This is a genomic window from Candidatus Krumholzibacteriota bacterium (assembly GCA_016931295.1).
In the GTDB taxonomy this organism is placed as follows: Bacteria; Krumholzibacteriota; Krumholzibacteriia; order Krumholzibacteriales; family Krumholzibacteriaceae; genus JAFGEZ01.
Genome location: JAFGEZ010000039.1, coordinates 1 through 43525 on the forward strand (window position 1 = coordinate 1; position 43525 = coordinate 43525).

Consider the following 43525-nt stretch of genomic DNA (forward strand, 5'->3'; position numbering starts at 1 on the left):
CGGGATGTAGGCGGCCGTCTGGCCCTGCTCCACGAGGTAGAGGCTGTCCTGCAGGATGTAGAGCGCCGGGGGCGACTCGACGACGTGCAGCACGACCGTGATCGTGGAGTAGTAGGGGTCGCCGCCGTAGAAGTTCGGATCCTCGCAGTCGCCGCAGTCCGCGGCGCAGAATCCCGCGGCGTCGCAGTAGCTCATGACCGCGGTCACCGTGTCGTAGTCGCACACCGAGACGTCGCACGGCACAGTGACACAGATGTCCTGCCACCAGAGGTAGCCCGGATCGAGCACATTGCAGGCGCGCAGCGGCGGATCTCCGGTGACGATCCAGTTCTGCGTCTCCTCGACGTCGACGCAGAAGGTGTCGGTGTCGGGGCAGGTGGCCGAGACGAAGCCGAAGTTGCAGGGACCGACGGTCCAGCAGACCGTCTCGCCGGCGATGACGTCGCGGGCGGTCTCGCCGAAGTCCACGTAGAAGGCCGGGTCGCCCTCCTTGAAGCATTCGCTTCCCTGGTCGATCGGACCGATCGTGGCACGGAGACCGATGTCGCCCATCGCGTAGCCGGTGCCGCCAAGATCGTTCCACGTGGCGTCGTCGTTCGAGATGTAGCACTTGCCGTTTTCCATCGGGCCCGAGTCGTCGTAGGGAACCGGATAGCCGTAGGCTCCCGTGTTGAGGTCGGCGTGGATGTAGATCTCGTCGCCCGTGCCGACGGGGATCGGCGTGGCGAGCTCGATCGTGTAGTACCCGGCGTCGGTGGCCGTGCCGGTGAAGGGCCCCGCGATGGGGTTCGACGGCCCGGCGGCCGGCGCGAAGTCGTCGTAGACGGTGATCGTGTAGATCGTCGGCGAGGCGGTCGCCCAGAAGTGCAGCTGGGTCAGGTAGTCGCTCGTCGCCGGGTCGATCTCGACGACGGCGTAGTCATTCCCATCGCCGTATCCGACCGCGCTCCACCAGCCCCACTCGTCGTAGTGATGGACCAGGGCGGCGGGATCGTAGTCGCGGTAGCCCGTGATGACGTTCGTGTTGCTGCCGATCCGCGCGCTTCCGTACTGGATGTAGAAGTAGCCGTTGTCGCCCCAGCCGGTGCCCCAGGAGTTCTTCACGATCCAGGCGCCGTTGCCGCTGCACATCGCGTCGTCCCAGCCGACGATCAGCACGGCGTGGTTGGGATCCTCCGTGCCGGCGTACGTGAGGCAGTACGAGCCGTCGTAGGAGCTGAAGCCGGGGAAGCTCGCGTAGAACGAGGTGTAGGCGGGGCCGTAGGTCATGACGGCCGTCTTGATCGCCTCGACGTCGTTCGGGACGAGACGCCACTCGGTGACCTGCTTGAGGTACGAGCAGGCCGGGTTGATGCACGAGGGCGTCGGGCAGCCGCCCGGATAGGTGTCGCACGACTCCTCGACCGAGCCGAGCAGGGAGAGGTAGTTCGTCGTCATCCAGGAGTTGCCGCCGGCGTTGCAGTCGTTCGACGTGGGATTGCACGAGACGATGTTGAGCTCCGAGTAGTCGGGCTCGTAGAACTCGCCCAGCAGGACCTGCGACTCGAGGTTGCCGAGAGCGGCGAAGGTCCAGCAGGTGCCGTAGGGGTTCTGGTTCTTGACCGAGCTGACCCCGCTCATCGCCCGCCAGTCCCACGAGGCGGGAGCGAGGGGCGCCGTCAGGAAGGGCGACGGCTGGATGTGGCTCAGGTCGATCGGCGGGGGCACGTAGCCGAACTGCGGATCGTTCGATGGCTGGACGATCCGTTTCGGCGCCGTGCGCGGCACCTGCGCCGACAGGTCGCCGGCGACGAACGCCAGCATGACCGCGGCGGCCATGAAGAAAAGCAGCGATTTCTTCGTCTTCATTCCGTACTCTCCTTGAAATGTCGACAGCGACTGGTACCAGCGGGCAATGGGCGCCCTCACGGGGACGCGGGCAGTGCTCTCATCCCCTCCCTCCCCCGGCGGATCGTCCGTCCGGTCGTTCGAGTCGGATCGTCTGAGCGGATCGCTTCCGGCGGCCCCGCGGGACGCGCCGGGATAGTTACACCGATTCTACCATATATCACACAGCGTTTCAACAGCTTATGCATCGCCCCGGCCGCCGGCCGGGGCGATTTTCGTTGCGCGGACGACAGGGGGCATAGTAGACTCGGCCTCTCATTCCACGGGAAAGGGGACAGGCGCATGAAGTTACGGTTCCCTGCCGTCGTCGTCGCGGCGGCCGTCGGCCTGGCGCTCGCCGGCGGCGCGTCGGCGCAGACCGGTGTCTCGGCGAGGCTCTTCTCGCTCGGAAACGGCTATCTCGAGGGGATCGTGCGCGACGAGGCGACCGACCTCGCCCGCAACCCCGCATGGCTCGCCGCCACGGACGGGCCGTTCGTCCTGTACCGCTACCGGTCGCAATCGTGGGAAAACATGTACCTCCCCCGCCTCGAGGGAAACCTCTTGATGTACGGGGACATGCGCATGACGATGGCGAGCGAGGCGGCCTCCTCCTCGGCCGGCCTCGGGTCGCACGAGCTGGCCGTCGTCGGCGCCCGGGCGGGAGGCTGGGTCGCCGGTTTCTCCGCCGACTGGTTCGTCGATGACGACGAGATCCTGACGACGTACGCCCGCTCGGACCTCCGCCGGGATTACATGTATTCATCGGGCGCGAGCCACGACGGGGATCTGCGCAACCGGGAATACTGGAATATCGCCTTCGCGGCCGCGCGCCGGCTGGGCGAAAGCGGCCTTCTCGGATGCCGCCTCGGCTTCTCGGGCATCTACCAGCGCTACGAACGGACGAACGAGTACGCGTACCAGGACTTCGACCTGAAAAACAACGAATACGTGCTCGATCAGGAATCCTACGGCAGCGAGACGCGTACCGGCGAGTTCAGGCGCCGCCGGACCGTGTACGGCACGGCGGGGCTCGTCGTCGACCGGGAGGCGGACGGCACCGCCGAGGTCCTCCTCGGCCTCGAGCGTTCGTCCCTCTACGCGCGGAGCGCCGTGTTCGACAGCGGGATCATCTGGCACTACGGCGACGACCCGGGCTATTACGAGTACGACTACGACTACCTCGCCGCGGAGGACATCCGCAGATCGGATCGGTGGACCGCGCGCCTCGCCCTCCGCCGCTCGTACGCGTCGGGAACCGTCCTCTACATCGACGGCGGCGCCCAGTGGGGCGCGATCGACGGCTGGTGGCAAAATTTGCTGAAGAACTACGACTACCGGAACTACATGAACGAGCGGCGGTGCGTCGACGCGGGATTCGCGTCGTCGAACGATGCGCTGCGCGAGTTCTGCACGGCCCGGCTCGGGAACACGCGGGAACTGCGCGACGACCTCGCGCTTTTCGGGGGGATCTCCGTCGCGTTCTCCCATTTCGCCTGGGAGGACGCCCCCCTCTTCTCATCGACCGTCACCTGGATGGACGACCTCGGCGCCGAGCGGCGCGACGGAGCGCAGCGGCTTTTCTTCGAGCGCCGGATCACGACGGTCGAGGGCGCCCTCCCCGTCGCGTGCGAATTCACGCCCCGTCCGTGGTTCGCTTTCCGCGCAGGCTTCGTCGTCGGCGCCTCGTGGGAACGCGACCGGAGCAGGACGAGCATCCCGGTCGTCGACCTCGATTCCGCGGCGGCGTCGCCCGCCGCCTGCGCCGCCCCGGAGGACGTCGACCGGCGCGTGACGATGATCCGGACCGCCTCGGTGGGTTTCTCGTTCCGCTGGGGCGAGCGACTCTCGGCCGATATCTTCACGGGATCCGACCTCACCCCCGACTCGCTGACGGGGATGACCATCGATCTCCGCTACTCCTTCTGAGTCGCGCCTACCTGATGCGTTCGCCGAGTCGGCGCTCGGCGCCGGGGAAGGTCTCCCACCGCCGGTCCTCGACGACGGCCCGGTGGAAGAGGCCGGCGGCGGCGTTCCCGAAAAGATCGCCGGCGAGCAGGCTCCTGAGGAGACCCGCGCGCTCGGGAAGATGCACGAGGACCGCCTCGCCGGCATCATCGATCCCCGCGAGTCGGCAGGCGGCGTCGACCGCGCGGTCGAGCCCCCCCAGTCCGTCGACGAGACCGTTCCTCGCCGCGTCCCGACCGGTCCAGACGCGCCCCTGCCCGAGCGAATCGACGCGCGCCGGCGTCATGCCCCGGCTGCGGGCGATCTCGCCGATCCACTCGAGGTAGAACGCGGTGTGCTCCCGGCGGACCGCCTCCCATTCTCGATCGGAAAAGTCGCGGTAGTCCGACCAGATGAGCGAGAGGGGCCCCGTGCCGATCTCGTCCTTCGCGATCCCGAGCCGTTCGTAGAGGCCGCGCAGGTTGAGCTTGCCCGTGATCGAGCCGATCGAGCCGGTCACGGTGACCGGCATCGCGAAGATGCTGTCCGCCCGGTAGGCGATCTCGTACCCGCCCGAGGCGGCCACGTCGGACATCGAGACGACGACCGGCTTGACTGCCGCGGCCATCTCCACCTCGCGGGAGATGAGGCCGCCGGCGATCCCGCTCCCGCCGGGTGAATCGACGCGCAGCACGATCGCACGCACGCGCGGATCGTCCCGCGCCCGCCGCAATTCCCGGATGATCGTCTCCGATCCCATCGTCATCCCCTCGACCGGGTCGAATCCGCTCTCCCCGAGGACGATCGCGCCCTGCGCGTGGACGACGGCGACTGCGGAACCGGCGATGGCCGACAGCCCGCCCGTGTGCCCGGCGCCGTACTCGCGCGAGCCGACGAGACGCAGTCCCGACTCCTCGAGCGCCGTCTCCACCTCGTCCCAGTGGCGGAGCCCGTCGATGAGCCCCGCGCCGGCGGCCCGACGCGGGCTGAAGAGACCGTCCTCCAGCCACGAGAGCACGGTGTCGACGGGAACGCCGCGTCCGGCGGCGACGGCGGCGGCGATCTCGGCGCCACCGACGGCGAGCAGGCGTTCGATCATCGACCGCGATTCGGGCGTGCGGCGCGTCTCGGTGAGCATCTCCGCCGCCGACTTGTATTCGCCGATGCGGTGGATGTTGGGAGAGACGCCGATCTTGTCGAAGAGCCCGCGGACGAAGAGGGCGCTCGATGACGGCCCGGCGAAGAAAAGAAAACCCGCCGGTGGCATGAAGACGCTGTCGGCCGCCGCGGCGAGCGCGTAGTGGCTGTTCTCGAGGACGGGCGAGAAGGCGATCGTCCGCTTCCCCGCCGCGCGGAGCCGCCCGAGGGCCCCGGCGATCTCGGCGCACTTGGCAGGACCCGCGCCCGAGGGACGTATCCGCAAAACGACCGCCTCGACGCGGTCGTCCCGCTCGGCGCGGGACAGTGCGCCGAGGATCGAGGTCATCGTCGGTTCGCGCGTGGCGAAGGCGAGCCCCCCGGCGAGGGAGGGATCGTACTCGAGCATCCGGCCCCGGATCTCGACGACGAGGGCCGTCCGCCCCCCGGCGGACCGCCGGTCGAGCCCGGTGTCGAGCCCCGTCAGGAAAAGAATCGGCAGGATGACGAGGAAGAACCCGAAGAAGAGCAGAAGCGCGATCCGCGCATTGCGACCGCTCACGGCGTCACCCCCTCGCCGGGCCCCGCGCCGGCCCGGTCACGTGGTCTGTTCGGCGGCGAGATCCCCCTGCTTCATCGCGACGAGGCAGGCGAGCGAGATCGAGGCGAGCTTCGAGCGCGCCGAGTCGCCGCGGGAAGTGAGGATGATCGGCACGCCCGCGCCGACGATCGCCCCGGCGAGAAAGGCGCCGGAGGACACGGTGAGGGACTTGTAGACGACGTTCCCCGCCTCGATGTCCGGCATGATGAGGATGTCGGCGTTCCCCTTGATCCGGCCCCGGTAGTGCTTCTCGTGCGCCGATGCGGGCGACATCGCCACGTCGAGCGAGAGAGGCCCCTCGACGATGCAGTCCTCCCGTCCGGCGTAATCGTCGGCGAGGTCGCCGGCGAGCATCGACGATTCGACGCTCGGGTTCCGCGTCTCGACGGCCGAGATGATCGCGATCTTCGGCATCCGGATGTTGAGGTACCCGGCGATGGTGATCGCGTTCTCGACGATCTTCTTCTTCAGCGCCTGGTCGGGATTCGGGATGAGCGCCGCGTCTGAGACGATGAGGAGCTTCGGATAGGTCGGGATCTGGAAGATCCCCACGTGGCTGTAGATCCGCCCCTTCCTGATCCTGCCGCTGTCCTTGAGGAACCGCAGCGTCCCGCCCATGATCTCGGCGGTCTTGACGCCGCCCTTCATGAGGAGATCCGCCTCGCCCGAGGCGAGGAGCTCGACCGACCGCTGCACGGGATCGTCGGAATCGACGATCGTGTAGTTGTCGCCGTCGACCTTGATGTCGTATTCCCACGCGAGCTTGTTGACCTGGTAGTAGTCGCCGACGAGGAGGAACTTCGCCACGGGGTACCGCCCGTCCTCGTTGGCCTGTTTCGCCGCCGCGATGGCGTCCTCGTTCTCCGCGCCGACGATCGCGACGCGCGGGGCGCGCCCCATCGCCACGAGCGAGCGGGCGTGGTGGATCAGTTCGTCGAGGCTCGTGACCGGCGCGTTCTCCTTCTTCCGCAGGGCGGGGTTGGCGAAGATCTCGGTCTCCATGAGCTCGCGCTCGGCCGCCCGGCGCCGGCGCAGCTCGTCGCGCTCGACGACGTAATCCTTCTTCTCCCCCGGCAGGAAGCGCGCCCGGAGGTGGCCGGCGACCATCGCCTCGTGCTCGATCGCGCCGGGAATGACGACGACCGGCGCGTAGGGAAGCACCTTGCGGCGGATACGCCCGGTGAACTCGCCGCTGCGGCTGAGCCCGCCGGTGAGGATGACGGCGTCGACCTTCCCCTCGAAGGCGGCGAGCTTGAGGACGGAGCCGGCGATGTTCCGCGCGAGGAAGTCGATGACGAGCTCGATCTTCTCGCGCTGCTGGTCCGTCGCCCCGGACTCGCGGAAATGCATGAGCGCGCGGAAGTCGTTCGTCCCGGTGAGATCGATGAGCCCCCCCTCGCGGAAGAGGTACTTCCGGAGCTCGGGCAGACTGATCTCCTGGCGGTCGATCGCGTCGAGCAGGGCGTCGAGCGGGATGTTGCCGCTCCGGTTGGCGCTCGGCACGCCGGCGAAGGCGTTGACGAGATCGCTCGCATGGCCGCCGACGTGCCGCACGATCGAGATCCCGCCGCCCATGTGGGCGCCGATCGTGGCGAGTTCGGCCGGATCGACCCCGAGCATCGAGCAGACGAAGCGGTGGATCGCCTCCTGGCTGAGGTAGTGGGCGCCGGAGCCGTCGATGAGTATCCGCCGTATGCCGGTGAGGCGCGAGACGGTATCGACGTCGTCGGAGGCGACCGGGTCGGACATCGTCACGAGGATCTCGCCGTCGCCGGCGAAGCGCTCCCTGATCTTCAGCCCGATGGGGATGGCCATGTTCGAGGCGTGCACGATGCGCGGCTCGAGGAGGTCCTCCACCATCGCGTCGGAAACCTCGTAGGTGCCCGGCGGCACCGGCTTCACGAAACCGCCGCGGCAGGCGATGCCGGTGAGCTCGCCCGGCGCGATCCCCTGCTTCTCCACCCAGGCGACGATCGCGTCGCACCGGTTTTCCACGCTGTCGTCGTAGTCGGGAGGCAGGTGCACCTCCGTCTCCCCCTGGAGGACGGTGCCCCGGTAGATCCCGATCTTGGTCGAGGTCGACCCCGGATTGACGCAGAGGATCAGCTGATCGGCCGCCGCCGGCGGCATGGGCTCGTTTCCGTAGAGGAGGGAGATGACCTTCCCCGCGCCGCCGTCGGAGTTGAGGAGAAACCTGACGGTCTGGGAGAAGAGGTTGCCCCAGGACTCGAGCCACCCCTGGTGGAGGGCGGCGGGGCGCGTCTGGCGCACGAGTTCGCGCATCCGGGCGAGGAGCGCGTCCTCCCCGTCGAGCCTGCCGAGCCTGAGATCCTCGATCGCCTGGTTGATGGAGCGCTCGAGCGACGCCGCGCCATGCTGTTCGCGAAGCGCATCGAGCAGCGCGTTCAGTTGCGATTCAAGTATGTCGGTGTCCTGCGAAGTCACTGCCTCTGCTCCTTGCGTCTCAATGAGTTCCGCCACGCGGCGGGATATCGATCGGTACCGTGTAACATATATAAACTATATTCGATTTACAAACGTTTTCCCTGAATTTCAATTCCGCTATAAAAAACAAATATTTCTATCTCTGTCCGGTCGTGGGGCGAAGCCGGCCAGCGGCGGATCGACGCGGCGAAGGGCCCCGGCGATCAGCGTTCCGGCTTCCTGGCGATCAGGGGCCGCCGCTGCGTCCGGTACTGCTCGATCGCCCGGTCGGCCATGCGGCCGAGCCGTTCCTTGACCGGACCGGTCGTGTAGAGCCGCATGTCCCGGAGATCCGATCCCTCGATCGACGGATCGCCGAGGAAGACCCCGCCGAGCGCACCGCCGTACCCCGCGTCGAGGACCTGGCCCGACAGCTCGACCCAGACGAGCGTCCATCCCCGGACGACGTCGTCCATCCGGTACCCGCCCCCGCCGAGGGCGAGGATGCGCGGGAAGCGCCGGTGGAGCCGCTCGATCGCCTCGATGTACCCGTTGTTCGTGAGCCGCAGGTGCGTGAGCGGATCGGTGGAGAGCATGTCGGTGCCGACCTGCGCGACGACGACCTCGGGATCGTACCGGTCGAGCGCGTCCATGACGATCCCGTCGAAGAGGCGGGCGAAGATCTCGTCGTCGGTCTCGGGCTCGAGCGCGACGTTGACGTTGAATCCGCGTCCCGCCCCCTCGCCCGTCTCCCGCTCGAACCCGCCCCAGGGAAAGAGGGTCTTGCCGGTCTCGTGGATCGAGACGGTGAGCACCTCCGGGTCGTCGTAGAAGGCGTCCTGGACGGCGTCGCCGTGGTGCGCGTCGATATCGACGTAGGCCGTGCGCAGCCCCGCCGCGCGGAGCTCGCCGATGGCGATCGCGATGTCGTTCGCGTAGCAGAAGCCCGCCGCCCGGTCGGGACGGGCGTGGTGGAATCCGCCGCAGGGATTGAAGGCGCTTTCGGCGCCCGCCGCGACCGCGCGCGCGGCGACGAGGCTCGCCGTGGCCGACAGGGCGGAGAACTCCCACACGCCGCGGAAGACGGGGTTCTCCATCGAACCGATCCCGTGGTGCAGCATGTCGAGATCGACCTCCGCCCCGCTGTCCGCCCGCCGGAGCGCGTCGATGTACTCGGGGGTGTGAAAGCGCTCGAGGACGCCCTCCTCGGGCTCCTCGACGTCGACCACCCGGAGCCCCGGCGCGGAGAAGAGCCCCCGCCGCTCGCACATCCGGTGCACGCGCGCCACCCGTGCCGGCTTGAACGGATGATCCTCGCTGAAGGAGAAGGATCCGAGCCTGCGGGAATTGACGAAGATCGCCCTGTCGACGCCGGCCGTCATGCCTTCCCCTTCTCGGAGAACTCGATGTGGATCGCGTAGGATCCCTCCTCGAGCCGGCTGTGGATCGGATAGCCGCACTTGTGGAAGACGTGCATCATCTTCTTGTTCGCGGCGAGGACCTCCGCCTTGAAGCCCTCGATCCCCATCTCCTGCGCGATGTCGATGAGTCGCGACATGAGATGCGTGCCGATCCCCCGGTTCTGCCAGTCGTCTCGGACGAGGAAGGCCACCTCTGCCCGGTTGTCCGACGGGTCGTTCCTGAACCGTCCGATCGCCACGATCTCCTCGTCACCCGGCTCGCCGAGCAGCCCCACGATCGCCATCTCCTCGCGGTAGTCGATGTTGACCATCGGCTGGATCCTCTCGTGCGGCAGTGCCTTGACGATATTGAAGAACCGGTAGTAGATCGACTCGTCGCTGAGGGAGTAGAAGAACTCCCGCTCGAGGGCCTCGTCGGTCGGTTTCACCGGGCGGAAGAAGACCTCGATATCGCCGAAGACGGCCGTGTGCTCGTACTGCTCGGGGTAGAAACGCCCCGCGCCCGCGAGGGGCATCTGGTCGAGGTGGACGATGTTGCGCTGCTTGGCGTAGGCGATCAGGTCGTCGCGGAAATCGGGATGGGCGATGCTGATCAGCTGCAGGGCCCGTTCGCGGAGATTGTGGCCGTGCAGGCTGGCGATCCCGTACTCGGTGACGACGTAGTGGACGTCGCCGCGCGAGGTCACCACCCCCGCTCCCTGGTCGAGGAAGGGGACGATCCTCGAGACCGTACCGTCCCGGGCGGTCGAGGGAAGCACGATGATCGGCTTCCCCCCGCGGGAACGGGCCGAACCGCGCACGAAGTCGACCTGCCCGCCGATCCCCGAGTAGAAGTACTCGCCGATCGAATCGGCGCAGACCTGGCCGGTCAGGTCGATCTGTATCGCCGCGTTGATCGACACCATGCGGTCGTTCTGCGAGATGACGAAGGGATCGTTCGTGTAGTCGCACGGATGGAACTCGAGGAGCGGGTTGTCGTCGACGAAATCGTAGAGGCGTCCGCTCCCCATGCAGAAGGTCGCCACGATCTTGCCGTTGTGCAGCGTCTTTCTCCGGTTGGTGATGACCCCCTTCTCCACGAGGTCGATGAGGCCGTCGGAGAACATCTCGGTGTGGACGCCGAGATCGTGCTTGTCCTCGAGGTGCCGGAGGATCGCGTTGGGGATCATCCCGATCCCCGCCTGGATCGTCGACCCGTCGTGGATGAGCCGGGCGACGTTCTGGCCGATCCGCATGGAGACCTCGTCCGGTTCCGGCGGCGTCCAGGTAAGCAACTCCTGGTCGCTCTCGATCACCGCGTCGATGTCGTTGAGATGGATGAAACAGTCGCCGAGGGTCCGCGGCATCCGCTTGTTGACCTCGGCGATCACGATCCTCGCCGCCTCGACCCCCGCCTTGACGACGTCCACCGAGACGCCGAGCGAGCAGAATCCGTAGTTGTCGGGGGGCGCGACCTGGACGAGGGCGACGTCGATCTTGAGCCGCCGCGACCTGAGGAGCTCGGGGAGCTCGGAGAGGAAGATCGGCGTGTACTCGGCGCGCCCCTCGTTCACCGCCCCCCGGACGTTCTGCCCGACGAAGAAGGCGTTGCGATGGAACGGCTTGCTGAGCACCGATTCGGCGTAGGGAGTGGTGCCGAGCTCGATCAGGTTGATCGTCTCGTGGTCCTCGATGTACTTGCCCTTCTCGATCAGCACCCGGATGAGGTTCTGCGGCTCCGCCGCCCCCGACCCGATGAAGATGCGGCTCCCCGGCTTGATCAGCCGGACGAGGTCGTCGGCCGATCGCTTCTTCTCCTCCAGCAGGCGCTGGACCTGCAGCCCCATGGTCACCCCTTTTCGTTCACGTCCCGCCGGCGTCCCGTCCGGCGCCGGCCACCCCGATAATGCGTCATTCCGGCGGATTCTTCAAGCGCCGTCGACCGCCTGGACGGATTGGAGTGGCGGAACGCCACGATTTTTCGTAGATTCGGTCTGCCGGCGCCCCCGCCGCCGGCGGGAAAGGATGCATACCGATGAGCAGGATCTTCGGCCCCGTTCCGTCGCGCCGCCTCGGCCGATCGCTCGGCATCGACATCGTTCCGTACAAGACCTGCACCTTCGACTGCGTCTACTGCGAGTGCGGCAAGACGACGGACCTCACCTGCGAGCGCCGGGAATTCTACCCGCTCGACGAGCTGCTCGACGCGGCCGCCGAGCGGATCGCCTCCCTCCGCGAGCCCCCCGACCACCTCACGCTCTCCGGGGCGGGCGAGCCGACCCTCTACTCCCGGATGGGCGAACTGATCGACGGTCTCGGAAAACGCTCGGAGGCGCCCGTCGCCGTCATCACGAACGGCTCGCTGCTCGGCGACCCGGCCGTCCGGGCCGAGCTGATGCGGGCCGACGTCGTTCTCCCGTCGCTCGACGCGGCCACCGACGAGGTATTCCAACGCATCAACCGTCCCCATCCGGACTGCCGGATCGCATCGGTCATCGACGGCCTCGAACGGTTCGTCGGCGAGTATCGCGGGCGCGTCCTGCTCGAGATCCTTGTCGTCGAGGGCCTCAACGACGGCGCGAACCATCTCGACGCCCTCGCCGCGATCGTGCGGCGGCTCCCGGTGGAGGCGGTGCAGATCAATACCGCCGTGCGGCCTGGCACGGAGCCCGGTATCGGCCCGATCGCGGCCGGCGAGCTCGAGCGGATCCGCCTCCTCTTCGGTTCGACGGCCGAGGTGGTTGCGTCGGCGGGCGTGCGGGCCGGTATCGAGGACGCGGCGGCCGCGGAGACGATCATCGATCTCATCGCGCGGCGGCCATGCACCGCCGCCGACATCCACCGCGCGCTCGGCACGCCGCTCCCCGGCGTCGTCAAGATCCTCGCCGCGCTCGAGACCGGCGGACGGGTCGTCTCCTCGGCGCACGGGGGCGAGACCTGGTACACGGCGACGAAACGCGCCGACCGCGACAATCAGGAATAATTATTGTCTATTTGCCGCCGGGCGGGTATATTTCCCGTGCAGCAGCACACCCGCGGAAGCGGGACCCCACATAGCCGACGCATCGCCGGCCGGGAGCGGCTGGGGTGACGCCGGCTATTCGCCTTCTCCCCCCCATCGTTGAACCGCCTGTCATTATGTAGTATACTCTCCTCATGGACGACACGTCCCGACTCATCGAGCGCATACGGTCCGGGGACGACGGCGCCTGGCGCAGCTTCGTGTCGGCGCACGCCCCGCTCATCCGGGCGACGATCGCACGCTTCGTCGACGGCGATGAGGCGCGCGCCGACCTCTTCGCCGAAACCCTCGCGAAGCTTCGCGGCGGGGGCCTGGCGAGCTGGCGGGGGCGCTCGACGCTCGGGACCTGGCTCTGGGCGGTGACCCGCAACATCTGCCGCGACTGGTACCGGAGCGAGCGCGGCACGCGGCACGTCCTCCAGGCCGTTCGCGACCTGGCACCGGTCGAAGCGCGCTTCTTCCGCCTCTTCTACCTGCAACGCCTGCAGATGCACGAGGTCATGGAAGCCCTGCGGCTCGAGTTCGGCACGGAATTCTCCTGGCTCGATCTTCTCGACGTGCGTGACCGTGTCGAGGCCGCGGCACGCGACAAGGGCCTGGGCAGACTCATCGAGCGGCTGCTCGTTCCCGCGGTGCTGCCGCCGCCGGAGACCCGGGCCGCCGCTCCGCCCGAACTGCTCGGCGACCGCGCGCTCCTCCGCCGCGCCTTCGACGACCTCGCGACTGCGATCGGCGCGCTGCCCGAGAGGGACCGGACGATCCTCACGATGCGGTTCGTCAACCGCTCGAGCGCCCGCGAGATCTGCGAGGTGCTCGACCTGGGGAACATCAAGCAGGTCTACCGCCGGATCGAACGGCTCCAGCGGGACCTGCGGCACGCGCTGCTCGACCGGGGCGTTCCCGAGGAAATCTACCGGGGGATCGTCGACAATATCGTCGACCTGGCCGCCTGGGAGAACGCGTGGCGGGATCCGGGCGGGAATATCCGTTCCGTTTTCGACCGGGAAATATCGGCCAACACGCCGTCTCATCTACTCGGGAACGGTCCGGCGACAGACGAACGGAGACGGGATGCGTAACGACTGCATGACGACCGAGGAGATGGCGGCGCTGCTGGACGGGCGCCTGACGGCGCATGAGCGGCGGCGCATCGACGCTCATCTCGAGAACTGCCCCTCCTGCCTCGCCGAGCTGATCGCCGCCCGCGCGGAGTACCGGGAGTTCCTCTCTCCGCCGGCCGGCCGGCCGCGACGGCGGGGATCGGTCGCCCTGGCCGCCGCGGCCGCCGCCGTCGCGATACTGGCGGTTGCGGTCCTTCTCCGCTCGCCCGCGGCCGACGGCGATCTCCGCGCGGGAGCGAAACTCGTCCGCGGCATCGTCGCGGAGAGCCGCCTCGGCGAGCTCCGCCTTCCCGGCGACCGGCGCCTCCCGGGCCTGCTCCCCGCGCACCGAGGCCCCGCCGTGGAGCCCGAGGCGGGACGCGAAGCCGAACGGCGCCTCGCGGCCGCCGCCGGCAGGCACCCGAAGAACGCATCGATCCGCCTTCTTCTCGGTTACCTCTACCTCGCCCGCGGCGACCTCGGGATGGCCGAGGTCTCCTGCCGCGAAGCAGACCGTCTCGAACCGGACGATCCCGCGATCCTGACGGCGCTCGCCGTCGTCCGCTACCGCCTCGGCAGGAACGACGAGGCCCTCGGCCTGCTCCGACGCGCATCGAGTTTTTCCGGCGCGCCGCCGGAGACCTTCTACAATCTCGCCGTCGTCGCGGCCCGCACGGGCGATGCCGCACTGTCGGCCTGGTCGCGGGACGCCTATCTCGCGCGGGACGCCGGTTCGCCGTGGGTCATGCAGCTCCGCGCGCTCGTCCCCTGATCCTCCCGTGCACCGTTGGCTTTCCGGAGCATCTCTGCTACCATGTCCGCGAGGTATCCCCATGCGGACTCTCGCAAGAACGGCAATCGCGATCTGCGCGGCGGCGATGGTCTCCCTGGTCGATGCCTCGTCGACCGGCGTCGGCGAGGCATCGTTCGGGGAACAGGCGCTCACCGGTAGTCCCATCCACATCCTCGCCGACTCGACGCTGCTCGAGACGTGGCGATCGGCCGGCAAACGGGCGGCCGCACGGTCCTTCAGCGCCGCGCAGCGTCCGCTCTTCGAGCACATCGAATCCCTGCCGCCGGAGAATTTCTCGTGGATGCGGCGGGAAGCGACACGGTTGGGGCGCCTGATCTGCGCGGTCGAGGAAAACGACGCGCGCCTGAGATTCCTTTGCAACGTCCTCTCGGACCAGGAGCGGGGCGTCGCCTTCGTCCGCGCGCGCCGCCTGTACCTGCAGTGCTACCGCGTACTGCACGAGAGCGGCGACCGTCCGCCCGGTCTCCTGCGCGACCTCCACCGGTGCGCGAACGAGATCGACCGTCTCGGCGCCGGGGGCTGGTCCGGCTGGCCGTGGGAGGCCATCGCCGATTACCACTTCTCCACGGGGAATCCCGACAGCGGTCTCCTCGCGCTCGAGACGGCGTTCGAGCATCATCTGCTCGACGACAACGTCGAACCGCTCGCGCACGTCTCGAGCCGGATCGGCTTCGAGTTCGCCCAGCGGCGCCGATTCGCCGACGCCGATTCCCTCTATGCCCTCTCCCTCGCCTACGCCCTGCGAGCCGACGATCCCTTTTTCGTCTCGCGCGTGCACTCCTTCACCGGCTCGCTCAGGGCGGCCGAAGGCTACTACGTCGAGGCGGAGAGCCTCTTCGCCTGCTCGATCGAGGCCTGCCGCCTGTCCCGCGTTCCTCTCTGCCGGATCTCCCGGCAAATCGATCTCGCCCGTCTCTACGCCGACCACGGCGAACACACGCTCGCCCGTCCGATCGCCGCCGGGATCGTCTTCAGCCTCGACAGCCTCCTCGCGGACGGTTCGACGCTCGATCCGGCCCTCCGCCACTCCTGCCAATATTATCTCGCCGCCGCGCACACCATCATCGGCCGCATCCTGGCGCACGAGGGACGCCACGAGGAATCGGTGCCCGTCTTCGAGAAGGCGGCCTCGGCCTCGGCCGAAAGCATCGACCGCAGGATGTACGCCGAGGCGCTCCGGCGGCTCGCCGAGGCGCATCTCGCGGCGGGCGACGAGGAGGCCGCGCGACGCAGCGGCGAGGAGGCCCTCTCGGTCGCCACGGGAGTCGGCCGCGAGACGACTCGCTCCGCCTACCTCGCGACCCTCGGCGCGATCGAGTTGTCGGCGAACCGCGCGGGCCGGGCCGTCCGTTTTCTCGAGGAGGCGCGCCGCCTCGCCGTCGCCGGAGACCGGTGGATGGTGGCGCTGGACGCCGATCTTCTTCTCGGCCACGCGGCGGCGGCCGCCGGCCGCCTCGACGAGGCGCGCGACCGGTACCGGGAGGCGATTCGCCTCTACGAACGCGGCCTCGGGGCAAACGACGCGGGATGCACCCTGTCGGGGGAGCGGCTGCCCGCCCTCTGGGCCGACGTCTTCGACGCGGACGCGCGGATCGGCGACATCGACTCCCTCGTCATCCGGGCGGAACGGTCGCGTCACCGCCCGGATCGTGTCACGGCCTCGGTGGGCGAACGCATCCGCGCGTGCGTCGCCGACCGACGCTGGATCCCCCCCGGAACGGTTCTCCTGCAGTATCTCGTCACCCCCGGCGAACTCTTCGTCGTCCTCCTCGACCGCGACCGCCTCGAGCTCGAGCGGATCGCCGTCTCCGCCGCCGCCCTCGACCTCCTCGTCGGGGAATTCGCCGGACGGTGCGGCGCCGGCTCCGCGCGGGGCGAGGCGGCCCTCGAGACGTCCGGCGCGCTGTACCGGCTCCTCGTCGCGCCCGTCGCCGGGGCGATCGAGGGGAACGACGCGCTCTGCATCCTGCGGGACGAGCCTCTCGCCCGACTGCCCTTCGGCGCGCTCCGCCCGCCGGGCCCGGACGCGCGCTGGCTTATCGAGACGTTCGAGATCAGCTATGCCCCCAGTCTCCTGGACGCCGCCCGCGGACGGTCCCCCTCGCCGCTTTGCTACGACCGCCCCCTGCTCGTCGGCGTGACACGCGCCGATCCGTATGCGCGGCGTCTCTATCCCCACCTGGTCGATCTCCCGCACGCCGAGCGGGAGATCCAGGCCGTCCGCTCGCGGTTCGGGCGCTGCACGGTCCTCGACGGCGCGGCGGCCACGCGGCCGGCCCTCCTCGAAGATCTCGCCGCCGGAGCCGACCTCGTCCACATCGCCTCGCACACGGTCCGGTGGCCGGTCTATGACGGGCGCACGGCGCTCCTGCTCGCGCCGGAGGCCGGGATCGGGAACGAGCGAGATCTCCGGCAAACGCTCCTCACCGCCGGCGACATCGCGGGAATCGATCTCGACGGCGTCGCTCTCGTCGTCCTCTCGTCCTGCGAGTCGGCTCGCGGGGTCCCGGGAAACCGTTTCGAACGGGGGATCGCCGGCGCCTTCCTCGATGCCGGCGCGGGAGCGGTCATCGCCTCCCTCTGGCCCGTTGACGACGCATCGACGCTCAGACTCGTCACGTCCCTCTACGACGGGCTCCTCCGGGAGGGCCGCTTTCCCGCCGGCGCGCTCGCCGAAGCACGGCGCCGCCTCATCGCCGAGGCCAGGCACGCCGGCAGAACGACGGAAGCGCTCGCCGAATGGGCGCCCTTCATCGTGGCCGCCCCTCCCGGCCCCGGCATCGCCCGGCCGGCGGCGGCGACCGCCCGCGCGTCGATCCTCCCGCGGTGATTTCCGCCGGGCGCCCGCGGACGCGCCGGAACACGGAATTCATAATTATTCTGTCAAACCGGCCGGCCGGGCCGTCTCATGAATGTGTGGAGGGGATGTCCACACGGCACGCCGTTCATGAGGCTGGACCCGGGAACGTTCGGGCCGAGGCTTTTGAGTACCGGGGGGACAGGTGGGGCGTCCCGCGCCACGGGGCCGCGGGACGGCGATGACCGGTAGGGAGAGAGGCCGCTCGCGCGGCCTCTTTTTTTCATGCCCTCCCGGTCCCGCGCCTCCGGGAAATTCAACGTTGCCCGGCGCACGGCCATCCCCTACAATCGTGCCCGCCCGGATCGATCCGCACGCCCACCGGAAGGAGTATCGATGAAACGCCTCGCCCTGTTGATCCTCTGCATGTCGCTCGCCGTTCCCGCGGCTGCCGCGCCGCGCGCGATCACCTTCGACGACCTGATCGCCATGGGCAGGATCGGCGATTTCGACGTATCACCCGACGGAAAGCGCGTCGCCTTCGACGTGACCTGGTTCGACAAGGAGGCGAACGACTCGCGGACGGACATCTATCTCGTCTCGATCGACGGCGGCGACGTCTGGAAGTTCGTGCGCGGGGACGGGGACGATCATTCCCCACGCTGGTCGCCCGACGGCCGGTCGCTCGCCTTCGTCTCCGACCGCGACGGTTCGAGCCAGATCTGGATCATTCCCGCCGACGGCGGCGAGGCGCGGCGGGTGACCGATGTGCCGACCGGCGCGGGCGGCCCGCTCTGGTCGCCCGACGGCACGCGGATCGTATTCACGTCGAACGTCTTTCCGGGCTGCCCCGATATGGACTGCAACGCCGCGAAACTGGAGGAGGCGCGGGAGGGGAAGGTCAGGGCTCGCGTGATCGACGGGCTCCTCTACCGGCACTGGAACGGATGGCGCGAGGGGCGCCGGAGCCGCCTCTTCGTCGCCGGCATCGAGGGGGGCGCACCCGTCCCGGTCAACGGCGGGGAGACCGACGTGCCGCCGATCTCGCTCGGCGGCGAGCGGGACTACGATTTCTCGCCCGACGGCCGCGAGATCTGTTTCACGATGAATCCCGATCCGGTCGTCGCCGTGTCGACGAACAACGACATCTGGATCAAGTCCCTCCCCGACGGCGAGCCCGTCGACATCACGGCGGACAATCCGGCGAACGACAACAATCCGCGCTACTCCCCGGACGGGCGGTACATCGCATGGCGATCGATGGCCCGGGCCGGCTTCGAGGCCGACCGGCAGCGCCTCGTCGTGTGGGACCGCCGCACACGGACGAGACGGATCCTCACGGAGGATTTCGACTACAGCATCTCGAACTTCGACTGGACGCCGGACAGCCGCTCGATCTGGTTCACCACCGAGGACCGCGGCCGCTCGTCGATCGGGCGGGTCGACGTGGCCGGCGGCCTCGCCGAGCTCGTCGTCAGGGGCGGATTCGACACGTCGCTGCGCGTCGCACCGAAGGGCGGGCACGTCGTCTTCGCGCGCCAGAGCATCCGCGAGCCGATCGACCTCTGGCGCGTCGACATGCGCGGCCGGGGGCTTGCGCGCCTCACCGACCTCAACCGGGAGACCCTCGATCTCCTCGAGATGAACCCGGTGGAGGAGTTCAGCTACGAGGGAGCGAACAAGCGGGAGATACACGGCATGCTCGTCAAGCCGCCCTTCTTCGAGGAGGGCGCCGCGTATCCCCTCGTCCTTCTGATCCACGGCGGACCGCAGGGATCCTTCGGCGACGATTTCCACTACCGCTGGAACGCGCAGATGTTCGCGTCGCCGGGATACGTCGTCGCCATGCTGAATCCGACCGGGTCGACGGGGTACGGGCAGGAGCTCACCGACGGGGTGAGCGGCGACTGGGGCGGCGCGCCCTACGTCGACATCATGAAGGGGGTCGACTTCCTCGTCGAGACGCGCGACTTCATCGACGGCGACCGGCTCGCCGCGGCCGGCGCCTCCTACGGCGGCTACATGGTGGACTGGATCGAGGGACACACCGACCGCTTCAGCTGCCTCGTGTCGCACGCCGGCGTCTACAATCTCGAAAGCATGTACGGGGCGACCGAGGAGCTGTGGTTTCCCGAGTGGGAATTCCAGGGCACGCCGTGGACGAACCCGGAGATGTACGAGCGATTCTCACCGCACAACTACGCGGCCGACTTCCGGACCCCGTGCCTCGTCGTCCACGGCGAGCACGATTACCGCGTCCCCTACACCGAGGGGCTGCAGTTCTTCACCGCGCTCCAGCGGCGGGGCGTCCCCTCGAAACTCCTCTTCTTCCCCGACGAGGACCACTTCGTGCGCAAGCCGCTGAACGCCGAGCTGTGGTGGAAGACGATCCACGAGTGGTTCGCCGGCTACCTGAAATAGTCGGGATGCCCCCGGGCGCGCGGTTGCCGCGCGCCCGGGGGCGGACATGAAAAAACCGGAAAAGGAACCGTTGAAGGGGTCACGCGGGCCTCCTTCTCAGAACCTTTTCCGGCAGATTCTCCGTCGATCAATCCGTCAGGAACGCATTATACCACATGCCCGACGATCGACGAAACACTTTTCGCGCTACAGCAGGATCACGCCTTCGCCGACCTTGACGACCTTCCCCGAGACCCTGACATCGGCCACCATTCCCCGGTCGCAGTGGACGTCGCAACGGATGGAGCTCGGCCGGCCGATCTCCTTGCCCTGCGAGATCGACAGCAGGAGATCGGCGGGGAACTTGAGGATGCGCGCGAGGTAGCCGCCGAGCGCTCCAGCCGCGGACCCGGTCGCCGGATCCTCGACGACATCGAGGCCGGGCGCGAAGAAACGGGCGCTCACCGACAGTTTCTTCTCCTCCCCGCGGCGCGCGAAGAGGTAGATGCCGATCGACTTGTGCCTTTCGAGGACGTTCGACGCCTCCTCGATGTTCAGCTGCGCCCCCGCCACGGTCTCGAAGGTGTCGGCCTCGACGATGAGGACATCGAGACCGCCGTGCGATATGACGCCCCCGCCGAGGACGTCGAACGTCCTGATCCCGACCGCGCGCGCGGCCTGGCCGCGGTTCTGCAGCGCGCTGCCGAACGCGGGCACGGGCTGGTACATCACGATGGCGTCGATCTTCGAGCCCGTTCCCTCGATGCGCACCGGTATCTTCCCCGATCCCAGCTCGAGCATCAGGTCGCGTTTCCGTTTCTTCATGCGCGAGTAGATCACGAAGGCCGATCCGATCGTCGGGTGACCGGCGAACGGCAGTTCCTCCGCGGGGGTGAAGATCCTCAGGTGCGCCTGGCAATCGGCGCTCTTCGACGGGAAGAGGAAGGTCGTCTCGGAGAAGTTGATCTCGCGCGCGATCATCTGCATCTGCGACTTCGTCACCTTGCCCGGCGATGGAAACACGGCCAACTGATTGCCGCTGAAAGGCTTGCGGGCGAACACGTCGAGATGCTCGTAGACGAGTTTTCGCGCCATCTCTCTTTCCCCGTAATGGTTGCAACCGGATCCTGGATCCGACGGAATCATGCTATCAGAATCTTCCGATAAGGGAAAAGAAAAAAGAAACCGGATCGGGCAAACAAATTTCGCTGAAAATCTCCGATAAAGGACACGGCGAGGGGTTGCCGGGCTTTTCCCTTTTATCGATCGGCGGCATGGGGTATATTCTTCACCATCGGAACCGTTCGAACGAGACCCACCGATGGAGGTGACGTTCATGCGTCTGAAGAATCCGCTGTTGCTCGTCGTCATGTTCGGGCTCATCGCGGCGGCCGCCGCCCCGGCGATCGCCCAGGAGACGGAGGAGAACCCGATGGTCCTCGTCAAGACGAACCTCGGAGAGTTCGTGATCGAGCTCTTCCCCGCCAAGGCACCCGTCTCGGTGAAGAACTTCATCAACTACGTGGACAAGAAGTTCTACGATGGCACGATCTTCCACCGTGTCATCCCGACCTTCATGGTGCAGGGCGGCGGCTTCACCGAGGACATGGTCAAGAAGGCCACCGGCGCCCCGATCCAGAACGAGGCGAACAACGGCCTGAGCAACGAGAAGTATACGATCGCGATGGCCCGCACCGGCGAGCCGCACAGCGCGACCTGCCAGTTCTTCATCAACGTCAAGGACAACGCGTCCCTCGATTTCACCGCGGAGACGGCGCGGGGCTGGGGATACGCCGTGTTCGGCAGGGTCGTCTCGGGCACCGACACGATCGACAAGATCAGGGACGTCAAGACGACCACGAAGGGGCAGTACCAGAACGTCCCCGTCAAGCCGGTCATCATCCGCTCGATGAGCGTGATCGAGACCGAGGAGGAATAGCCCCTCCGCGTCGATCGACGATCGAGGCGCCCCCGACGGCGGGGGCGCTTTTTTTGTGTCCCTTCCCGTGACGGCCGGGCATCCGGTGCGCGCCGCCGGATTGTTTTCGTTTCCCGTGCGGGGAAATCGCGGAAAGGACGCCACGGACGGGCGTCAGTTCGACACGGGCAACCGGACGACGAATCCGCCGCCCGTGCGCTCGAGACGGCCCCCGCGGTTCGAGAGGATCATCGCGCAGACGGCGATGCCGATCTCCTCTTCCGCCGGCCCGGGAGTGATTTCGCCGGCCTGGCCGAGGATCGCGGCGAGGGTCCGGTCGACGTCGTCCGCCGGCCCGTCGCCGGCATCGACGCGAACGGCGATCCGCGGCGCCGCCGCGCCGGCGGGAACCGCGTCGAGGCCAACCGGCAGCGGCTCGACCGGCCCGAACCGCGCCTCCGGCGGCCCGGCGCCCTCCGCCCCGTTCCCTTCCCCGTTTGGGGCCTCGTCGTCGAGCTCGATCGACACGCGCACGACGCCGCCCCGCGGCGCCGCCCGGACGACCGCTTCGACGACATTCCGCAGCACGGTCCGCATCTTCTCCTCGTCGACGTGCGGGCGGAGCGCTTCCGCGCCGTTCGCGACCTCGACGGAGAGGCCCTTCGCCTCGAACTCCGCGACGAGCTCGCGGAGGCAGTCGTCGACGAGATCGCCGAGATCGACCGGCCGGAGATCGGGCGGCGCGCCGTCGCGACCGATGCCGTTCAGGGACGCGAGCTGGTCGACCTTTCCCCGCAGCCGTCCGACAGCGTCGCGGGACATGTCGACGAGGAGCCCCTCCTCGATTCGTTCGGTCTCGATCGACCAGAGAGCGCTTCTCAGCACGGAGAGGGGCGCCTCGAGCTCGCACCCGGCGCGGTCGAGGAGCCGCGCCTTCTCCGCCGCGAACCGGCCGAGCTCCTCGCCGGCAGCGCGCAGCGTCGCGCGCCGGAACGCGTCGGCAAGCGCGAACGCCGCGAGCCGCGAGACCGTCTCGAGCAGGGCGCTGTCCTCGTCGTCGAGGGGCGCGCCTCCCCGCTTCGCGCCGTAGAAGAGGACGCCGAGGAGGCCGTCGTTTGAACGCAGGGGAACGACGCGGGGCAGCTCGGCGGCGAGCGCGCGAACCGCCGTCCCGCCCGCGTCCGCGCCGCCGGGCCGGCGTTCCATCGCGGCCGGTTTCTCGAGACGGCACAGCCACCGTCCGAAATCGCCGTCGACCGGTATCGCCGGGAATTCCCCCCCGTCGGACGGCTCGAGCCGGCGGCTCCACGTCGACGCGAGCAGGCACCGGGCGCGCTCGATGCCAATTTCGCCCGTCGCGGTCGCGACGAGCGAGGAGGCGACGTCGGCGGGAGCGGGCTCGGCGCCGAGCGCGTCGACGAATCCGCGAATCGTCCCGCACGCGGTCTGATTTCGCGATACGGGCGCCGCGGCGGGCAGCGTGTTCGTGACCGTTTTCACCGAGCGTCCTTTCTTCTTCCCGCCCGCGCGGGCGGTCGAAAAGAAGCCGCTTCCGGCCGGAAACCGCCCGTCGCCAGGCGTGCTTCCCGGTGGAAGGGCGTCCCGCGGGGGAAGTTGCAAGAACCATTCACAACGACGGGAAAGAACCGGAAAGAACGAAACGCGACGGGAAACGTCACGGAGCGACGGGAAACAACGGGGAACGACACGGAACGACGGGGAAGGATGGGGCGGAACGGGATCGAGTCGGGCGTGTCGCGAAGGAGGCCGCCGGAGGGGATGGCCGGCGACGCCGCCGGCATCAGGGGCGGTCGTCGAACCGGTAGAGAAGCACGGCGCCGCGTGGCGTCTCGAAGCGGTGGAGCGGCCGGATCCCCGCCACGGGCCCGCCGGCGAGGAGCGGGGCCAGGGTCGGGCGCCGTTCGCGCAGCCACGCCTCGTCGGCGACGAGGTGGGTGAACCCCCGCGCCCGCGCGAACGAGACGAGTCCCGCCGGATCGGTCCACGGCACGAAGGAGGCGACCGGATCGCCCGCGTAGTAGCTCACCGGACAGCCGGGGGGCGCCATGACGACCGCGCCTTCGACGTTCTCCTGGATCCAGGCGCCGATCTCCCGGTACTCGGGACGCTGGCCGGCGCGGGTGGCGCGGTACTTCGTGGCGCCGAAGGGCACGAGCGAGGCGAAGACGGCGAAGAGGGCCGCCGTCGCGATCCACCCCCGGCCCGGCAGCGCCCGCCGCAGCCAATCGGCGGCGACGACGCACCCGGCCCCTCCCCACAGGAGGTAGACGGGCAGGAAGGGCTCGAGGTACCGGACCTGGACGCGGAAAAGGGAGTAGAGCAGGAAGGGGCAGAGCCCGACGAGAACGAGGAGCGTCTCCTCCGCCCGACGGCCGGCCGGCCACCGGCGCCCCGCGACGCCCAGCGGAACGAGCAGGAAGAGCAGCGGCGAGACGAGGAGGGCGGGGATCGCGGCGGGCGAGCGGAGAAGATTGCGCAGCCAGTGTTCGGCGATCGTTCCTCCCCGCTCCCGGAGGACCTCCGCGAGGCCGCGCTCGCCGAGCGTCTCGATGCGCCGGCGCGTCCCCGTCTCGTCGAGGGTGTAGACGAACCGCTCGCGTTCGAGTCCCTCCTCCCAGATGACCGGGGAGCTGAGATTCACCGCCGCCTTCGACCCGGTCGTCCAGCGCCCCGTCGCGCGGTGCATCAGGACGCCGTGCCCGAGCACGGGCACAAGGAAGACGCCGGCCACGATGCCGGCCAGGACGACCCGCCTCGCCCGGGGAACCGCCCCGCCGGCGAGGAAGACGAGGAGGATGATCGCGAGGACGGCCACCGCCTCGGGCCGCACGAGCCACGCGAGTCCGAGCAACCCGCCGGCGGCCGCCGCGCGCAGAACGCCGCCGCCGCGGAACAGTCCGATCGCGGCGAGAAGGGCCGACGCGAGCAGCAGCGAGAAGACGCTCTCGGTGAAGGCCCCCGTCGAGAACTCGATCAGCAGCGGGTGGAGCGCAGTGAGCAGGCCGGCGAAGAGTGCAGCGCGATCCCCCCACAGACGGCGGGCGACGAGGGAGACGGGAACGACCGTCGCCGCGCCGGCGAGGATCGAGAGCAGTCGCAGCCCGGCTTCTGCGTCGCCGAGCAGGCGCCCGAAGGGCCACGCGAGCATCGGGTAGGCATACGACCAGTAGCCGGAGATCCCGTCGAGGAACCGGCCGTGGAGGAAACGATGAAGGATCTCGGCGTAGTGCAACTCGTCGCCGGTCAACGCGAGTCGCGCGCCGGAGAAGGCGGCTCGAAGCGCGAGGGCACCCCCCACGAGGATGCCCCACATGGCGTATTCGCGCGTTCCCGGGGCGTTTGCCCCCGGTCGATTGTTACGCATCGATCAGGCGGTCCGCTCCCGCGCTCGCGCGATCTCCTCCGAGATCTTCACGACGTGCGCGCGCTCCTCGGCGATAAGCAGGTCGATCTTGTCCCGGCCGAGGTCATGGGGCGTGAGATCCTTCATCCCGAGAAAGAAGAGGATGGTGTCCTTCTCGAATACGAGCGCGTTGCGGAGCGCCTCGATCCCGTCGGATGCGGCCGCGACCCGCTCGGCCTCCCCGGGATCGTTGAAGAGGCGCGACCTGACGAGCCCGTCGAGATACAGGTGCTCCTGGTCTTCCGGGTCGGAAACCGTGGGGCGCGCCTCCTCGCCGGAGAGCTTCTCCTGCATGTCGCGGAAGATGTCGTAATGCTTCCGCTCCTCCTCCATGAGGTAATGGAGCACCTTCTTCACGGCGGGGTCGGCGGCGAGCTCGGCCGCCTTGCGGTAATAGGCCTCTCCGTTCCTCTCGACGTCCATCCCCATCCGGAAGACCTCGTCGGCGTTGAACCTGATACTCATGGCTTCGCGTCCTTTCGCCGATCCTAGGCCATCTTCTCGAAGTCGTCCTTACCGGCGCCGCAGTCGGGACAGACCCATTCGTCCGGCACGTCGGCCCAGGCGGTGCCGGGCGCGACGCCGTTATCGGGATCGCCCAGCGCGGGATCGTACACGTAACCGCAAACGAGACACTTCCACTTTTCCATCTCTGCTCCTTTCGAATGTCCTAATCCTCGAGAAACGACGACGAATCCATGTCGAACCAGTAGAAGCCGCCCCGGAGGGAGTTCAGCTCGGCCTCGAGCAACGACCGGTGCCCGCTCTCCTCGTCGGCGATTTCGAGAAGCAGCTTCTCGAGCTCCGCGTCGTCGAACGCTGCCGCCTGCCGGCGATAGTACGCCTCCGCGTTCGTCTCCGCCTCGATCGCGAGCTTCAGCGCCTCGAAGGCGCCGGTCTGCGCGGAGAGCTCGATACCCTGGATCTCGGAGGCGGCGCCTTTCGCGTCGTCGAAAACGAACCGGACGCCGAGCCGCTCCTCGAGCCACCCGACGAGCTTCGCCCGGTGCGCCTCCTCGTCCTCGGAGAGATGCCGGAACCGGTCGCGCCCCTCGGGATTCGTGATCGTCCCGGCGACGCTCCCGTAGAAGTCACGCGCGCCGATCTCGCGGTAGATGGCTTTCTCGAGCGCCTCCCGAAGCGCCTGGTCGTGCTCGTTCACCGGCCCTCTCCTTTCGCTCCGACGACGATCCGTCGGGAATCATACATACCACATGCACGCCGCCGAAGGGAAGCGCCGGGATCAGGCGTCCTTGTTCGCGGCGTACCAGGCGTAGGTCATCGGCTCGTCGTCGCGGAAGATCTCGCCGCCGACGATGTCGCCGATGAAGATGCTGTGCGTGCCCGCGTCGACCGTCTTGTCCGCGAGAACCTCGCACTCGATGTAACCGATCCCCTTCTCGTAGACGGGGCACCCCGTGCGGCGGACGACGACCGGCACGCCCTTGAACTTGTCGAAATCCCGGCCCGACCGGAACCCGAACCGCCGGACGATGCGCATGTCGTTCCTGCCGAGGATCGTCGCGGCGAAGACGCCGCTCTTCTCGATGAACTCGTGCGTGAGGTTGTCGTGGTTGATGCCGATGGCGAACCGGGGAGGATCGCTGGTGATCTGGAAAAGGGTGTTGCAGATCTGGCCGTTCATCCGGTCGCCGTCGATCGAGGAGACGAGGTAGAGTCCGTAGGAGACCCCCCAGCAGGCCCGGCGGACCTTCTCGAGCTCATCGGGGGGAAACCGGTAGGCCGCGGCGGTTGCGAAGGCCGATGCGCCGGCGCCGCATTTCGGACAGGTGTCGGGCGGGAACGTGGATACGACGGCGAATCCGCACGTCGCGCAGGTCCAGCGCTGTGCGACCAACCGTCAGCCTCCCTGACTGCAGTCCTTGCAGGTGCCGCGGAAGATGACCTGGTAGGATTCGACCCTGTGCCCGTCGATCTCGGTGACGGGAATCGATATCATGTCGGTTCCCTTCAGGTCGATGTCGATGATTTGCTCGCACGACCTGCAGAGGAAATGGATGTGCGGCGACGTGTTCGGATCGTAGATGAGATGGTCGTCGAAGATGTGAAGGGCCTGGATCTCGTTGATCGACGCGAGCGTGTTGAGCGTGTTGTAGACTGTCGAGAAGGAGAGGCTCGGATACTTCCGCTTCAGGTCCACATGGATCGTCTCCGCCTTCGGATGCATCGTGTTGCCGAGGAGGTACCTCACGACGGCAAGTCGCTGCGGCGTCAGCTTGAACCCGTTCTCCCGCAGCTTCTGTATGGTCGATTCGAACGATTCCATGGGACCGGCCTCCATTCAACCGCGCACGTGGTGTTCCACCTACAATGTACGGGCAGAGAAGCGTAAAGTCAAGAATGATTCTTAAATAACGCTCCCCCGTCACGCAGGATACACAGGTCCCCTCCGATCACCGCAAAGCAGCGGGGCATCGGCGAAATGAGCACCGCGCGCCGATCCGCATGGATTCGCACCCCCCATTCGCGGCAGCAAACAGTCGATTATATTACATTTTCGTTTGGATTCTACAAGAATAAAATAGTCATTTCTTCTCATTTTGTCGGCGCCGATCCTTGTTGGCCGGGCACGGCCCGTCCAGCGGACATCCCGCGCAGCGCGGCCGACGCAGGCAATGGCGCTTGGCGTGCTCGACGATGAGCGCGTGATATTCGCGGTATGTATCGACGTCGCGGGGAAGCGCCGCCTCGAAACGGCGCCGGATATCCTCGTATCCCTCGTCGCCGTCGAGGAGCCCGAGCCGTCCGAAGATGCGCCGCGTGTAGGCGTCGACGACGAAGAGACGCTCGCCATGCGCGTAGAGCATGATCGAGTCGGCCGTCTCCGGACCGATCCCGCGGATGGCGAGCAGCCCCTCGCGGGTGGGCGCGCGGACGCCGGCGAGATACCGGGCAAGCGAACGCAGCCGCGCCGCCTTCTGGTTGTAGAAGCCGGACGGACGGACGAGCTCGGCGAGGTCGGACTCGCGCATCGAGACGATCCGGTCCGCATCGAGCGCGCCGGCGCCCGCGAGGCGGCCGATCGCCAGCGCCGCGTTTCTCCACGCGGTGTTCTGCGTGAGGAGGGCGCCGGCGGCCACCTCGAACCGCTGCCGCTCGTCGGCCGGCCCGCCGACGTATCGCGGCTCCCGTTCCCCCGGAGTGGTAACCGGCCACCAGCCGCGCGGCCCGTACGCGTCGAGCAGCAGCCGGTAGACCCGGCGGATGAGCCGTGCATCGTCGGTTGCGCTCGCCATCGACGTCCTTTCCGCATCCCCCCGGTGCGCCGCCGATCATAGCCCACCTGCGTGCACCGGGCAAGGCCGGCAACCCGCCGGCCGGAAAACCGGTTGACGCCGGGAGAGAACGCTTTTACATTCAAGGCGTTACCGTTCGGCCACCCGGACGGGGAAGGACATCCGATGAAGACGACCCGATTCGGCGTCTCGATGGACGACGCCCTGCTCGCCGCGCTCGACGGGCTGGTCGAGCGACGGCGCTATCCCAACCGCTCCGAGGCCATCCGCGACCTCGTCCGCGGCGCCCTCGTCGAGCGCGAGTGGGAAGCCGCCGCGGGCGAGGTGATCGGCGTGCTCGTCATCGTCTTCGACCACCACCAGCGGGAGCTGTCCGCGCGCATGCTCGAGCGCGAGCACGATCGCCCGGGAGCCTCCATCGCCACGCTCCACCTCCATCTCGACCACCACAACTGCCTCGAGGCGAAGATCATCAGGGGAACGCCCGAGGAGGTACGAGCGATCGCCGACGAACTGATCGCCCTCAAGGGAGTGAAGTTCGGCCGGCTCATCCCCGCCACCGCGGGCAGAAACATCACCTGAACATGCGGCCGGCCGAGGCCGCCGCGCCCGCCATCCCGGGAGTGCACCATGAACGAGACCACGAACAGCACCGAGCGGCGCCCGTTCCTGCTCCGCACCCTCGACCGCATCGAGACGGTCGGCAACCGGCTGCCCCATCCGGCGACGCTCTTCGCGCTTCTCGCGCTCGCCGTCGTCGTCATCTCCGAGATCGTCCTCCGCGCGGGGGTGACGGCCGTCCATCCCGGCACGGGCGAGACGATCAGCGCCGTCTCTCTCATGAACGCGGACGGCCTGCGGTTCATCTTCGCGAAGACGACGGACAACTTCGTCTACTTCCCGCCGCTCGGGATCGTCCTCGTGGCGATGATCGGCATCGGCGTCGCCGACGGATCGGGCCTGATCACGGCCCTGCTCCGGCACCTCGTCACTGCCGCCCCGCCGCGGCTCATCACGGCGGCGGTGGTCGCCGCGGGGATCCTCTCCCACCTCGCCTCGAGCGCGGGATACGTCGTTCTCATCCCCCTCGGGGGCATGATCTTCGCCGCCGTCCACCGCCATCCGATCGCCGGCATCGCGGCGGCCTTCTGCGGCGTGTCCGGCGGATTCGGCGCCAACTTCCTGATCGGCTCGATCGATCCGATCCTCGCCGGGCTCACCGAATCGGCGGCGAACCTCGTCGATCCGGCGATGCGGATCAACCCGGCGGTCAATTTCTACTTCATGCTCGCCTCGGCCTGCCTCGTCGTCGTCCTCGGCACCTGGGTCACCGAGCGGTTCGTCGAGCCGCGCCTCGGCCGGTACGAGGGCGAGACGGAGCGGTTCGACGAGGTCTCGGGGAAGGAGAAGCGCGGGCTCGCCTGGGCCGGCGCCGCCGTCGCGCTCCTCGTCGCCGTCCTGCTGCTGCTCACCGTTCCCGCCGGCGCGATCCTGCGCAATCCGGAGACGGGATCGCTCCTGCGCTCCCCGTTCATGTCGGGGCTCATCACGGCGATCATGCTCTTCTTCCTCGTGCCGGGGCTGGCCTACGGGATCGCCGTCGGGACGATCCGCAGCGACAAGGACGTCGTTAAGCACATGACCTCGTCGATGAAGGGGCTCGCCGGCTACATCGTCCTCGTCTTCTTCGCCGGCCAGTTCGTCTACTACTTCAAGAACTCGAACATGGGCGTGCTCCTGGCGATCAAGGGCGCCGAGCTGCTCCGCACGATCGGGTTCACCGGCGTCTGGCTGCTCGTCTCCTTCGTCGTCCTCTCCGCCTTCATCAACCTCTTCGTCGGGAGCGCCTCGGCGAAGTGGGCGATCATGGCGCCGATCTTCGTCCCGATGTTCATGCTGCTCGGCTACCACCCGGGGATCACGCAGGCGGCCTTCCGGATCGGCGACTCGATCACGAACATCATCACCCCGATGATGAGCTACTTCGCCCTCATCGTCGCCTTCGCGCAGAAGTACGACGAGCGCTACGGGATCGGGACGATCACCGCGACGATGCTCCCCTACTCCGTCGTTTTCGGGATCTTCTGGACGATCCTCCTCGCCGTCTGGATGCTGATCGGCCTGCCGACGGGCCCCGACGCGCCGATCCATCTTCCCGGCTGAGGCGGGCGGGCGGCGGCCGGGCGAGACGTTTTTCCGATCGGGAAATTTTCCCGGTGACAGGCCGGCGATCCTGCCTCATACTATGGGCGCAATACTCTCTTCCACGCGTGTGGGAAGGCCGGCCCGGGGCGCAATCCCCGGAGAGCCGGCTTTTTTCATGAGCGCAAGGGCAGCGAATTCGATTGCATGGGCCATTCCACCTATGCTAGAATTGTTCTCGACTGCAAGGTGCAGTCCGGCTCAGGTAAATCAGCTCTGCTCAGACATCGATTAGGGGAGGACCCGGTATGAAGAAGGCATTGTTCCTGCTGTTGCCCGTGCTCGTGCTCGCGATGGCCGCGCCCGCGTCCGCGAACCATTTCCGTGAATTCTACGCCGGCGCCGACTGCGACGGCTGGTGGGCGAACGGCTCGATCTATCTCGTGAGCGGCGACGACGTCGACCTCTACTACGAGGTGACGCTCCTCGAGGGCTCGACGGAGATCGCCGCATTCGACGGGATGGTGAACGTCACCGACGCCGACGAGGCCTTCTCCTTCATGGAGGCATGGGGGATGGAGCTCTGCGGCGAGTACACCGCCGAGGGACGCTTCTGGTTCACGAGCGCGCTCGGCAGCGACGAGCGCACCTTCAGCGTCGGCTTCGTCTGCGAGTGCGACACGACGCCCGACTACTGCAACTACACGCCCGGCTACTGGAAGAACCACGAAGAGGCCTGGCCGGTCGATGAGCTCACGCTCGGCGGCGTGACGCTGTCGATGGCGGCGGCGCTCGACCTGTTCGACGCCCCCACGAAGGGCGACATCACGATCATCCTCGCCCAGCACCTCATGGCGGCCAAGCTGAACGTGGCCAACGGCTCCGATCCCTCGATCCAGCCGGCGATCGACGCGGCCGACGCCTACCTGATGATGTACCCCGTCGGCAGCAGGCCGAACGGCACCGCCAAGGACGAGGGCGAGATGTACAAGGACGAGCTCTGCGACTACAACGAGCTGGGCTGCCCGGGCGACGACATGCCCGATTTCATCGGCACCGCGGCCGAGGCGCTCGGCGCCGGCACGGAGGACAGCTCCTGGGGCGCGATCAAGAAGCAGCTCGACTAGGCATCATCATCGCGGAAACCGGCCGGGCGAGGCCCGGTGCATCGGCTGACGGCGGCGGGAAGACACTTCCCGCCGCCGTTTTCGTCCTGGAGAGCGCCGGCGGCCGATCGGCGGTTTCCCTCCACGTCGTTCTGTGCTACCCTCCCCTATCGGATTCGGAGGAAGGACGGCACGGTGCGGATCGCATTCATCGGGGACGGTTCCCTCAACCACGTGAGGCGTTGGGCCGGCTGGTTTTCCGGCCGCGGCCACGACACGCTCCTGTTCTCCTTCGAGAGCGTCGAGGGATACGGCGGCGCGGCGGTGCGACTGCCGAAACGGCTGCCCACGAGACTCGCCGGCTACCTCGCCGCGCTCGGACCGATCCGCCGCGAGATCGCCCGCTTCGACCCGGCGATCGTCAACGCCCTCTACGTCGGCGGGTACGGCCTCGTCGGCGTTTTGTCGGGCCGCCGGCCGGTCGTCGTCTCAGCCCTCGGCTCGGACCTTCTCGTGGACTATCCCTCCTCGGCGATCCACCGGGCGCAGATCCGGTACACGCTCGGCCGCGCCGACCTCGTGACGACCGACGCCGACAACCTCTCCGCCGTCGCGCGGGAGGCCGGCGTCCCGGCCGACCGGATCGTCAAGGCCTACTTCGGCGTCGACGAGAGGATCTTCAACGCGGCGGACCGTGACGACGGCGATCCGCCCCTCGTCGTCTCCACCCGCAACCTCCATCCCGTCTACAACCTCGATCTCCTCCTCGACGCGGCGCCGGCGATACGGGAGGCGGGCGCGCGCATCGTCGTCTGCGGCGACGGGCCGGAGCGGACGCGGCTCGAGGGGCGCGCCGGACTCCTCGGCGAGGGCATCGTCTTCACGGGACGGATGGAGCCGGCGCGGATCGCGGCGCTCTTGCGGACGGCCGCCGTCTACGTGTCGACGTCGCGGTCCGACTCGACCTCGGTCTCGCTGCTCGAGGCGATGGCGTGCGGCGCGGTCCCGGTGGTCACCGACATCGAGGCGAACCGGGAGTGGATCGTCGACGGCGAAAACGGCCGCCTCGTGCCGCCGGACGATCCGGCCGCGCTCGCCGCCGCGGTGGCCGGGGTGCTCGGCGACCCCGCCTTCGCCAGCCGCGCGCGCGAGCGGAACGCCGGCATCATCCGCGAACGCGGCCTCTTCGAGACGAACATGCGATCCGTCGAGCGGGCCTTCGAAAAACTGGCCGCGGGGAGGAACGGGTGAACGGGTCGCGCGGCAATGGGGCGGTGGTGGTCGCCCGCTGGATCGTCGTCGCCGCCGTCACGGGCGTCCTGGGCGCGCTCCTCGTGGCGGGATTCGACCGGTCGCTCCAGCTGGCGCTCGAACTGTCGCGATCGCTGCCGCGCGGGGCATTCCTCCTGCCGATCGCCGGCGCCGCCCTCGTCGGCGCAACGATCCTCCGCCGCGTGCCGGGGGCCGGCGGCGAGGGGATCCCCTCGTACCTGCTCGCCGTGAACCAGGGCCGCGGGATGCTCGACGGGGCGGCGACGATCCTCAAGTTCCCCGCGACGGTCATCACGCTCGGATCGGGTTGCAGCGGCGGGATCGTCGGGCCGCTCGCGCGCATGGGCGCCGGCATCGGCAGCCTCGTGGCGCGGCTCCTCGCCGCCGCCGGGCTCGCCGGCGGGAACGACGCGCGGACAGCCGCCGTCTGCGGCGCCGCGGCGGCGGTGAGCGCGATCTTCCACTCGCCGCTCGGCGGGGCCTTCTTCGCCGCCGAGATCCTCCGCCGGGAATCGATGCGCTACGCCGACCTCTTCCCCGCCCTCCTCGCCGGCACGGCCTCGTTCGTCACCTCGGCCGTCATCCTCGGCGAGAGCCCCGTCTTCCAGGCGGCGCCCGCGGGCGGCTCGATGGCGGGCCTCGACCTCCTCTGGACGCCGGTCGCCGCCATCGTCGCCGGCGGGATCGGCATGCTCTTCATCGTCTCGTTCCGCCGGGCCGCCCTCCTCTTCCGGGCGCTGCCGGGGGGCGCCGCGGCGCGGGCGGCGCTGGGCGGCCTGGTCGTCGCGGCGATCCTCCTCGCCGGCGGCCGGGCCATCTCCTCGACCTCGATGGATCTCTTCGCCGACGTCGCCTCCGGCCGCGTCTTCTCCGGCGGCGCGCTCCTTCGACCGGCCCTCTTCCTCGCCTTGCTCCTCCTCTTCAAGATCGCCGCCGTCTCCGCCACGGTCGGCTCGGGGCTGAGCGGTGGATTCACCGGCCCGCTCGTCATCCTCGGCATCGGCGGCGGGGCGCTCGTCGCCGCGGCCGCTGGGGTCGCGCCGGGCGGCGCCTCCTGGACCGGGCTCCTCGCCTGCGGGATGTCCGCCGCCCTCGGCGCGGTCATGAACATACCCATCGCCGCCATCATCATCTCGTGCGCCGTCTTCGGTTCGGGAACCGTCATCCCCGCGGCGGTCGGCGGCGTCGTCTCCTTCGTCCTCTTCCGCAGCCGCACGATCTACGAATACGCCCGCGTTCCCGCCGACGACGCGGCGGCGGGCGGCCCCCTCCTGCGCGACCTCACCGGCTGACCGGGGCATCCCGGGGAACAACCGGGAACGATCCGCCCCGCGTGGCAACCGCGGCGCCTGCGCCCGTCCGGCGCGCCGCATTCTCGCCCAGCGCCCCCCCGCCCCCCGCCCCGGGCAGGGGAATATTCCCCAACCGCGCCGCGGCGGGGCGGTCGGCCGGGGCCGGGCGCCCCGCGGGCGGCACTCGCGGCGACAGCCGTAACTCGCGTGCCCGCGTTCGATCGGCCGCCCGGCCGCGGTTCGATGCCCCCGCCGGGCGGCCGGCCGGGGCGCCTCTTGCCCCCGTGGCCCGCATCTTGTTGTACTGTCCGTTGAAGTCACCGGCACGACGGACGGGAAGGGAGAACGAATGGAGAGTCTGATACCGCACGCGGCCGCGATCAAGGGGATGGCCGTCCTCTTCGTGATGGCCGTCGTCTCGATGCGGGACGACCGGCGGCGGCTTGTCCTCGGCGTCGGCCTCGCCGCCGCGGCGGTCACCGCACACGCCGCCGGCGGCGGCGCGGGCGGGATCGCCTTCTCCCTCTCGGGCGCGGCCCTCTCCTTCGTCTTCGCCGCGCCGCTCGTCGTCATCGGCGCGGTCACCGCGCGCGAGGTGGCGCCCTCCCTCGCGGCCGGGGCCCTGCTCGGGCCGGCGGGAGCGGCGGTCGTCTACGTCGTGGCCTTCCTCTTCTTCGCCGCGCAGCACGTGACGCGGTGCGGCCTCCCCCTCTGCGGCGAACGGCTCGCCGCCCGGTACCGCCTCCTCTTCGCGGCGGAGCCGGCCGGATGCGTTCCCGCGGGCGACCCCGCGGCGGGCGGCGCGGCGGGCGGCGCAGCCTCCCGGCTCTTCGACTGGAGCAGCGGCACGGCGCTCGCCGTGCTCGCCGCGCTCCTCGTCGGCGTGCCGCTCTAGGAAGGTGAACGGATGTCGGTGCGGAACACGACCCGCGGAACGGTGCTCGTCGAGCGGCTCTTGAACCTCAACGCGGGGTTCAGGAACACGCTCCGGTTCATCAACCGCACGGGGATGCCGCGGGATTGCGGGGTATGGATCAGTCCTTGCCAGGCGATCTGCACCGTCGGCGTGCGCGGCCCGATCGACATCGCGTTTCTCGATCACGGGGGGCGGATCGTCAAGGTGCTGAAACGCTTCCCGCCGAACTGCCTCGCCGAATCGGCGTCCGGGGCGGTGAGCGCCCTCGAGCTGCCGCCCGACCGGATCGAGGAGACCGGCACCCGCCGGGGGGACGTCCTCGACCTCGACCCCTGCTGATCCGCTACCAGTAGCCGATCGCCGCGTACCCCACCCAGTGCCGGAGCGTGGCGTCGCTCGTCGTCCCCAGCCCCGCAGCCCTGAGGCCGGCGTCCGCCGATTCGAGGCTCGTCCCGTAGCGGAGCATGACCCCCTCCGGCGCGCCGCGCCCCTCGAGCCGGGCCAGCTCGGCGAGGAGCGTGAGCCCGAAGGGGATGGAGTAGACACCGCACCAGGTCACCTGGTAGGGCCACTCGAGGTCGTCGCGCTCGACCCGCCCGCGGAAGGCCGAGACGCTGCCCGTGTCGATCGGGCCGACGAGGCTCGAGCGGATGATGTCGAGATCCTGCGCCACGCCGCGCTCGTAGCCGGCGCGGTCCGTGCCGAAGGGTGCGTAGTTCCGTCCGCCCCATCCCTCGTCGCCGTAGTGGACGCAGTCGGCCGAGACGAGGACGACGACATCGCGGCCGAGCGCGAGTCCCCGCTCGTCGAGGAGGGCGCGGAGCGCGCCGGCGACGAGACCGGCCGCCCGCGGCATCCGCTCGCCGGGAAAGCGCGTGACGAGGATCGGGAGGATGGCGGGGGCGGGGCGGCGGTACCGCTCCGAGAACCGGCACTCGCCGGTGTGGTACTCCGTGTACTGGAGGAAGGGGATGAAGGCCTCGAGGGAATGCTCGGCGGCGTGCATTTCGCCGCTCACCAGAACCATCTCCGGCGGCAGGGCCTCGACCAGGCGGGCGCGCAGGTCGGAGACCGGCGTGTCGCCGAAGGGCCCCCGCCACGCGTCGAAGTCGTCGAAGACGATCTTCCCCTCGATCCCCTGCCGGCGCGCCGCGTGCGAGACGCCGACGAGGACGACGAGGGGCGCACGGACCCCGCGCATCGCGTGGATGTACCCGGGGCCGGCGTAGAGATAGTCGTCGTGGGGGGCGATCGCGCCGATCATGGCGCGCGAGCCGATCCGCCGGTCGGTCTTCTCGTTCGCGGCGAGCCGGTCGTACTCGCATCGCTGCAGCTCGTCGACGACCTGCCGCATCGCCGCCGGCGTGGTCGCGTAGCCGACGCTGTCGACCGGCATGCGAACCGTGCCGGCCACGGACGGCGCAGCCGCCGACAGGATGCAGGCCGCGGCGATGGCCGCGTATCCGATTCGGGTCATCCGTTCCTCCTCTTCCCGTTCCGGCGGCCCGGGCGGGCCGCTCATGACAATCGTACACCACCATCGCCGCCGGCGTCCAGACCCCGCGGCGGATTGCGCTTCTTTCCGGCGGCCGGCCGGCGTATATTGTCCCGACGGACGCGCCGCGGGGGCGCGCCCGTCGACGGAGGAGACGATGCCGGTCACGGGCACGAGAATCGCATCGGCGCAGCGGCGCGTCATGGCGACGGCGGCGATCCACCACGCCTGCAACGACGCCTCCGTGGTCATCCTGCCGAGCGTCTTCCCCCTCCTCCACGACGAGGGAACGCTGATCCGCAGCTACACCGACATCGGCACGATGATCCTCATCGGCCTCGTGACGGCCATCATCTTCCAGGCCTTCCTCGGCCACGCGGCGCGGCACCGCCACGCGCGCCGCTGGCTCGCGCTCGACGCGTCGATCGTCGGTTTCTCGCTGCTCCTCATGACGCGCATCGACTCGTGGGGCGCCCTCCTCGCCTGCTTCATCGGCGTGCGGCTCGGCACGGCGATCTACCATCCCGTGGGAATCTCATGGGTCTCGCAGACCTTCCACGGCCCCCGTCTCGACCGCGCGATGGGCGTGCAGAGCGCCTTCGGCAACGTCGGCGTCCTCGTCGCCTTCTCCACGACCGGCCTTCTCGCCGACAGCTTCGGCTGGCGGGCGCCGATCCTCGCCTGGGCGGTGATGAACTTCCTCGTCGTCGGCGCCGGCCTCCTCGTCTCGCGGGGCACGGCCGACGCGATCGAGGAGCCGCTCGTCCGCGAAACGGCCTCCTGGCTCGAGGCGGCGCGCGGCGTCGTGCGCTTCGTGCCCTTCATGCTCCTCGGCGGCCTCGCATGGGGCGTGACGCTCAACTACGCCCCGAGCCTCCTCAAGCACCGCCTCGGCGTCTCGATGTCGCTCACCGGCCTCATCCTCGGCTGCTGGATCGGCGCGGGGGTCGTCTCGGCGATGTACTACGGGCGGATCGCCGAGCGATTCGGCCGCGCCGGAACGCTCCGGGTCTCCTTCGCGGCGGTGGCCGTCGCCGCGCTCGTCCTCGCCCTGACGAACGTCCTCGCGCCGGCCGTGGCGGCGATCGCCCTGCTCGGCGTCTCGATGTTCGTCATCTACCCGGCGAACCTCTCCCTCGTCGGCAACGCCGTGCCCGCCCGGAGCCGGACAGCGGCCTACAGCCTCACCTCGAACATCATGATCGTCGGCAACTCCACCTTCGCCTACATCTCGGGCCGGCTCGCCGATCGCTTCGACATCCACGCGCCCTTCCTCCTGCTCGCCGCCATGTCGCTCCTCGCCCTCGGCTATCTCGTCGTCTCGATTCGCGCGGGACGGCTCGATACGGCGATCCCCGGACGCCCGCTTGAGGGATTACCCGTAAAATGAGCCTTGTCTGAAAAGACCCCTTTCCCCGCGGGATAGAGTTCATTATTATTCTCACGCTCTGATGCCGGCGGCGCCGTTCGGGCGGCCGCCGAACGGTCCGGAGGCCGTCCGATGCTGCTGACAGGCTTGAAATTCATGGTCATCGGGATGACCGTCGTCTTCTGTTTCCTCGGGCTGCTCGTCCTCGTGCTCCGCAACGTCTCCGCGATCGCGGGACGCCTGCCCGGACCCTCCCGGCGACAGGAACCGCCGCGAACGAACACTGCCGAGGACCGGGAGCGCATCGCCGCGGCGATCGCCGCCGTGGCCGCGCACGCGGCCGCCGGAAGGACGAGGTAGGAGCCATGGGCAAGAAGAAGATCGATTTCATGATCACGGCGTTCCGCGACGGATTCCAGTCCTTCTACGGCGCGCGCGTGCTGACCAGGGACTTCCTGCCGGCGGTCGAGGCCGCGGTCGACGCCGGGCTGACCCACCTCGAGACGGGGGGCGGCGACCGCTTCCAGTCGCTCTACTTCTACTGCAACGAGGACGCCTTCGAGATGATGGACGGCTTCCGCAAGGCGGCCGGGCGGAAGGCGAACCTCCAGGCCCTCTCGCGGGGCGTGAACGTCGTCGACGTCGAGCCGCAGTCGAGCGACGTCATCCGTCTCTTCGCCGCGCTCTTCCGGAAGCACGGCATCACGACGATCCGCAACTTCGACGCCCTCAACGACGCGGGCAACCTCGACTTCAGCGGGCGCGCGATCGTCGACGCCGGGCTCCGCCACGAGATCTGCGTGACGATGATGGGCCCGCCGGTCTGCGCGAAGAGCCCGCTCGGGCCGGACCATTACATCGGGCGGGCCCGGGCGCTCGTCGACGCGGGGATCCCCTTCGACTCGATCTGCTTCATGGACGCCACGGGCACGGTGACGCCGCGCGATATCCACGAGACGATCGGCGGCGCCAGGCGGGCGCTGCCCCCGGAGACGACCGTGCGCTTCCACACGCACGAGGCGGCCGGCTCGAGCATCATCTGCTACCAGGCGGCGATCGAGGCGGGCGCCGACGCGATCGACCTCTCCCTCGCCCCCGTCTCGGGCGGCAAGGGCCAGCCTGACCTGCTCGTCATGTGGCACGCGCTGCGCGGAACCGACTTCACCCTCGACATCGACGTCCGGAAGGTCATGCGGGCCGAGGAGGTCCTCAAGCGCTGCATGCGCGAGTACGAGCCGCAGATCGACGCGGCCCTCGTCGAGCCGCTGATCCCCTTCCTCCCCGTGCCGGGCGGCACCTTCATCGAGCACGTCGAGCTGATGCGCGACCTCGGCCTCGAGGGCCGTCTCGAGGAGATCATCGATTCCCTCGTCGACGTCATCGCCAGGGGTGGGCGCGGCACGTCGATCAAGCCCGTCGCCACCCACTACTTCCGGCAGGCGATCAACAACGTCGCCTCCGGGCCGTGGAACCAGATCGACGAGGGCTACGGGCGCCTCGTTCTCGGCCGCATGGGGAAGACGCCCTTCGAGCCCGACCAGAAGGTCGTCCGGATCGCCTCCGAGCAGCTCGGCATCGAGCCGACGACGCGCTCGCCGCGCGAGATCGCCGACGAGGACCCCGGGCGGGGCATCGACGCGGCCAGGCGGATGCTCGAGGAGGCCGAGTGGCCTGCCACCGACGAGAGCCTCTTCATCGCGGCCACCGTCCGCGAGCAGGGCATCGCCTTCCTGAAGGGGAACGCCGCCCTCGACGTGAGCAAGGGCGCCGCGGGGCCGGGCTCGGCCCGCCAGGCCTTCGCCGGCGGCGACGGCGGCTACACGGTGACGATCGACGGCGAGCCCTACGCGGTGACGATCCGCGGCGGATCGGCCGAGGTCAACGGCCGCCGCTTCCAGGTGGACGTCAAGGAGCGCGGGCCCCGGCTTGCCGCGCGGCGCACCGGCCCGGCGGCGCCCGCCCGGCCGGCCCCGCAGCGGCCCGCTGCACCCGCGAAGAAGACCGTCGGCGGCGAGGGCCTCGCCGTGAGCGCGCCGATGCCCGGGGCGATCCTGCGCGTCGAGGTGAAGGAGGGCGACGAGGTGCGGACCGGCCGCGTGCTCGTCATCCTCGAGGCGATGAAGATGGAGACCGAGATCAGGTCGCCGGTCGACGGCACGGTGACGGCCGTGGGCGTCTCCCCCGGCGACACGGTGGCCGCCGGCCAGCAACTCCTTCGGATCGGCTGACGGACGGGAAAGAGACGGCGATGGATATCCTCGACGCCTTCGGATCTCTCTGGCGCTCGACGGGCCTGGCGAACTTCACGTGGGGCCAGGTCGTGATGATCGCCGTGAGCCTCCTGCTCATCTGGCTCGCGATCAGGAAGAACTTCGAGCCGCTCCTCCTCCTGCCGATCGGCTTCGGCGGCATCCTCTCAAACATCCCCGTCGCCGCGATCGGCGGCAGCGGGGGCTTCCTCGGGCAGATCTACGGCTTCGGGATCGCGACGGGGATCTTCCCGCTCCTCGTCTTCATGGGCGTGGGGGCGATGACGGATTTCGGGCCCCTCATCGCCAACCCGAAAACGGCGCTCCTCGGCGCGGCGGCGCAGTTCGGCATCTTCACGACGCTTCTCGGCGCGCTCGCGCTCGGCCAGTACGCGGGGTTCGATTTCGACATGAAGGATGCCGCCTCGATCGGGATCATCGGGGGCGCCGACGGCCCCACGGCGATCTTCATCGCCTCGAAGCTCTCCCCGCAGCTTCTCGGATCGATCGCCGTCGCCGCCTATTCCTACATGGCGCTCGTCCCGATCATCCAGCCGCCGATCATGCGCTGGCTCGTCGGCGCCGAGGACAGGAAGATCGCGATGCGCCAGCTCCGCGACGTCTCGAAGACCGAGCGGATCCTTTTGCCCCTCGTCGTCCTCGGGATCTGCGCCCTGCTCTTGCCGACCGCCGCGCCGCTCATCGGCGCCCTGATGTTCGGCAACCTCGTGAGGGAATCGGGCGTGGTCGACCGGCTCCACAAGGCGATCCAGGGGCCGATGACCGACATCGTCACGATCCTGCTCGGCCTCGCCGTCGGCTCGAAGCTCCAGGCCGACCGCTTCCTCCGGGTGGAGACGCTCGGCATCCTCGTGCTGGGGCTCTTCGCCTTCTGCGTGGGAACGGCCGCGGGGCTCCTCCTCGCCCGCCTGATGAACCGTTTCTCCCGCGACCCGATCAACCCCCTGATCGGCGCGGCGGGGGTCTCGGCCGTGCCGATGGCCGCCCGCGTCGTCAACAAGACGGGGCTCGAGGCCAACCCCGACAACTACCTCCTCATGCACGCGATGGGCCCGAACGTGGCCGGCGTCATCGGTTCGGCCGTCGCGGCCGGCGTGCTCTTGTCCTTCTTCTGATCCGCCTCACCGCAGCAGCACGAGCTTCCGCGAGGCAAACCACCCGCCGCTCTCCATCCGGCAGAAGTAGATCCCGCTCGTGGCGGCCGTGCCACGGTCGTTGCGTCCGTCCCACCGCTCGGTGTACCGGCCGGCGTCGCGGACCTCGTCCACCAGTGTGCAGACGAGCCGCCCGGCGACGTCGTAAATGCCGATCCGCACCGGTCCCCGCTCGCGGAGCGAGAAGGAGACCGTCGTCGACGGGTTGAAGGGGTTGGGGTAGTTCCGCGAGAGCGAGTAGTCGACCGGCGGCCGATCGGCCTCGGTCACATCGGCCTGGGTCACCGTGCCGAACCAGTCGAACGCCTGTTTCATCACGGTGTTGCGGATCTGGGGCTGGTGCAGCACGAAATCCCTGATGAACATCAGGCTGAACCCGAACCACATCGTCTGCGCGTTCCGCGACTGCGAGTTCAGGTACTCGTGCCGCACGCCGGCAAAGTATGTCCCCTCGTCGAAGGGCTCGTACCGGAGCGCGGGCACGCCCCCCGACAACGTGTCGAGAACGTCGAAGTGGTTGACCGCGGGACAGCCGCCGAAGGCGTAGAAGATATCGCCGGAAAAGGGCGATGAGAGGGGAAAGCCGTCTACCCGCGGGATGGCGATGCCGCCCCCGCCGAATCCCCCCGAGAACTGGTAGAAGCTGCACGCCCTGACGTTCACGCCGCAGCTCGTGAACATGAGGCGCATCGACTGCGGCGAGGGGAACGCGGCGAGATCGGAGGCGATATTGTCGCCGCAGATCCAGAGGTTTACGTCGTGATCGGAGAGTTCGAGCCAGTCGTCGAGCATCGAGCAGTCGTCGGTCTTGTCCAGGCGGAGGCCGTCGGTGATCGTGCCCTCGGCCAGGTCCCCCGAGTCCCAGATGATCGTCTCGTATGCCTCGAGCAGGTGCATCAGCCTGGCGCGGCTCGCGAGGCCGTTCGAGACCATCGCGGTCGGCGCGTTGACGTCGTAGCGGTCCGGGAGATCCATCGGATCGAGGACTGCCCGATAGGAATCGTCGTGATAGTACTGGACCGTGCCCCCGCGGATGCCGACGCCGTCGTAGTCGTCGACGTAGAGGATGTCGCTGCCCAGGGTGGGCAGGCAGGTGAACTCGAAGTAGGGCCGGACGCCCGCCGGATTCGGCGTTCCCGTATCGGCGCCCGCCGGCAGGACGCTCGTGCGGCCATACTGGTCGTAGGCGCGGAAGTAGTAGTCGATCATGTACCCCCTCGTGAAGAGGGAATCGTTGAGATCGAACCGGTAGGTGTCGTCCGGCCACGCCCGGTCGGCCTGGAGGGGGGTCCAGGGCGGCACGGCTGGAACGGTGCAGAAGCTGCAGTAATCCCCCGCGAGATCGGGCCCGACGAGGTCCGGTTTCGCGTCCGGGCCGATGTTCCTGCACCGCACGTACATGTAGACCAGCGGACGCCCGTCCCCGGTCGTGTCGATGCCGCCGCCGGTCGGCGAGGCGCAGGTCACCTCGATGTAGTCCCCCGGCACGATGGCCGGCGTCAACGAGACGTCCTCGGCGCGGTCCGCCCGGACCCAGGACTCGAGGTTGTACTCCACGCCCGGGAAGTTGTCCTGGAAGAGATCCCACTCGTTGTAGCTCCACTGCGGCCCCGGCGTCTCGTAGCGAACGACGCTCACGTTGTCGAACCACGGCGCCGGCGTGTGGACGGCGCAGTTCCCCTGGGCCGGATACCAGTACCAGCAGAGATCGGCGACCCCGAGAGCGACCTGGATCGGATCGTTCCCCACCATCGTGCCGATGTCCAGCTCGTGGAACAGATATCCGGGATCGCCCACTGAGTAATACACGTAATTGTCGTTGAGCCATTCCCCCGGGCAGCCGCTGACCGGATTGACCTGACCCCCTAAAACGGATCCAGATATTAGTGGTATAATCTGGAGTCAAGAGCGAGGGGGTATTTTTATGTCCAGGAAGCGGTATTCTACCGAGCAGATCATCACAAAACTACGGGAAGCAGAGGTTCTCTTGTCTCAGGGGCGAACGGTGCCGGAGATCTGCAGGCAGCTTGGAGTGAGCCAGAACACATACTACAGGTGGAGAAAAGAGTTTGGTGGGCTCGAGATCGACCAGGCGAGGAAGCTCAAAGCGCTTGAGAAGGAGAACTCGAGGCTGAAGAAGCTTGTCGCCGAGCAAGCCCTGGATATCGAGATACTCAAGGAGGCGTCCCGGGGAAACTTCTAAGTCCGGCGCGAAGGCGTCGGGCAGTGGAGAGGGTCACAGAAGCGCTTGGTGTCTCAGAGAGGCGGGCGTGCAAGGTGCTCGGGCAGTCGAGGACCACTCAGAGATACGAGCATCTGGACTTCCCACGGTTTTGTAGACATCTACAGGTCGTAATTAGAGGCGCGCTCAAACGCCTCGGGACTTACACCTCCGATGTGGC

General features: G+C 68.6%; 35 protein-coding genes. 19 read left to right on the top strand and 16 right to left on the bottom strand.

Annotation, left to right across the window (positions count from 1 at the left end; all coding sequences use genetic code 11):
• Positions 1-1848 (bottom strand): hypothetical protein (locus JW876_10145; protein ID MBN1885866.1); only part of this gene is annotated, 1848 nt, incomplete at its 3' end.
• 321 nt (positions 1849-2169) lie between these two features.
• Between JW876_10145 and JW876_10150 the strand changes: the two genes are divergently transcribed.
• Complete coding sequence (locus JW876_10150; protein ID MBN1885867.1) at positions 2170-3795, top strand: hypothetical protein; 1626 nt, start codon at positions 2170-2172, stop codon at positions 3793-3795.
• 7 nt (positions 3796-3802) lie between these two features.
• Here JW876_10150 and sppA read toward each other — a convergent pair whose 3' ends face one another.
• The 4 genes from sppA to JW876_10170 all read right to left on the bottom strand — a co-directional run bounded on the left by sppA (position 3803) and on the right by JW876_10170 (position 11222).
• Positions 3803-5512 (bottom strand): signal peptide peptidase SppA, encoded by a 1710-nt coding sequence (gene sppA, locus JW876_10155; GenBank protein ID MBN1885868.1) that lies wholly within the window; start codon positions 5510-5512, stop codon positions 3803-3805.
• Positions 5513-5548: 36 nt separating this feature from the next.
• A complete protein-coding gene (locus JW876_10160; protein MBN1885869.1) occupies positions 5549-7996 on the bottom strand; it encodes a butyrate kinase in 2448 nt (815 codons plus the stop codon).
• Between the two features lie 203 nt (positions 7997-8199).
• Positions 8200-9357 (bottom strand): acetoin utilization protein AcuC, encoded by a 1158-nt coding sequence (locus JW876_10165; GenBank protein ID MBN1885870.1) that lies wholly within the window; start codon positions 9355-9357, stop codon positions 8200-8202.
• A complete protein-coding gene (locus JW876_10170) occupies positions 9354-11222 on the bottom strand; it encodes a GNAT family N-acetyltransferase (protein ID MBN1885871.1) in 1869 nt (622 codons plus the stop codon). Before JW876_10170 ends, JW876_10165 begins: the two co-directional genes overlap by 4 nt.
• Before the next feature lie 188 nt (positions 11223-11410).
• Between JW876_10170 and JW876_10175 the strand changes: the two genes are divergently transcribed.
• The 5 genes from JW876_10175 to JW876_10195 all read left to right on the top strand — a co-directional run bounded on the left by JW876_10175 (position 11411) and on the right by JW876_10195 (position 19529).
• The gene (locus tag JW876_10175; GenBank protein ID MBN1885872.1) at positions 11411-12358 is read left to right on the top strand and encodes a radical SAM protein; all 948 of its coding nucleotides are present in this window, start codon (positions 11411-11413) and stop codon (positions 12356-12358) included.
• 173 nt (positions 12359-12531) lie between these two features.
• A complete protein-coding gene (locus JW876_10180; GenBank protein ID MBN1885873.1) occupies positions 12532-13476 on the top strand; it encodes a sigma-70 family RNA polymerase sigma factor in 945 nt (314 codons plus the stop codon).
• Positions 13469-14269: a tetratricopeptide repeat protein gene (locus tag JW876_10185; protein MBN1885874.1), complete on the top strand. Its 801-nt coding sequence runs from the start codon at positions 13469-13471 to the stop codon at positions 14267-14269. The genes JW876_10180 and JW876_10185 overlap by 8 nt, the downstream gene beginning before the upstream one ends.
• Before the next feature lie 61 nt (positions 14270-14330).
• Positions 14331-17141, top strand: a complete 2811-nt coding sequence (locus JW876_10190) for a CHAT domain-containing protein (GenBank protein MBN1885875.1) — start codon at positions 14331-14333, stop codon at positions 17139-17141.
• A gap of 363 nt (positions 17142-17504) precedes the next feature.
• A complete protein-coding gene (locus tag JW876_10195) occupies positions 17505-19529 on the top strand; it encodes a S9 family peptidase (protein MBN1885876.1) in 2025 nt (674 codons plus the stop codon).
• A 186-nt stretch (positions 19530-19715) separates the two neighbouring features.
• On the opposite strand, the gene JW876_10200 is transcribed toward JW876_10195, so the two are convergent.
• Positions 19716-20603 (bottom strand): PhzF family phenazine biosynthesis protein, encoded by an 888-nt coding sequence (locus tag JW876_10200; GenBank protein ID MBN1885877.1) that lies wholly within the window; start codon positions 20601-20603, stop codon positions 19716-19718.
• A 337-nt stretch (positions 20604-20940) separates the two neighbouring features.
• Here JW876_10200 and JW876_10205 point away from each other — a divergent pair, with 337 nt between their 5' ends.
• Positions 20941-21447 carry a peptidyl-prolyl cis-trans isomerase gene (locus JW876_10205; protein ID MBN1885878.1) on the top strand — a complete coding sequence of 169 codons (507 nt, stop codon included), beginning with the start codon at positions 20941-20943 and terminating at the stop codon, positions 21445-21447.
• A gap of 153 nt (positions 21448-21600) precedes the next feature.
• Here JW876_10205 and JW876_10210 read toward each other — a convergent pair whose 3' ends face one another.
• From JW876_10210 to JW876_10245, 8 genes are all read right to left on the bottom strand, one after another.
• Positions 21601-22926: a HAMP domain-containing histidine kinase gene (locus JW876_10210; GenBank protein MBN1885879.1), complete on the bottom strand. Its 1326-nt coding sequence runs from the start codon at positions 22924-22926 to the stop codon at positions 21601-21603.
• A 301-nt stretch (positions 22927-23227) separates the two neighbouring features.
• A complete protein-coding gene (locus JW876_10215) occupies positions 23228-24811 on the bottom strand; it encodes a glycosyltransferase family 39 protein (protein MBN1885880.1) in 1584 nt (527 codons plus the stop codon).
• 3 nt (positions 24812-24814) lie between these two features.
• Positions 24815-25315 (bottom strand): ferritin family protein, encoded by a 501-nt coding sequence (locus tag JW876_10220; GenBank protein MBN1885881.1) that lies wholly within the window; start codon positions 25313-25315, stop codon positions 24815-24817.
• A 23-nt stretch (positions 25316-25338) separates the two neighbouring features.
• A complete protein-coding gene (locus tag JW876_10225) occupies positions 25339-25500 on the bottom strand; it encodes a rubredoxin (GenBank protein MBN1885882.1) in 162 nt (53 codons plus the stop codon).
• 20 nt (positions 25501-25520) lie between these two features.
• Positions 25521-26012: a ferritin family protein gene (locus JW876_10230; GenBank protein ID MBN1885883.1), complete on the bottom strand. Its 492-nt coding sequence runs from the start codon at positions 26010-26012 to the stop codon at positions 25521-25523.
• Positions 26013-26093: 81 nt separating this feature from the next.
• Positions 26094-26708: a flavin reductase gene (locus JW876_10235; GenBank protein MBN1885884.1), complete on the bottom strand. Its 615-nt coding sequence runs from the start codon at positions 26706-26708 to the stop codon at positions 26094-26096.
• A 3-nt stretch (positions 26709-26711) separates the two neighbouring features.
• On the bottom strand, positions 26712-27137 hold the full coding sequence (locus tag JW876_10240) for a transcriptional repressor (GenBank protein ID MBN1885885.1): 426 nt from the start codon (positions 27135-27137) through the stop codon (positions 26712-26714).
• A 259-nt stretch (positions 27138-27396) separates the two neighbouring features.
• A complete protein-coding gene (locus tag JW876_10245; protein ID MBN1885886.1) occupies positions 27397-28107 on the bottom strand; it encodes a hypothetical protein in 711 nt (236 codons plus the stop codon).
• 165 nt (positions 28108-28272) lie between these two features.
• On the opposite strand from JW876_10245, the gene nikR reads away from it, so the two are divergent.
• The 7 genes from nikR to JW876_10280 all read left to right on the top strand — a co-directional run bounded on the left by nikR (position 28273) and on the right by JW876_10280 (position 35174).
• Entirely contained in the window at positions 28273-28689 is a 417-nt protein-coding gene (nikR, locus tag JW876_10250; protein MBN1885887.1) for a nickel-responsive transcriptional regulator NikR, read from the top strand.
• A gap of 48 nt (positions 28690-28737) precedes the next feature.
• On the top strand, positions 28738-30270 hold the full coding sequence (locus JW876_10255) for an AbgT family transporter (GenBank protein ID MBN1885888.1): 1533 nt from the start codon (positions 28738-28740) through the stop codon (positions 30268-30270).
• A gap of 287 nt (positions 30271-30557) precedes the next feature.
• Positions 30558-31376: a hypothetical protein gene (locus JW876_10260; protein MBN1885889.1), complete on the top strand. Its 819-nt coding sequence runs from the start codon at positions 30558-30560 to the stop codon at positions 31374-31376.
• Between the two features lie 174 nt (positions 31377-31550).
• Complete coding sequence (locus tag JW876_10265; protein ID MBN1885890.1) at positions 31551-32606, top strand: glycosyltransferase; 1056 nt, start codon at positions 31551-31553, stop codon at positions 32604-32606.
• Complete coding sequence (locus JW876_10270; GenBank protein ID MBN1885891.1) at positions 32603-33919, top strand: chloride channel protein; 1317 nt, start codon at positions 32603-32605, stop codon at positions 33917-33919. The genes JW876_10265 and JW876_10270 overlap by 4 nt, the downstream gene beginning before the upstream one ends.
• Positions 33920-34268: 349 nt before the next feature.
• Positions 34269-34814, top strand: a complete 546-nt coding sequence (locus JW876_10275; protein MBN1885892.1) for a hypothetical protein — start codon at positions 34269-34271, stop codon at positions 34812-34814.
• Between the two features lie 12 nt (positions 34815-34826).
• On the top strand, positions 34827-35174 hold the full coding sequence (locus tag JW876_10280; GenBank protein MBN1885893.1) for a DUF192 domain-containing protein: 348 nt from the start codon (positions 34827-34829) through the stop codon (positions 35172-35174).
• A 4-nt stretch (positions 35175-35178) separates the two neighbouring features.
• Here the strand turns inward: JW876_10280 and amrB are convergent, their stop codons facing one another.
• Positions 35179-36312: an AmmeMemoRadiSam system protein B gene (gene amrB, locus JW876_10285; protein ID MBN1885894.1), complete on the bottom strand. Its 1134-nt coding sequence runs from the start codon at positions 36310-36312 to the stop codon at positions 35179-35181.
• Between the two features lie 175 nt (positions 36313-36487).
• Between amrB and JW876_10290 the strand changes: the two genes are divergently transcribed.
• The 4 genes from JW876_10290 (at position 36488) to JW876_10305 (ending at position 41084) form a co-directional block, all read left to right on the top strand.
• Positions 36488-37720: an MFS transporter gene (locus JW876_10290; protein MBN1885895.1), complete on the top strand. Its 1233-nt coding sequence runs from the start codon at positions 36488-36490 to the stop codon at positions 37718-37720.
• Between the two features lie 111 nt (positions 37721-37831).
• Positions 37832-38059 (top strand): OadG family protein, encoded by a 228-nt coding sequence (locus JW876_10295; protein ID MBN1885896.1) that lies wholly within the window; start codon positions 37832-37834, stop codon positions 38057-38059.
• Positions 38060-38064: 5 nt separating this feature from the next.
• Entirely contained in the window at positions 38065-39927 is a 1863-nt protein-coding gene (locus JW876_10300; protein MBN1885897.1) for a biotin attachment protein, read from the top strand.
• 20 nt (positions 39928-39947) lie between these two features.
• Positions 39948-41084 carry a sodium ion-translocating decarboxylase subunit beta gene (locus tag JW876_10305; GenBank protein MBN1885898.1) on the top strand — a complete coding sequence of 379 codons (1137 nt, stop codon included), beginning with the start codon at positions 39948-39950 and terminating at the stop codon, positions 41082-41084.
• A 6-nt stretch (positions 41085-41090) separates the two neighbouring features.
• On the opposite strand, the gene JW876_10310 is transcribed toward JW876_10305, so the two are convergent.
• A complete protein-coding gene (locus tag JW876_10310) occupies positions 41091-42932 on the bottom strand; it encodes a T9SS type A sorting domain-containing protein (GenBank protein ID MBN1885899.1) in 1842 nt (613 codons plus the stop codon).
• A gap of 115 nt (positions 42933-43047) precedes the next feature.
• Between JW876_10310 and JW876_10315 the strand changes: the two genes are divergently transcribed.
• Positions 43048-43326 (top strand): transposase, encoded by a 279-nt coding sequence (locus JW876_10315; protein ID MBN1885900.1) that lies wholly within the window; start codon positions 43048-43050, stop codon positions 43324-43326.
• The last annotated feature ends 199 nt before the right edge of the window (positions 43327-43525 follow it).

Bases quoted from the DNA above. Each gene is read 5' to 3' on its own strand.
- JW876_10280 (MBN1885893.1), top strand. From the start codon at position 34,827: ATGTCGGTGCGGAACACGACCCGCGGAACGGTGCTCGTCGAGCGGCTC.
- JW876_10305 (MBN1885898.1), top strand. From the start codon at position 39,948: ATGGATATCCTCGACGCCTTCGGATCTCTCTGGCGCTCGACGGGCCTG.
- JW876_10260 (MBN1885889.1), top strand. From the start codon at position 30,558: ATGAAGAAGGCATTGTTCCTGCTGTTGCCCGTGCTCGTGCTCGCGATG.
- JW876_10180 (MBN1885873.1), top strand. From the start codon at position 12,532: ATGGACGACACGTCCCGACTCATCGAGCGCATACGGTCCGGGGACGAC.
- JW876_10200 (MBN1885877.1), bottom strand. From the start codon at position 20,603: ATGGCGCGAAAACTCGTCTACGAGCATCTCGACGTGTTCGCCCGCAAG.
- JW876_10255 (MBN1885888.1), top strand. From the start codon at position 28,738: ATGAACGAGACCACGAACAGCACCGAGCGGCGCCCGTTCCTGCTCCGC.
- JW876_10245 (MBN1885886.1), bottom strand. From the start codon at position 28,107: ATGGCGAGCGCAACCGACGATGCACGGCTCATCCGCCGGGTCTACCGG.
- JW876_10240 (MBN1885885.1), bottom strand. From the start codon at position 27,137: ATGGAATCGTTCGAATCGACCATACAGAAGCTGCGGGAGAACGGGTTC.
- JW876_10295 (MBN1885896.1), top strand. From the start codon at position 37,832: ATGCTGCTGACAGGCTTGAAATTCATGGTCATCGGGATGACCGTCGTC.
- JW876_10290 (MBN1885895.1), top strand. From the start codon at position 36,488: ATGCCGGTCACGGGCACGAGAATCGCATCGGCGCAGCGGCGCGTCATG.
- JW876_10150 (MBN1885867.1), top strand. From the start codon at position 2,170: ATGAAGTTACGGTTCCCTGCCGTCGTCGTCGCGGCGGCCGTCGGCCTG.
- JW876_10315 (MBN1885900.1), top strand. From the start codon at position 43,048: ATGTCCAGGAAGCGGTATTCTACCGAGCAGATCATCACAAAACTACGG.
- JW876_10220 (MBN1885881.1), bottom strand. From the start codon at position 25,315: ATGAGTATCAGGTTCAACGCCGACGAGGTCTTCCGGATGGGGATGGAC.
- JW876_10185 (MBN1885874.1), top strand. From the start codon at position 13,469: ATGCGTAACGACTGCATGACGACCGAGGAGATGGCGGCGCTGCTGGAC.
- JW876_10300 (MBN1885897.1), top strand. From the start codon at position 38,065: ATGGGCAAGAAGAAGATCGATTTCATGATCACGGCGTTCCGCGACGGA.
- JW876_10170 (MBN1885871.1), bottom strand. From the start codon at position 11,222: ATGGGGCTGCAGGTCCAGCGCCTGCTGGAGGAGAAGAAGCGATCGGCC.
- JW876_10215 (MBN1885880.1), bottom strand. From the start codon at position 24,811: ATGCGTAACAATCGACCGGGGGCAAACGCCCCGGGAACGCGCGAATAC.
- nikR (MBN1885887.1), top strand. From the start codon at position 28,273: ATGAAGACGACCCGATTCGGCGTCTCGATGGACGACGCCCTGCTCGCC.
- JW876_10175 (MBN1885872.1), top strand. From the start codon at position 11,411: ATGAGCAGGATCTTCGGCCCCGTTCCGTCGCGCCGCCTCGGCCGATCG.
- amrB (MBN1885894.1), bottom strand. From the start codon at position 36,312: ATGACCCGAATCGGATACGCGGCCATCGCCGCGGCCTGCATCCTGTCG.
- JW876_10275 (MBN1885892.1), top strand. From the start codon at position 34,269: ATGGAGAGTCTGATACCGCACGCGGCCGCGATCAAGGGGATGGCCGTC.
- JW876_10165 (MBN1885870.1), bottom strand. From the start codon at position 9,357: ATGACGGCCGGCGTCGACAGGGCGATCTTCGTCAATTCCCGCAGGCTC.
- JW876_10225 (MBN1885882.1), bottom strand. From the start codon at position 25,500: ATGGAAAAGTGGAAGTGTCTCGTTTGCGGTTACGTGTACGATCCCGCG.
- JW876_10205 (MBN1885878.1), top strand. From the start codon at position 20,941: ATGGTCCTCGTCAAGACGAACCTCGGAGAGTTCGTGATCGAGCTCTTC.
- JW876_10195 (MBN1885876.1), top strand. From the start codon at position 17,505: ATGAAACGCCTCGCCCTGTTGATCCTCTGCATGTCGCTCGCCGTTCCC.
- JW876_10190 (MBN1885875.1), top strand. From the start codon at position 14,331: ATGCGGACTCTCGCAAGAACGGCAATCGCGATCTGCGCGGCGGCGATG.